The 51401-nt window shown below is 31.7% G+C and carries 41 protein-coding genes and 2 pseudogenes; 39 read left to right on the top strand and 4 right to left on the bottom strand.

Translation table 11 applies throughout. From position 1 onward, the window contains the following. The first annotated feature begins 596 nt into the window (after positions 1–596). From BUB96_RS06645 to BUB96_RS06615, 7 genes are all read left to right on the top strand, one after another. Complete coding sequence (locus tag BUB96_RS06645; RefSeq protein ID WP_073298072.1) at positions 597–1976, top strand: sugar transferase; 1380 nt, start codon at positions 597–599, stop codon at positions 1974–1976. A gap of 81 nt (positions 1977–2057) precedes the next feature. Beyond that, the gene (locus tag BUB96_RS06640; RefSeq protein WP_073298069.1) at positions 2058–3128 is read left to right on the top strand and encodes a hypothetical protein; all 1071 of its coding nucleotides are present in this window, start codon (positions 2058–2060) and stop codon (positions 3126–3128) included. 130 nt (positions 3129–3258) lie between these two features. Continuing rightward, complete coding sequence (locus BUB96_RS06635; RefSeq protein ID WP_159431730.1) at positions 3259–4350, top strand: O-antigen ligase family protein; 1092 nt, start codon at positions 3259–3261, stop codon at positions 4348–4350. Positions 4351–4362: 12 nt separating this feature from the next. Further along, positions 4363–5511 (top strand): glycosyltransferase family 4 protein, encoded by a 1149-nt coding sequence (locus tag BUB96_RS06630; RefSeq protein WP_073298065.1) that lies wholly within the window; start codon positions 4363–4365, stop codon positions 5509–5511. A gap of 11 nt (positions 5512–5522) precedes the next feature. Next, on the top strand, positions 5523–6635 hold the full coding sequence (locus BUB96_RS06625) for a glycosyltransferase family 4 protein (protein WP_073298063.1): 1113 nt from the start codon (positions 5523–5525) through the stop codon (positions 6633–6635). Between the two features lie 51 nt (positions 6636–6686). Next, on the top strand, positions 6687–7826 hold the full coding sequence (locus BUB96_RS06620) for a glycosyltransferase (protein WP_073298061.1): 1140 nt from the start codon (positions 6687–6689) through the stop codon (positions 7824–7826). 199 nt (positions 7827–8025) lie between these two features. Then, positions 8026–9348: a nucleotide sugar dehydrogenase gene (locus BUB96_RS06615; protein WP_073298059.1), complete on the top strand. Its 1323-nt coding sequence runs from the start codon at positions 8026–8028 to the stop codon at positions 9346–9348. An 87-nt stretch (positions 9349–9435) separates the two neighbouring features. Here BUB96_RS06615 and murJ read toward each other — a convergent pair whose 3' ends face one another. Together murJ and gdhA are read right to left on the bottom strand one after the other, a co-directional pair. After that, the gene (gene murJ / locus BUB96_RS06610) at positions 9436–11001 is read right to left on the bottom strand and encodes a murein biosynthesis integral membrane protein MurJ (RefSeq protein WP_073298057.1); all 1566 of its coding nucleotides are present in this window, start codon (positions 10999–11001) and stop codon (positions 9436–9438) included. Between the two features lie 227 nt (positions 11002–11228). Then, entirely contained in the window at positions 11229–12581 is a 1353-nt protein-coding gene (gene gdhA, locus BUB96_RS06605) for an NADP-specific glutamate dehydrogenase (protein WP_073298055.1), read from the bottom strand. A 328-nt stretch (positions 12582–12909) separates the two neighbouring features. On the opposite strand from gdhA, the gene BUB96_RS06600 reads away from it, so the two are divergent. The 27 genes and pseudogenes from BUB96_RS06600 (at position 12910) to mngB (ending at position 41866) form a co-directional block, all read left to right on the top strand. Beyond that, complete coding sequence (locus BUB96_RS06600) at positions 12910–13674, top strand: YveK family protein (protein WP_073298053.1); 765 nt, start codon at positions 12910–12912, stop codon at positions 13672–13674. A gap of 12 nt (positions 13675–13686) precedes the next feature. Further along, positions 13687–14382: a CpsD/CapB family tyrosine-protein kinase gene (locus BUB96_RS06595; protein WP_073298051.1), complete on the top strand. Its 696-nt coding sequence runs from the start codon at positions 13687–13689 to the stop codon at positions 14380–14382. 12 nt (positions 14383–14394) lie between these two features. Further along, entirely contained in the window at positions 14395–15165 is a 771-nt protein-coding gene (locus BUB96_RS06590; protein WP_073298049.1) for a tyrosine-protein phosphatase, read from the top strand. A gap of 16 nt (positions 15166–15181) precedes the next feature. Further along, a complete protein-coding gene (locus BUB96_RS06585; RefSeq protein WP_073298046.1) occupies positions 15182–17029 on the top strand; it encodes a polysaccharide biosynthesis protein in 1848 nt (615 codons plus the stop codon). Between the two features lie 31 nt (positions 17030–17060). Next, a complete protein-coding gene (locus tag BUB96_RS06580) occupies positions 17061–18170 on the top strand; it encodes a DegT/DnrJ/EryC1/StrS family aminotransferase (RefSeq protein WP_073298043.1) in 1110 nt (369 codons plus the stop codon). A gap of 4 nt (positions 18171–18174) precedes the next feature. Then, a complete protein-coding gene (locus BUB96_RS06575) occupies positions 18175–18807 on the top strand; it encodes a sugar transferase (protein ID WP_073298041.1) in 633 nt (210 codons plus the stop codon). A gap of 87 nt (positions 18808–18894) precedes the next feature. Beyond that, the gene (locus tag BUB96_RS06570) at positions 18895–19887 is read left to right on the top strand and encodes a peptidoglycan bridge formation glycyltransferase FemA/FemB family protein (protein ID WP_073298038.1); all 993 of its coding nucleotides are present in this window, start codon (positions 18895–18897) and stop codon (positions 19885–19887) included. A 652-nt stretch (positions 19888–20539) separates the two neighbouring features. After that, a complete protein-coding gene (locus tag BUB96_RS06565; protein WP_084136956.1) occupies positions 20540–21532 on the top strand; it encodes an NAD-dependent epimerase/dehydratase family protein in 993 nt (330 codons plus the stop codon). A gap of 43 nt (positions 21533–21575) precedes the next feature. Then, on the top strand, positions 21576–22781 hold the full coding sequence (locus BUB96_RS06560; RefSeq protein WP_073298034.1) for a glycosyltransferase family 4 protein: 1206 nt from the start codon (positions 21576–21578) through the stop codon (positions 22779–22781). A 743-nt stretch (positions 22782–23524) separates the two neighbouring features. Further along, positions 23525–24799 carry an O-antigen ligase family protein gene (locus BUB96_RS06555; protein ID WP_073298032.1) on the top strand — a complete coding sequence of 425 codons (1275 nt, stop codon included), beginning with the start codon at positions 23525–23527 and terminating at the stop codon, positions 24797–24799. 72 nt (positions 24800–24871) lie between these two features. Further along, the gene (locus tag BUB96_RS06550) at positions 24872–25123 is read left to right on the top strand and encodes a hypothetical protein (protein ID WP_073298029.1); all 252 of its coding nucleotides are present in this window, start codon (positions 24872–24874) and stop codon (positions 25121–25123) included. A 233-nt stretch (positions 25124–25356) separates the two neighbouring features. Further along, positions 25357–25776: pseudogene (locus BUB96_RS10640) on the top strand (ATP-binding protein). A gap of 2 nt (positions 25777–25778) precedes the next feature. Beyond that, positions 25779–26066 (top strand): ATP-binding protein, encoded by a 288-nt coding sequence (locus BUB96_RS10635; protein WP_268761854.1) that lies wholly within the window; start codon positions 25779–25781, stop codon positions 26064–26066. 138 nt (positions 26067–26204) lie between these two features. Continuing rightward, positions 26205–26405 (top strand): annotated as a pseudogene (locus BUB96_RS06540) (transposase); the annotation flags it as partial. Between the two features lie 647 nt (positions 26406–27052). Then, positions 27053–27451, top strand: a complete 399-nt coding sequence (locus tag BUB96_RS06535) for a hypothetical protein (protein WP_073298027.1) — start codon at positions 27053–27055, stop codon at positions 27449–27451. A 305-nt stretch (positions 27452–27756) separates the two neighbouring features. Then, the gene (locus BUB96_RS10415) at positions 27757–27927 is read left to right on the top strand and encodes a hypothetical protein (protein WP_159431729.1); all 171 of its coding nucleotides are present in this window, start codon (positions 27757–27759) and stop codon (positions 27925–27927) included. Further along, complete coding sequence (locus BUB96_RS06525; RefSeq protein WP_234945816.1) at positions 27914–28888, top strand: ISLre2 family transposase; 975 nt, start codon at positions 27914–27916, stop codon at positions 28886–28888. The genes BUB96_RS10415 and BUB96_RS06525 overlap by 14 nt, the downstream gene beginning before the upstream one ends. Positions 28889–29222: 334 nt before the next feature. Continuing rightward, positions 29223–30071: an aldo/keto reductase gene (locus tag BUB96_RS06520; protein ID WP_073298020.1), complete on the top strand. Its 849-nt coding sequence runs from the start codon at positions 29223–29225 to the stop codon at positions 30069–30071. Positions 30072–30527: 456 nt separating this feature from the next. Then, positions 30528–31178, top strand: coding sequence for a zinc ribbon domain-containing protein (locus BUB96_RS06515; protein ID WP_073298017.1), 651 nt, complete (start codon positions 30528–30530; stop codon positions 31176–31178). A 58-nt stretch (positions 31179–31236) separates the two neighbouring features. Beyond that, positions 31237–32997 carry a zinc ribbon domain-containing protein gene (locus tag BUB96_RS06510; protein ID WP_073298014.1) on the top strand — a complete coding sequence of 587 codons (1761 nt, stop codon included), beginning with the start codon at positions 31237–31239 and terminating at the stop codon, positions 32995–32997. A 66-nt stretch (positions 32998–33063) separates the two neighbouring features. After that, a complete protein-coding gene (locus BUB96_RS06505) occupies positions 33064–33930 on the top strand; it encodes a zinc ribbon domain-containing protein (RefSeq protein WP_073298012.1) in 867 nt (288 codons plus the stop codon). Next, positions 33924–34670, top strand: a complete 747-nt coding sequence (locus tag BUB96_RS06500) for a zinc ribbon domain-containing protein (RefSeq protein ID WP_073298010.1) — start codon at positions 33924–33926, stop codon at positions 34668–34670. Before BUB96_RS06505 ends, BUB96_RS06500 begins: the two co-directional genes overlap by 7 nt. Positions 34671–35450: 780 nt before the next feature. Further along, positions 35451–37376: a BglG family transcription antiterminator gene (locus tag BUB96_RS06495; RefSeq protein ID WP_073298008.1), complete on the top strand. Its 1926-nt coding sequence runs from the start codon at positions 35451–35453 to the stop codon at positions 37374–37376. After that, positions 37373–37828: a PTS sugar transporter subunit IIA gene (locus BUB96_RS06490; protein ID WP_073298005.1), complete on the top strand. Its 456-nt coding sequence runs from the start codon at positions 37373–37375 to the stop codon at positions 37826–37828. The genes BUB96_RS06495 and BUB96_RS06490 overlap by 4 nt, the downstream gene beginning before the upstream one ends. An 11-nt stretch (positions 37829–37839) precedes the next feature. Next, the gene (locus BUB96_RS06485) at positions 37840–38169 is read left to right on the top strand and encodes a PTS fructose transporter subunit IIB (protein WP_073298003.1); all 330 of its coding nucleotides are present in this window, start codon (positions 37840–37842) and stop codon (positions 38167–38169) included. Continuing rightward, positions 38162–39199, top strand: a complete 1038-nt coding sequence (locus BUB96_RS06480) for a PTS fructose transporter subunit IIC (protein WP_073298001.1) — start codon at positions 38162–38164, stop codon at positions 39197–39199. Before BUB96_RS06485 ends, BUB96_RS06480 begins: the two co-directional genes overlap by 8 nt. Positions 39200–39217: 18 nt before the next feature. Next, entirely contained in the window at positions 39218–41866 is a 2649-nt protein-coding gene (gene mngB, locus BUB96_RS06475) for a mannosylglycerate hydrolase (protein ID WP_073298000.1), read from the top strand. Positions 41867–41936: 70 nt separating this feature from the next. Here mngB and BUB96_RS06470 read toward each other — a convergent pair whose 3' ends face one another. Beyond that, positions 41937–42653, bottom strand: a complete 717-nt coding sequence (locus tag BUB96_RS06470) for a GntR family transcriptional regulator (RefSeq protein WP_073297998.1) — start codon at positions 42651–42653, stop codon at positions 41937–41939. 155 nt (positions 42654–42808) lie between these two features. Between BUB96_RS06470 and BUB96_RS06465 the strand changes: the two genes are divergently transcribed. The 5 genes from BUB96_RS06465 (at position 42809) to BUB96_RS06445 (ending at position 51092) form a co-directional block, all read left to right on the top strand. Then, positions 42809–44131: a PTS sugar transporter subunit IIC gene (locus tag BUB96_RS06465; protein ID WP_073297996.1), complete on the top strand. Its 1323-nt coding sequence runs from the start codon at positions 42809–42811 to the stop codon at positions 44129–44131. A gap of 44 nt (positions 44132–44175) precedes the next feature. Continuing rightward, positions 44176–46797, top strand: a complete 2622-nt coding sequence (locus BUB96_RS06460) for a glycoside hydrolase family 38 N-terminal domain-containing protein (RefSeq protein WP_073297993.1) — start codon at positions 44176–44178, stop codon at positions 46795–46797. Between the two features lie 11 nt (positions 46798–46808). Further along, positions 46809–48089 (top strand): glycoside hydrolase family 125 protein, encoded by a 1281-nt coding sequence (locus BUB96_RS06455; protein WP_073297991.1) that lies wholly within the window; start codon positions 46809–46811, stop codon positions 48087–48089. A gap of 43 nt (positions 48090–48132) precedes the next feature. Continuing rightward, complete coding sequence (locus BUB96_RS06450; RefSeq protein WP_073297989.1) at positions 48133–49509, top strand: glycoside hydrolase family 1 protein; 1377 nt, start codon at positions 48133–48135, stop codon at positions 49507–49509. Positions 49510–50123: 614 nt separating this feature from the next. Then, the gene (locus tag BUB96_RS06445; RefSeq protein WP_073297986.1) at positions 50124–51092 is read left to right on the top strand and encodes a reverse transcriptase family protein; all 969 of its coding nucleotides are present in this window, start codon (positions 50124–50126) and stop codon (positions 51090–51092) included. Between the two features lie 171 nt (positions 51093–51263). Here the strand turns inward: BUB96_RS06445 and BUB96_RS06440 are convergent. Further along, on the bottom strand, positions 51264–51401 hold a 138-nt coding region (locus BUB96_RS06440; protein ID WP_200789062.1), incomplete at its 5' end, for a transposase.

The raw sequence follows: 51401 nt of genomic DNA, 5'->3' as shown, positions 1-51401 counted from the left end.
AAATCTTTTATGACGGAGATTAAATCATGGCTGAATCATCGATTAAGACAACTGATTTGGAAAAGATGGAAGAAAGTTTCCACTCGATACCAACGGTTGAAAAGACTGGGAATTGACCATGACGAATCACTCAAAATGGCTGGGAGCCGCAAGGCTTACTGGCGACTTTCAAAAACAATGACTTTACACCGTGCTATAACAAATAAAAGACTCGTACAGTGGGGATTAAAAGATTTAATCTACCTGTACGAGCGTTAAAGATATTTAAATTATTGAACCGCCGTATACGGAACCGTACGTACGGTGGTTTGAGGGGTCGGTAAATAAATTAATTATTTACCTCCTACTCGATTGAGTACATAGAAAATATTTATATAAGATTTTTGAAATTTAAAATAGGTTTTTATGATCAAAAATCTGCTTTTATTGTAATAATCTTTAACATAAGAATTGGAGGATTTATGTTAAAATAATTAAGTGTGTAATATTACAAACATTGATTATTAAAGGTTTTAAAATAAACGGACAAATAATGAATGTTATGCTATACTACTCGCAGAATAATTAGATAATTAGGACTTTAGGAGGATATTTAAATGTCTAAAACAGGAGGATTTAATCGGACGTTAAAAGTTACAGTAGGAGTGGTAGATATACTTATTTATCATTTATCTTTTGTAATTTCCTTTTTAATTAGATATAAAGGAACAATTCCGACATTTAATTACTCAGCTTACCAGAGTGTACTACCTTATATAATGATTGCATTTTTGATAATAAATATTTTTTCGGGGATATATATTCTCTATAATAAAAAATTTGTTGATATGTTTTCAATTTCATTAATCTCTCAAGTAATGATGTCATTCTTCATTATGGCCATGACTTTCTTTGGTCGCTGGTTTGCCTTTCCAAGAACGATTGTATTTATTAACTTAATAGTAAGTACTCTCTTGTTGACACTTTGGCGTTTTATCATTCTTGAATTTTACTTAAAAAAATCAGGAACAAGTCGAGTAATGATTGTAGGTTCAATGGATAGTTGTAGAGAAGCTGTTCGAAATTTTAAATCATCAAAAACAAGACAATATAAAGTGACTTCTGTAGCATTTAACAATTATTATGAAAACATAGTGAATAATATTGATAATATTGATGTTTTTTATTTGTTAGATTTCCATTCGATTGAAGAAGAAAATAAAATGTTATCTTACTTAACAGTTAACAATAAACGGGTATTTCTAGGAACGAATTTTGGAAATATATTACGAATCAATAATCGAATTATGAATATAGATGATGAAAGTCTTATTGCCATATCAAAATTTGAAATTGCACCAGAAAATGATGCAATAAAAAGAATGATTGATATCGTTATATCATTAATTATGCTTATTGTGACTTCCCCAATAATGCTTATAGCTGCGATATTAATTAAGATAACGTCAAGAGGACCTATTTTTTATAAACAAATACGAATTACAAAAGGACAGAAAGAGTTTGAAATTTTAAAATTTCGTTCGATGAGAATCGATGCTGAAGAGCTTTCAGGACCTGTATTAGCGCAAGCTGAAGATCCAAGAGTAACTAAAGTTGGTAAATATTTAAGAAGTTTACGAATTGACGAATTACCGCAACTTTTCAATGTTCTAAAAGGAGATATGTCTTTAATTGGACCGAGACCAGAAAGACCATATTTTGTAGATCAATTCAAAGAACAAAATCCTTACTACTACTTGCGTCACACTGTTCGGGCAGGCATTACGGGATATGCTCAAGTGTATGGTAAATATTCTACTGATTTTAATAGTAAATTGAAATTTGATTTGCTTTATATTAAAGACTATTCATTGATGATGGATATTCAGATTTTATTTCAAACAGTAAAAATTCTATTCGACAAAGTATCTTCTAAAGGTTTAGAAGAAGAATTAACAAATGAAGAAATTTTTGAAGATATTAATATATATGAATAATTCAGAAAAATACTCAAGTGGAAGTAATATTTACGATAAAATTTTAATGAAATTATAAAATTATATTAGAGGTGAAAAAATATGGACCAATTTTTTGAAGAAATTAAACGATTTTTTAAAAAGTATATAAAACAAATTTTAATTGCATCAGTTCTCTTAACTACTGTATTTTCAACTTTATATTTATTTAAATCAGAAGCAACGCCAGAAGATGATGAATATTCTGGAGCTCTAACTGATCCAGATTTATATGATGGGAATGCATATTTTAAGTTCTATGTTGAAGATGAAAATCAAGAAGCCTTTACAAATACAGTTCTTTTAAATCAATATCTTAGATTAGAAGAAAATTTAACAGAAGTTAGTGAAAATACAAATACTAATCTACTTGAGGCTTATGAAGAACAAAAAATAAATTTAGAACTAAATCCTACAGATACTATTCCTGTTATTGAAGTTAGAAGAGATAATAAATCACAGTTAATGACACTATATGTTCGATTAGAAAATATTAAGGATAATAAAAAAATTGCAAATTATTTATTTGATGAATTGTTAAATAATAAAATTTCTGTTTTAGAAAATAAGGATGTCTATCTTTTTCTTGAGCCTAACGTATTTGAAAAAACAATAGAGAAGGCAACTACAAAAGATTTATTTTCATCTTTAAATATACGTAAAACAATAATGATAGTTTCTATTCTATTGGTTTTATCAATTGTCTTAATGATTTCTATATTCTTAGGGAAAGAGTTTTTTAGTAAAAAATTGAACTTTAGTTTTTCATATTTTACTGATGAATCTACAGAATTTAATTTGTATAGTGATAGAATTGAAAATAATTATGAGATTAGTAAGTTTTTAAGCGCACCAGGTTTCACAGAAAAATTATTGGTTACTCAAAACATTCTTCCTAAATTAGAAGAAATTAGTAAGAATACAACTATAAATAAATCAAAAAATAAATTAGTAATAGATACAACGAAGTTTTATATATATAAAGAACTTGAGAACACTGAAGAATTAAGCCAAGTGTCTGAAATTATAATAGTGGTAGAGGCTGGTAAAACAGATAGGAATTGGTTTAACACACAAAAGAGAGTTGCTTCTTTATACAATAAGCCAATAAAAGTTCTACAAATTAATAGATAGAGGGGAAAACATGAAAGTCTTAGAATATTTATTATACTTTACTATATTTACCGGCTTCTTTCCGACTCCCGGTTATCTTTATGTCCAACTTTTCCTATCTGTTGTTCAATTTTTATTGGTGATATATCTAATGGCTAAAAAGAAAGTATCAATTAAAGAAGTAACCAATAAATATTCATTATTTTTATTCGCTCTACTCATATTTTCCGTCATTTCTCTTCTATGGATAAAAGATTTTTCAGGTTGGTTGATTTATAGCGCTGTGTTGTTCACCGGAATGGTTAATTCTTTTGTTTTGTGGCTTTTAATCTCCAATAAAAAAATTAAGAACCATCTAATGAAAATAATTCTTCTAGCTATATTATTACAAAATATTGCTGGATGGTTTGAAGTAACAACAGGTATTTATCCTTTTGCATTCAATATAGAAACTAATCATATTGCATATAATCAGCTATTAAGAAGACCGATAACTTTCTTCAAAAATGTTAATGACTATGCAACATATTTATTATTTGGCTATATTTTTCTACTATCTTATAAACCGAAAAAAAACATTTTTTCTAAAATTCCATACCAGCTTAAGCAAATATTAAAATCTTTATTGGCCTTATCTACTCTTGGGTTAATATTCATGGTAGGCTCTAGGGGAATTTTGTTAGTTTCAATTTTATCTACAGTGCTGTTACTTTTATTAAAGATTAATAATAGAATGCTTAGCAAACTCGCAGTAGTGCTTGGAATTGGTTTAATGGTTACTATTATAATTGGCTTGTTAATTAATTATGGATTTATTAACATTGATGCATTAGATGCAGGTGATTCTGCAAGAGTATATTTAATTATGAATGGCTTGAAATATTTAACAAATACGGTATTTATAGGAGTTGGACCAGGGAATGTTTCCTATTATTTGGAAAACTATAGGTATTTTCCAGTAGGACATCTACGTACTATTCATAGCTGGTGGATAGAATTCTTGGTAATGTATGGTCTAGTATTTTTTGTTTTTTATATTTCGATGTATGCAAGAAATATACTAAAGTCTTATAAACAATTTAAATTAACAAAAAATAATTTATTTATTTTTACTACTACATGGTCTATTGCGTTTACTATTGCTAGCGTAGTTTCTAGTTCATTACATACAACTTTATGGGTTATCTTTATGCATAATGCAATGTTTATTACTGTCGATAAAAATTTTCATTTGAAATCTTAAGGAGTATTTATTATGGCAAATGTTGAAGTTATGCTTTGCTCTGATCATTCACTTGACACAATTGGTGGAGCTCAATTATCATCAAATATTATATTAAATGGATTAAAAAATGATAATTATAATATAGGTGTTATTCAACCAGGAAAAAATAGTTCCAAAATGGAAAATATAGAGTATTTTGAAATCGGAGAATTTAAATCAATAAAAACGGTAGCGAGATACCCTTTCAAGTTCATAAATTATATTAAACAAGTAAGAAAAATTTTAAATAAAGAAAAACCTTCTATTGTACACACTCAAGCACAAGCTAATTTTTTTATTGTAGCTTTTTTAAAGAAATTGCATTTAATTTCAAAAGAAACTTATATTATCCACACCGAGCGAGGACTTTATTTAAAATATAATGCATTCATTAAGCAAGTATTTAGATTTTTGATGAATGAATTAGATATTCTAATTACAACAACTCAATTTAATATGAATTATTGGCAAGCGGCACTTGAAAAATGGAATATAAGTTTAGATGATTATAAAATTATTGAAAATACAGCGGGAGAATATTTTGAAAATTACGATGAAAATTATGTTTCTCCTTATAGAGATAAACTGGTACTTGGGTTCGTTGGAAGATGGAATTATGTAAAAAATTGGCCACTTGCTAAAGAGATTGCACTAACAACTAATGAAAAATTAGGAGATAGTTTAATTGTTAAAATGGCTATAAGTTGTGACGATGAAGAAGCAGAAAAAGAAGCAAAACATTTGTTTAGTCAGTTAGAAGAACAAATGGGAGGTCGTTTCCAAGGAGCAATTAATACTACATTCAACAAAATGGACCAATTTTATTATGATATGGATGTTTATATTTTAACTACCTTAAAAGACGGTGAATCATTTGGTAGAACGATTGTAGAAGCTATGAGCAGGAATACAGTTGTAATGACGACTAATGCCGGTGGGCCGGTAGAAGTTGTAGATAACGACCAATTAGTATTAGATACGGCCGATGACTTTGCTGAAGAAATTTTATATTATTTTGAAAATCCTAAAAAAATGGAAGAAACGAAAAAAAATAATAGACAAAGAGTAAAAGAGGTTTATTCTCTAGACAATAATTTAGTAAAACATAAAGAACTATACACAAATATATTAAATAGATAAAGGTGAAAGTAATGAAGGTATTACAAGTTGCAACAGGTTTTGATTTTAGCTCTGTCTATCAAAATTTATTTCAAGAAATGACAAACCAAAATATCAAAATAGAAGTACATGTACCACGTAAAAAAAGTGATAACCTTCCTACAATTGATTCTTCCACACTTGATTATAAAATAAAAATTAGTAAAGAAATTAATAAATTAGACCAACTTTTATACTTTCCAAGAATTAACAAAGCTGTAAATGAGATTGAAGAATCACATGATATAAATAGTTTTAATGTCACTCATGCTCATTCCTTGTTAAGCGATGGAGGAATTAGTTATGAATTATATAAACGTTATAATATTCCTTATATTGTGGCAGTTAGAGCGACAGATATTAACAAGTACTTTAAATATGCTAAACATTTAAAACCACAAGCATTAAAAATATTAAAAAATGCTCAAAATATTATTTTTTTGTCAAAAGCCTATAAAGAATTAATGTATGAAAAATATTTTACTAAGGATAATACTGATTTAATTGAAAAGTCTTTAGTAATTCCTAATGGGATTGATGATTTTTGGCATGAAAATCGAAAAAATGTTCATAAAGAATTTGAAGATTCAGTTATAAATATAATATCAGTAGGAAAATTAATTGAAAGAAAAAATCCATTTATGGTTATTAAGACCCAAAGGTTATTAACAGAACAAGGAGTTGATACTCATTTACAATTTGTAGGTTCAGGTGACTTAGAAGAAAAAATACAAGAAGAAATTAAGGATGATACAAATATTGAACTTCTAGGGCAAATAAATGATAAACAAAAAATATGGGAACTTTATAGGAATAAAGATGTCTTATTAGTCCCGTCTTTTACTGAAACATTTGGTTTAGTTTATGCTGAGGCAATGAGTACTGGAACTCCTGTTATTTATACAAAAGGTCAGGGTTTTGATGGAGTATTTGAAGAAGGAGAAATAGGGTATTCAGTTGATCCTAATCATGAAGAAGAGATTGTAGAAGCAGTTAAAAAAATAAAAGAACACAATAAAATAATTTCTAATAATGCTCTAGAAGAGTCTAAGCAATTTAACTGGTATGATATTGTAAAACATTATTTAGAGCTGTATGAGAATTAAAATTTCATGAAGTATTTATAAGTATAAAAATGAATCAAAGGACAGATAATAATGAATAATAGCGTAGAAGTATTACATTTAATGACAGGCTTTGGTGGTGGAATTTCTTCGTTTATTAAGAACAAAGCTGATTTTTTTAAAATGGATGAAGATGTTTTATTTAATGTACTAACATTTGATGAAGTCTCTGAAGATTTTCACAATAGTATTATAAATACTGGTGGGAAAATTTATAAAGTAACGGATCCTAAAGATAGCTTTTCTTCATTTGTTAAAGAAACTTCTAATATATTTAATGAAATCCCTAAAGATACAGTTATACATTGTCACTTCGGTATGAATTTAGCATTATACTTTAAATTATTAGTAAAAAAAAATAACATTAAAAGGTTTATAATTCATGCCCATACTGATGCACCGAAAGAAGTTAGAGAATCTTTAAAAAATAAATTTAGGAGATATTTTAATTCTAAAATGACTAGAGAAAAGTTATCTTGTGGGACAGGAGCTTCTATAAATATTTTTGGTAAAAAAGATGTCGATAATAATAATATAGTTCATATACCAAATAGTATAGACCCGTTTGATTTTATTTATAATAAGTTTTCTATTGAAGAGAAGACAAAATTACTTGGAAAAGAAAATAAAGATAAATTTATTATTGGAAACATTGGACGTTTCCACCCTCAAAAGAATCATCTATTTATGCTTGATTTAATCGAAAAATTAAGTGTTACAAATTTGGATTTTTTGTGGATCTTTATAGGGGACGGAGAATTAAAAGATAAAATCGAAAATGAAGCTGAAAAAAGAAATTTATCCAAATATATTCTCTTTTTAGGTAGGCGAAGTGATGTACCAGCATTATTGAATATAATGGATTTGTTTGTTTTGCCTTCTTTATATGAAGGTCTACCTACTGTTGCTGTAGAAGCTCAAGCAGCGGGGATTCCATGTTTATTATCCACGGAAATTACTGAAGAAGTAGATTTAGGAATGGGAATAGTTAGATTTCTAGACTTAGAGGATATGGATAGTTGGATGGAATCAATAGTAGAAAGTACAGAATTGAAGAGAGTTTCTGAGAAGAGACGCTTAGATAATCTTGTTGAAAAAAAATTTACTAACGAAGAATCAGGGAAATTATATAAACAATTTTTATTAGAAAAAATTAGTTATTATAATTTATAAAATAAATTAAACAATTTAAAATGATAAGGTTATGGTGCAAAACATTAAGATTTCATAATAATTTTTTGTAATGAAGAGAGAATAAGTTTAGTGTTACAAAAATAACATAGCAGGTTATTTATATTTTATGCTTATCAAGTATGGAGTTTCACAATTTCTAGGAAGTATTTTTTAAATGATAAGATAGGGGAATACAGGAATGAATATTTACGAAAATTTATTGGATAGAAAAATGAAAATGTCTATTATTGGATTAGGCTATGTCGGGATGCCTATAGGAATTGCATTTGCTAAACAGATAGATGTCATTGGTTTTGATGTTAATGATAAAAAAATCGAGCAATATAAAAAGGGAATAGATCCAACGTTAGAAGTTGGAGATGAAGCTATTCAAGAAACTACGCTTGAGTTTACGAGTGATGAAAAGGAGTTACAAAAAGCATCTTTTCATATTGTGGCTGTTCCAACCCCGATTAATCAAGATAAAACTCCTAATTTAAATCCGGTAGAAAGTGCAACTCATACATTAGGAAAAAATCTAACAAAAGGTTCTATCGTAGTTTATGAGTCAACTGTTTATCCAGGTGTAACTGAAAATGTTTGTATCCCAATTTTAGAAGAAGAATCTGGACTTAAACATGGTGTAGATTTTGCTGTAGGTTATTCACCTGAGCGTATCAATCCAGGTGATAAAGTGAATACATTAGAAAAAATCGTAAAAATTGTCTCAGCGACTACAGATGAGGCTTTAGAAGAAATAGCAAAAGTTTATGAAATAGTTGTGAAAGCGGGCGTTCATAAAGCACCGAGCATGAAAGTAGCCGAAGCAGCAAAAGTAGTTGAAAATAGTCAACGAGATATTAATATAGCATTCATGAATGAATTAGCATTAGTATTTGATCGTATGGGAATAGACTCTAAAGATGTAATTGATGCTATGAATACAAAATGGAATGCACTTGGCTTTACTCCAGGCTTGGTAGGAGGACATTGTATTGGTATTGATCCATATTACTTTGTTTATGAAGCTGGGAATTTAGGGTATCATAGTCAAATTATTAAAGCAGGTCGAGAAGTCAATGATAGTATGGGCGAGTATATAGCTGGTAAGATTATTAAAAAACTAGTCCAAACAGGGAAAGCTCCTGTGCAATCGAAAGTTGTGATTTTCGGATTAACTTTTAAAGAAAGTACACCAGATGTTCGTAATTCAAAAGTTGAAGATATTATTAATCGCTTAAAAGACTACAATATTGAACCAATTGTCGTTGATCCATGGGCAGATGTAAATGAAGCAAAATCGGAGTATGGCATAGAAATAGTGGACTTTAGTGAAGTAAGAGATGCAGATGCACTTGTATTTACAGTAGCTCATCCTGAATTTAATCAATTATCTTTTGAAGAGATAGATGAATTATTTAAAGAAGAAAATACGAATGAACAAAAAATAATTATTGATGTTAAAAGTATTTTAGATAAAGAATCATTTATATCAGAAGGCTATTCTTTCTGGAGATTGTAAAATTAAATAGCTAATGTACAGAAAATCAAAACAGCCATTCTATTTTAGAATTATCTAAATAGAATGGCCGTTTTATTCTTAATAAAATTATTTATTTTGTTTTCTCTCCGCAATTTGTCGTTTCGCATAGTCAATCGCAAAGTGTAATTCTTCAACTTTGAAGAGGTATAGAGCTATGATATAGACAGCTATACCGATTAGCACTGAAAGGAACACAATGACTAATTCAACTAAGCGAGAAGGATTAAAAGCAGTAACAGAATAATTATAGATAAAGTATACCGCAACTCCCATTACCACAGAAGAGATGAATATTTTAATACTAGATTGTGTCATTGCTCTTAAGCCTAAATTCCCAATTTTTTTGCGTAAATGGTATAGCAAAGTAATGGCTGTGAATATTGCACTTAAAGAAGTAGCAAGCGCTAAACCACGATGACCCATAAACTGAACCAAGATTAAGTTAAAGATAAAGTTTAAACCTAATGCATAAGCACTATTTATCATAGGTGTTTTTGTATCTTTTAATGAATAGAAAACACGAGTTAGTAGAGATTTTACACCGTTTGCTACTAGCCCTATTGAATAGTAGACCAAAGCACCTGAAGTCATTATTGTAGCAGCTTGACCAAATTCACCACGCTGATAGGCAAATTTAACAGCTGGAGTAGCGAGAACAATCATACCGATAGTTGCTGGGATCGTAATTAATAAAACGACATTCAAACTTGTATGCATTAATTTTTTAAGCCCATCAAAGTTTTTCGCATTTGCTTCCTTAGAAAGCATTGGAAAGATTACCGTAATAATAGCAGTAACAAAAACGCTCATTACAATATTATTAAGAACATTTGCATAATTTAGTGAGGAAACACTTCCTTGTGCTAGCGAAGAAGCCATTGATTTATCAATCATATTGTTTAAATCACTGATTGCTACACTGACTAAAACAGGTGGGATTAAGACCGCAAGCTTTTGCATATATTCATCTTTTAAATCAATGTTCATTTTATATTTATAGCCTAATTTTCTCAAACTAGGAATTTGAATTAACAACTGTGCACCTTCAGCAACTACAGCAGTGACCATTAATGCTTTAATACTAAAACGTTGGGATAAGAAAATTAAAAATATAATATAAACAATATTTTTTGGGAAGGCAGCGGCTGCAGATGCATTAAAGAGTCCTTCACTTTCTAGATATCCCTTAAAAATACCTACCAAACTAGAAAAAATTAAAATTGGCAAACCAATACGAGTTAATGTAATCGCAAGATCAAATTGTTCACCCTCAAAACCTTTTCCTAACACTTTCATTAATAGAGGGGCTGTAAAAAATCCAATAACGATTAATAGAAAAGCAACAAAGGTAATCGTATTTAAAAAATTATTTAAATGATTAAGTTTCCCTTTTTCTCCTTCTTGTGTTTCTACGTCCGATAAGATTGGAATTAAGGTCGTATTAATCGTTTGTAGAATTAATGTTGAGAAGAGGGTAATTGCTGATAGAGCGATAAAAAAAGTATCTGTTCCTGCTCCTGAACCATAATTTGAGGCAATCAGAGCCTCACGAAAAAATCCAAGTACTTTACTTCCTAGTGTGAATATAATAATTGTAACTACGGATTTAGCCGATTTTTTTAGATTTGACATCAAAGATTCTCCTTGTTCAATTTCAAAAGCTCAAAATATTTTTTCAGTACTCGAATAAATATTATAGCATAGATTAAATGAATAAAGTGTGTAGATCAAGAGAAAATATTATGGAAAGGTTCTCAAAATAAAAAAATTTCTTTTACAAAAAAGGTCATTCAATCGAATCAAGGATACTTGATCGAATTGAATGACTATATTTTTTTATTTAAATGAAAAGTTAAAGCTTAGACCAGTCCTTGCTGAATCATCGCTTCGGCAACTCGTGCGAAACCTGCAATGTTTGCTCCAGCTTGTAAGTTATCTTGATCTCCTACATATTTCTTAGCGGTTTCGCTACATAAGGTATAAATGTCTTTCATAATTACTTGGAGTCTCTCATCGACTTCTTCGATTGACCATTGCTCTCTTTGAGAGTTTTGAGCCATTTCAAGTGCTGAAACGGCAACTCCACCTGCATTTGCTGCTTTTCCTAGACCATATAAAATGTTCTTCTCTTTATAGACTTCAATGGCTGCGTCTGTACTAGGCATATTTGCTCCTTCAAAGAGAGCTTTAATTTTACAGTTCTCTGCTAGATTCAAAGCCATCTCGCGATCAATCTCATTTTGAGTCGCACAAGGGAAGGCGATGTCGTATTTCATTTGAACTTCCCAAACAGATTTATCTTTAAAGTATTCGGCCTCTGGATAAAGCTCTGTATAGTATTTCAAAGCACCTCTTCCACGTTTGGATAACTTTTTAAGTGTCTCAGCTTGTACACCTTCTTCATGGTATACATACCCTTGACTGTCGGAAACGGCAATAACTTTTGCCCCCAACTGTGTCGCTTTTTCTACCGTATAGGTACTGACATTTCCTGTTCCAGAGACGACGACTCTTTTTTTACTGAGACGCTCGTTATGATTCCATAAAGCATTTTCTGCAAAATAGACGAGACCATATCCAGTCGCTTCTGTCCGGCCAAAACTACCCCATTGATTGGTTGGTTTTCCGGTGAGCACGCCAGGTTCTGGTCGATTCAAGCGTTTATACTGTCCGTACATATAACCAATTTCGCGATGACCCACGCCCATATCACCAGCGGGCACATCTCGATCAGGTCCGATATATTTTTGAAGCTCAGACATAAAGCTTTGGGTAAAGCGCATCACTTCTCGCTCTGATTTACCATTTGGATTAAAGTCACTTCCACCTTTTCCACCACCAAGTGGTAAGCTGGTTAAAGCATTTTTAAAGGTTTGTTCAAAGCCTAAAAATCTTAAAATATTTTCATTTACATTTGGGTTGAATCGAATTCCACCTTTGTATGGTCCTAGGGCAGAATTGAACTGAATGCGCCAACCTAAATTGACGTGCCACTTACCTTCATCATCTTCCCAAGGGACTCTAAATTGAATGAGACGTTCAGGTTCAGCAATCAGTTCTAAAATATTATAATCTTCTATTTCGGGATGTTCTTCTATATAAGGTTCAAGCGTTGGGAAAAATTCAGTGAGTGCTTGAAGGAATTCTGGCTTATCTGAATGTTTACTTTCTAAGTTTTCTAAAATTTGCTGGATATATTTTTTAGCTCGCATACTGAGGCTCCTTTTTTTGTTAGTTACTGGATATTATAACATAGATCAAGTTTTGAAGTGAAAAATTAAATTAAAGTGAAGGAAGTATTAATATGTTTCTCCTTTGAGATTTCAAACGGAATAAAATAGAAAAGCGTATGGTTTTTCCAATATAAGTATGTTATATTACTAAAAAGTTCACAATAATATTTTTAAATGTTAGAAATTAGAAAAAGTATCTTGTGTTCAACTGAAAATATGGTAAACTCATACATGCATATTTTAAAATATAATTATATATTAAGTGTTATTAATAATGTAAATACCAGAAGGGTCGTGCAAGTGTTTAATGGAAGAAGAAATTAGTTTAGTTGAATTGTTTGATATTTTAAAGAAACATATTCGAGTCATTATTTTAACCACCGTTTTAACAGCAGTTATTGCCACTATTTATACTTTCTTTTTAGTGACACCAAAATATCAATCTTCAACAGAAATGTTAGTGAGCCATTCATCAGATAGTACCACGCAAAACGTAACACAACAGGATATTAATACGAGTATCCAATTGATTAATACCTATTCAGATATTATTCGTAATGATGTCACTTTAGATCCAGTTATTGAAGAACTTGATTTAGATATGACAACGAAGGAACTTCGAGAAGATATCAGTGTTCAAACAGAAAATGATTCTCAAGTATTCTCCATCCAAGTTCAAAGTAAGAACCCCTATCAAGCTACTGAAATTGCCAACACCATAGCCAATTATTTTCAAAATGAAATTTATGAAATTATGAATGTAGATAATGTAACGATTATTTCAAGTGCTATACCAAATGTAGATCCTATTTCACCAAATAATATGTTAAATGTAATTATTGGAGTATTACTAGGAGGAATGATTGGAATTGGTATTGTGTTTGTTCGAGAATTAATGGATAACACGGTAAAGACCGAAAAACAGGTTGAACAATTAACTGAATGGAATAATCTAGGCGAGGTAAATATTTTTACGAAAGAAGATTTAGTTGTAAGAACCCCATTGCCAAAGAGTTATTCAACGAAAGAAAATGAGAAAACTAATATTAGAAGAACTCGTAGAAGAGTGTAGAGGAGTATTCATATGGTCTTTAAAAATAAAAAGAGTGAAAATGAATATAGTGGAATTGTTGTAGCTGATAATCCAACCTCCATTGTTTCAGAACAAATCAGAACTATTCGGACAAATATCCAGTTTTCTATGATTGATAAGAAGCTTCAGACGTTACTTGTAACTTCAGCTACTGCTGAAACTGGAAAAACAACGATAGCTACCAACTTAGCTGCAGCTTTTGCAGCAGAAGGCTTACAAGTTCTTTTGGTAGCAACAGATATGAGAAAGCCAAGGCTTCAAAAAATCTTTGATCTTCCAAAAGAAAAAGGTATAACCCATCTTATTACTAATCCTGCTTTAAAAATAGAAGATGTAGCTAGAAAAACGTATATTGAGAACTTATCGGTTATTACTTGTGGACCTGTCCCGCCAAATCCTTCTGAATTATTAAATTCGAATCGGATGGTAGAGCTTATAGAAGATATGAAAGAACAATATGATTTATTAATTTTTGATAGCCCTCCATTATTAGCGGTAACGGATGCTCAAATTTTATCCACTAAGGTAGATGGAACGATATTTGTTATTCCTCAAGGAGAGGTCACTAATGAAGAAATCCGTAATGCATCAGAACGTTTAAAGAAAGTAAACGCAAATGTTTTAGGGACAGTATTGAATAAAGTGGAGCCAAATGCAGATGCTTATTATTACTACGAATCAGAATAAAGAAGTGATAAAATGATTGACTTACATTGCCATATATTACCGGGTATAGATGATGGCTCAAAAAGTTGGGAAATGTCCTTAGAGATGGCGCGCTTAGCTGTCGCTGAGGGCATTACACATATATTGGCCACACCTCATCATATGAATCGACACTGGATAAACCCTAAACAGGAAGTGATCACTTTAGTCGATGAACTTCAAGAAAGACTGGATGAAGAAAACATCCCTTTGACTATCTTTCCTGGGCAAGAAGTTCGCTTGCACGGAGAGATATTAACCAATATTCAAAATGACGAAATTTGTTTTATTGATGAGATGAATCAATATATATTAATTGAGTTTCCAACTTCTTCCGTTCCTGATTATTCTGAGCGTTTATTTTTTGAATTACAAAGCGCTGGAATAACCCCAATTATCGTTCATCCCGAAAGAAATCACGCGATATTAAAAGATCCTTCTATACTGTATGACTTTGTTTCCCGAGATATCTTAGCCCAAGTAACAGCTGCAAGTTATATTGGCAAGTTTGGTCGAGAAATTGAAAAGCTAAGTGAACAATTGATTGAAGCTAATTTAGTTCATTTTCTAGCTTCAGACGCACACAATGTTACAAGTAGGAAATTTCATATGAAAGAAGCCTTCGAAAAATTAGAAAAACAATATGGAGTAGAGAAGGTAAAAGCTTTTGATCAAGTCACCAGAGATCTTATTAATGGGGATGGAATAACATTACCAGAGCCAAAGATGATTAAAACGAACAAAAAGTTTTTTGGGTTATTTTAGGAGAGGAGATTAGGAAATGAGTCGCAATCTAAAAAGAACGATTTTAATATTATTAGATGCTTTTATTATACAGGTTGCACATGTTAGTTCTTACTTCTTTTTATATCCATTAGTTGATATCGAACCTAGACCATTTTTTATGCAATTATTCTTACTTATTTTTACATATATAGTGTTCGGTTATTTTGGGAAAGTTTTTGATAAAATTAATCGCTTTACAGGTATAAAAGATACACTTGTTCATGTCGCGATTATTACCTTATCCTTTGTATTTAGTTCTTTAGTTTATACGGTATTTGATCCTTCAATGAGCTTTCGTTATATAACCTTTGCTTATTTGATTTCTGTTACCGTTATTCCAGCTAGTCGAGTTATTTGGCGTTTATGGGTAGACTATCAAAGAAGATTAGAAAATTCATCTCATGATAATGGCGAACCCATTCGAACATTGCTTATAGGTGCGGGAGATGCAGGAGCAATTTTTGTGCGATCTTTAAGAAATCGTCCAGATATTAATGTTGTAGGTTTTTTAGACGATGATAAAAACAAACAAGGGACCGTTTTATATGGTTATCCCGTCATTGGCCAAATTTCTGATTTAGAAGAAGTTGTCCATCAGTATAATGTAGAACAAATTACAATCGCTATCCCTTCTTTATCTGGAGAAGAAATGCGAGAAATCGTTACAGAGGCTAGAAAAACAAACGTAAAAACCAATCAAATGCCTTATATTGAAGACATTCTTTCAGGAGCCTCCAAAGTCGATGAATTCAAAGAAATTGAAATCACGGATTTGCTAGGAAGAGAAGAAGTCGAGTTGGATATGGCATCCATTCGCGAGCAAGTCACTGGAAAAACGGTTCTTGTTTCAGGTGCGGGAGGTTCCATTGGGTCAGAAATTTCTCGTCAAGTAGCTAGTTTTTCTCCTGAAAAAATTATCTTACTGGGGCATGGAGAATTTTCAATCTATAAAATTGAACGAGAACTCAGACAGTTACCGAATCACACGTTTGATTTAGAACCTGTCATTGCAGATATTCAAGACAGAGAACGTATTTTTGAAGTTTTAGAAACACACAAACCAGATATTGTCTATCATGCAGCTGCCCATAAACACGTTCCTATGATGGAAAAAAATCCACGAGAAGCGGTAAAAAACAATGTGTTCGGTACAAAGAACTTAGCTGAAGCTTCCAAAGCAGCAGGTGTTGAATCTTTTGTTATGATTTCAACCGATAAAGCTGTAAATCCTCCGAATATTATGGGGGCTACGAAACGCGTTGCAGAAATGATTGTAACAGGTTTAAACGAAGAAGGTAAGACCAATTTTGTCGCTGTTCGTTTTGGAAATGTACTAAATTCAAGTGGTTCTGTCATCCCAGTATTCAAGGAACAAATTGAAAAAGGTGGCCCTGTTACTGTTACAGATTTTCGGATGACTCGTTACTTTATGACCATCCCTGAAGCAAGTCGCCTAGTTATGCAAGCGGGTGCGTTGGCTGATGGTGGTGAGATCTTTGTTTTAGACATGGAAGAGCCTGTAAAAATACTTGATCTTGCCAAACAAATGATTTGGTTGAGTGGCTATACAGAACAAGAAATTGGGATTGTTGAGTCCGGTATTCGCCCTGGTGAAAAGTTATATGAAGTCTTATTAGCATCAGATGAAAATACAAACGAACAAATTTATGAAAAAATCTTTGTCGGAAAAGTACATAATTTACCATTAGAACAGGTCTATGCCTTTATCGATACATTAAAAGATTTACCAACAGAGGAAATGAAAAAAGCCTTATTGAAATTTGCGAATAATACGTATGAAAAGAATAGTGAAATAGTTGGAAACTTAGCTACTGTAAATTAGATAAGTATGTCTTGTAGAAGGGTGAAAATATATGGGCAGAATATTTTTGTCTTCACCACATATGAGTGATGAAGGCTATGAACAACAATTTATACAAGAAGCATTTGACACGAATTGGATTGCACCACTTGGAGAAAATGTAAATAAATTTGAAGAAGAATTAGCAGAAATGGTTAAAGCTGGACATGCAACGGCTTTATCTTCAGGAACTGCAGCGATTCATTTAGCTCTTAAAGCAGTTGGTGTAGGCGAAGGAGATATTGTGTTCTGCCAAAGTCTTACTTTCTCTGCAACAGCAAATCCAATTATTTATGAGAGAGCAAAACCTGTTTTTATAGACTCTGAACCAGGAACTTGGAACATGGATCCAAAATTATTAGAAGAAGCCTTTGAAAAATATACTCCAAAAGCTGTATTAGTTGTTCATTTGTATGGTTTATCAGCTAAAATTGATGAAATAAAAGCCATTTGTGAAAAACATAATGTCCCTTTAATTGAGGATGCTGCTGAAAGTCTCGGTACAATTTATAAAAATCAATGGACAGGAACGTTTGGTGATTATGGAATCTTCTCATTTAATGGAAATAAGATTATTACAACCTCTGGTGGGGGAATGCTTGTTTCCGATAATGAAGAAGGAATAGCCAAAGCTAAATTCTGGGCAACACAAGCGCGTGAACCAGAAAGACACTATCAGCATGAAGATATAGGTTATAACTACCGTATGAGTAATGTAGTAGCAGGAATTGGTAGGGGACAGTTAAAAGTATTAGAAAATCGAGTACAACAGAAACGTCATATATTTGATACATATAAAAAAGGCCTAGCTGATATAGAAGAAATTTCATTTATTGATGAGATGGATGAAGAGCGCGCAAACTTTTGGTTAAGTACTATTATCATTGATTCAAATAAAATAACCCCTAATATGATTATTGATGCTTTAGAAGAAGAAAATATCGAATCGCGACCTATATGGAAACCAATGCATTTGCAACCTGTATTTTCAAAATATGATTCTATAGGTGGAGAAGTATCTGAAGCTTTATTTGAAAAAGGAATATGTCTACCAAGTGATTCGAAAATGACAGACGAAGATTTGGAACGAGTTATTAAAATAATTAAATCCTTTTGGAGCTGATAAAGTGAATTTATATGAAAAGTATTTTAAAAGGTTGTTAGATATTGTTTTTTCTTTGACAGCATTACTTATATTATCACCAATCTTACTTATTACTTCAATATTAATTCGGGTTAAATTGGGTACTCCAATAATTTTTAAACAAAAACGACCAGGAAAAGATGAATATTTATTTGAAATAAATAAATTTAGGACTATGACTGAAAAGCGAGATGATAACGGTGAATTATTGCCACCATCTAAACGAGTAACGTCATTTGGAAAAAAATTACGGTCAACTAGTTTAGATGAGTTGCCAGAACTATGGAATATATTAAAAGGTGAAATGAGTTTTGTTGGGCCAAGACCATTAAAGACAGAGTATTTACCATATTATACAGAAGAAGAAAAAATAAGACATTCAGTAAGACCGGGTTTGACAGGTCTAGCTCAAATTAAGGGTAGAAATAATATATCATGGGAAATGAGATTGGGTTATGATATTCAATATGTAAATGAACTATCTTTGTTATTGGACCTGCAAATTCTAATTCATACTATATTTAAAGTTTTAAAAAAAGAAAACGTTACAGTTTATGGTGAAGGGAAAATACTTAGTTTGGATATTGAACGCGGAGAGAATAAAGTTAAAGATTAAATGTAAATTGTTAATTATAAATGTAGATATAGTCAGTTTTATTAATAGGATTAGACTGTATGTACTAAGGAGAGAAATAATTTAATAATGAAAGATATATATTTTAACTCAAATTATGGAAAGTTGTATGAAGATATAGAAGGGGGAGAAAGTATATTTTATGAGTATAATAGTGAATACGGTTCAATCAATAATTTATTTATAAAAAAATTAATACCCATTAAGCTTGACGACCATACAAATTATTATGACATTACTACACCTTACGGTTATGGTGGTCCTATTATCAATAATTACGTAGAAGGAAAAAAGGAAGAATTAGTTAAGGAATATTACGTGGAATTTAAAAAATTTTGTAAAAAAAATAATATTATTAGTGAATTTGTTCGATTCCACCCCCTGTTTAAAAATGAAGTTGACTTTATGAAAATTTATGAAGTGAAAAACTTAAGGAAAACTGTTGGTACTAATTTAGCAGATTATGATGATCCATTTCAAACTGAATTTTCTAAATCTACTAGAAAAATAACAAGAAAAGCTCTTAGAAATGGTGTATCTTTTGAAGTACTCAGAGCACCTGAAACTGTCCATGAATTTTTAGAAATCTATTATTCAACTATGGATAGAAACGATGCAAGTGAATATTATTATTTCAATGAAGATTATTTTAATAAGTGTGTAAAATACTTTAAAGAGAATATTATACTTGTTAAAGCTATTTACGAAGGAAAAACCATAGCAATGGGTTTTTATTTTGTGGTTAACAACATTATTCATAGTCATTTGTCTGGCACATTAAGTGAATATTTATATTTATCACCTGCATATATTATTAAGTATGCTACTACGCTCTGGGGTAAAGAAAATGGCTATCATTTGATACATCATGGTGGCGGAACTACTAATGATGAAAATGACGGATTATTAAAATTTAAAAGTAAGTTTGGGCAACACACTTTCTTCGACTTTTCTATAGGAACTAAAGTTTGGAATAGAGAAGTATATGATATTCTTTGTGAAGAAGTCAATGCTGATGTTAATGGAGATTTTTTTCCGGCATATAGAAATTTATTCACGTAAAAATAATTATTGATAAACAATTAATATAAGTCATGAAGATTAAAAAAATATTATTATTTTAAAACTTGAAAAGGAAATAAATTCAGGATATCCATATTCGAGTCGCTGATGGTTGTACATCGAGTGTGAACATTAGGAGAAGGGAAAAAATCTGGGTAGATCAACCCTCACATTTTATAGATGATTTAAAGACTGTGCTTTATTTGATATAACTACACTACTTAAGAAAGGAAAAACGGAAAATCGATAACCACAAAGAAAATTGAGGGAAACCAGGAAAGAAAAGGTTCTTTATTAATCGGAAGAGAGTTTATTTTTCTTACAAAAATAAATTTAGGCGTTTAGAGAATAATACAATTATAGATAGAAATCATAAAAGTATGGTTATTATCTTTATTTATGTAAGCTATTCATTTCAGCGATGTTAAAAAAACATTCAAAATGGGTTTTTGCATTAAGATAACTTACCCAAAAAATGGATTACAACAAGACTATTTAAGAATTTATTCTTTTTGTCGCAGTCAAAGGGAATAAATTTCTAAAAAATCTATAATCTGTAAGGCTTTGTTAATGGCTTTTCTTGAGAATGTACCAAGATTAGTTTATTTTTAGTTTGATGAACGAGAACTTTTGAAATTGGAGGCATAATATATTGAAAAAAGTAATAGTATTTGGAGCTACTGGGCACTTAGGTGCTTACACGGTTGATTATTTGAAAGAAAATTTAGATAAAAATAGATACGAAATAATAGCCGTGGGGCGTAAAACAACAAATTTTTTCTCAGAACAAGGTATTGAGTATTACCAAGTTGATGTTACAAAAAAGGAAGATTTTCTTAGTTTACCAACGAATGATGTTTATGCAGTGATTAATTTAGTGGGAGTTATGCCAGCTGCAATGAGAGGATATACTCCCAAACCTTATATAGAAGTGAATATTAATGGGACATTAAATATTTTAGAATATTGTAGGATAAATCATGTAAATCGGATTATATACACTCAAACTGAAGCGGACCTTTCTGGCCATTGGGAATCTAATAAAATTATAACACCGGATTTGCCACGAAAATTCAGTTATAAGGGTAATTATTCACTATATATAATATCTAAGTGTACTGCTGTTGATTTAATAGAAAGTTATTATCATAATCACGGGTTAAAAAGGTTTATCTATCGATTACCTACTGTGTATCATTATAGACCAGATCCATATTTTTATAAAGACGGAGAAAAAAAAATACTCGGTTATAGAAGTCTTATTGACCAAGCTATTAAAGGAAAAACAATTGAAATTTGGGGAAATCCTAATTTAGTTAAAGATATAGTTTACGTTAAGGATTTTGCTCAAATGGTTTTAAAAGGAATAAGTGTAAAACATGATGGCGGTATCTATAATGTTGGCACTGGTATTGGAGTGTCTTTAGAAGATCAAATTAAAGGAATTGTTGAAGTATTTTCATTAAAAAATCAAAAATCAAAAATTACTTATAGACCTGATATGCCAGATACTAGATCTTTTATTATGGATATATCTAATGCTAAGTCAGAGTTGGGATATAAACCGCAGTACAATTATATGGACTATTTAACAGATTTCAAAATTGAAATGGAGTTAAATAGATTCGAAAAATTATGGACTTGATTAGATTAAGATAAATAGCTATATTAGAGAAAGGCTTATTTTTATGAAAAAGATACTTATTATTGCACACTATTCAGGTGATTTAGAAAATAAGGATAATAACAGATATATATACATTGCCAATTTATTAGCTAAAAAAAATTATAATGTTGAATTAATCACTAGTGATTTTTCCCATAGGGAAAAAAAACCGAAAAATCTACAATATATTGAAAAGTTTCCTTTTAAAACAACATTAATAAATGAAAAAGGTTATAAAAATAATGTGTCTATAGCTCGATTAATTAGTCATAAAATAATGGCTAGAAATCTCGAAAAAAAATTGAGTGAAATTAGTAAACCAGATTTAATTTATTGTGGTATACCAACGTTAAATGTTGGTAAAGTTGCAGCAAAGTATGCAAAGGAAAATAATATTCCATTCATTATAGATATTCTTGATTTATGGCCTGAAGCATTTCAAATGATATTAGGAAAGAATATTCTATCGTCATTATTATTATTACCAATGACGATAAATGCAAATGAAATTTATAGAAGTGCTGATGGAATAATATCAGTTTCAGAAACATATAATAATCGAGCTTTAGAAGTAAATAATAAAGCAATTTCTAAAACAATATATTTAGGCACTGATTTAGATGATTTTGATAGTTACACTCAAAGTAATATTTTTGCAGATAAAAAAACTAACGAAATATGGGTAGCTTACGCGGGGACATTGGGCAAAAGCTATGATTTAATTACAGTTATTGATGCACTAGAAATTATTAATAAAAAAGTAATAAAAGATAAGGAAGTTAAATTATTAGTGATGGGTAATGGGCCACTCGAGAATAAATTTAAAAAACATGCTAAAAATAAAAGTATAAATGCAGTTTTTACAGGAAGGTTACCATATAATAAAATGGCTAAATTATTATCTATGAGCGATATTGCAGTAAATCCTATAATTAAAAATTCAGCAGGTAGCATAATAAATAAACATGCAGATTATGCTGCGGCAGGATTACCAGTATTAAATACTCAAGAATCTTTAGAATATCGAAAATTGGTTGAGGAATATAATTTTGGATATAATTGTAATAATGGTGATGTAATTGATCTTGCAAATAAATTACAGAAATTAATAATAGATGATAAAATTCGATTAAAAATGGGAGAAAACAGTAAGAGATTTGCTTTAGAAAGATTCAATCGTAGATATACTTATACTGATATTATTGATGTTATTGAATCTCTTATTTAAAAAACTAAAAGGATTTGCTTTTATAATATAACTGAGTAAAATATGCTATTAATTCAAGGGGAGTTTTACAATATTATTTTTGTATTCTGTCTTAAAATTATTTTAAATTTTATGATTTCTTTAATAATTTTTAATTGTATATTATAATTTTTTGTCATAACATTTCTTTGTATGGTTATCCTAAAAAATTTGTTGAAAAAACTTTATTTTATTGATGTCCTGAAGGTATTATAAAAATCAGGCTGATAAACAAAGATCTGAAAAATCGAAAAATAATGTTATCGTGCAGTATAACTAATATTCTTATTAACCAGAATAATTGAAATTTAAGGATATTTAATAACTAATTTTCAATTGTAGTTAAAAACAAGTTTTTAAAAATAGAGACATTTATATGCGATAACACTAACCAGCCTACATGAAAACTCCCACCAAAAACAGGGACTAATTGTTTTATCATATAAGAACTTTTTTTGTTTTTGGTTGTAACTTTTTAATAAAGGAAAATTTGCTTTTTAAAACTTGGGAGAATAAAAATACAAGTAAAGAATAATATGTCTGTTTTAGGAATTGAACAAACATATTAGGTGATAAAATGTCTTAATCACTCTTTAGATTGATTAAAAAGTATGTGCAAAATTTTGTATTATTAAATAATTACTTCAAGTATACTCTTGTATTGTAGCAATATATCCATGAAAATATAGTTACTAATATAATAGAGAGGGAGATATATTATCGTTTTGAATGAAATTAGAAGCCATGATAAGTTTAGTACTATTTTGTTTTTTTGTATATTAATGAGTTTATTTCCTATTATATTATCGTCATCTCTAACCCAAATTGTTACTACAAGTTTAATATATCAGTTAATTGTGGGCATAATGTTTTTGTTACAAATATTACTTATTTTTTCTTATTTTTTCATTAAGACCAGACGAATTGGAGATTTGCGATTATTTATTTTTGCAATTGCTTTTTCCTCTAGCCAAATTATAACTCTACTAATTTCATCTAGAATATTTAGTATAGATATTCTAGATGTTATTAATATACTAGTGAGATTTCTGAGTGTATTTATTTACATATTTATTCCTTCTAAATTAAATATATCAAAAGAATCATTCAATAAGTTCATGAAGTATTTTGTTATCCTATCATTAGTTGCATCCATGTATAATATAATCATTAATTTTTCTGCATTACCAAGTTTGTTTGCCGTTAATAATCCATACTCACTTGTCTTCAGTTCCTTTTATTTTAATAGAAATGCTTATGCTCAATTCTTACTTTTTTCTATCATTGCTAATACCTTTTTATGGATAGAGAAACAGACAAAATTTTCATTCTTTATATACATAATGCTTTTAATAAATATATTCTTAACACTTTCTAGAACTGTAATAGGATTGACAATACTATATTTTATTATTATTTATTTTTTTTATTTCAGGAAGAAAAAATCAAATCGTATTACATTCCTATTATTAATCATAATATTTGTTGTAATTGTTGTCTCTAATCAAGAAATTAGAAATTTTATTAGCATAATGCTGATAAGAAAAGATGTAGGAACTAGTGGGAGAACTTTTTTATGGAGTACTGGATTATCTATTTTAGGTAATACTAATTGGATATTTGGAACAGGATATTTTGCTAGCAGTAATTATATACAAAGCTTAGGGTATAATTTAACTGAATTTCATAGTTTTTACATCGAAACATTAGTTGGAGGAGGAGCAATAGATTTGTTTATGCATCTTCTTATTTTTTATTATGCGTTTAAAAATGTTATTTTTATTTTTAAATATGATAAAAATAATGGGATGATATATTTTGCTAGTTATATTGTATTTGCAATCTATGGAGTTGTTGAAAGTGCTTCTTTTTTTACCATGGGCTATGTAGGGACATTATTTACTATTTTCTTATTAACTATCCCGTTACTTTATTCAAATAATTTGAGAATGAAAGCTATAGTTAATAAAAATAGTGATGATAATTCGTCAAATCTATAGACTTGTGTAAAATTTTATACGATATTTTTAGTGCTTATTCTGGTATCTATATTTAAGGTTGGTTCCAATCAAGTGTATCTCAATGAAAAGGAGAAAGAATTAATTATTTTACATAAGCTCACTGATGATAAAGTTGCAAGACATACTATTTTTTTAGAAGAAGGTAAGCTGGTAAAAAGTTATAATCATGGTTGTAATCGTGAAAAAACTTTACAAAAATATCGCACAACAATGATTGACTTATTCGAATCAGAAGAAAAAGTGATTCTCTTTATTGATAAAATCGTCGAAAAGTATAAGTGTACGTTCGAGATCAGTTTATAGTGTTCCAAAAAAGCTTTGACTATATCCAGCAGAACGTGACGCAACACTTGAATATTGCATTAAAAATGAACTCTGGAGCGCCAGTGATTTTAGAGATGTCGTCGCTTATTTCACTCAGTATAAGCTAGTAGAAATTCTTAAGGGAATTGTTAGCCCCTTTACAGCTCTTACTGGGATTGAAGTTTCTACTCGTTCATTTAGTGAATATGCGAATATTTTGGGTGTTGAAGTGAATGAGTAATGGCCTTGAAGAATTACAACATGCCTTTAAGCAACTACGGTTATCGGAAGTTTCTACTGAACTTCCCGTCCTAATGCCTGAAGCTGAACAGAGATCTTGGACTTATTATGAACTATTAAATCATTTACTAAAATATGAATTGACCAAACGAGAGGAGAAAAATAAAGCTCGTTGTTTAAAATGGGCGAAATTTCCTTATCAAAAGACACTTGAAGACTATAATCTCAATGAGCAAACGAGTATCACTGAGAGGAAAATGCGCCAGTTAAAAGAAATGAATTGATTAGAGCAGTAATATAACCTGATTCTACTCGATCCGTTCGGTGTTGGCAAAACGCATTTAGCAGTAGGCGTAGGGTTAGAAGCAAATGAACAAGGCTATCAAGTCATGTTCTCCCGATGGGAGAACTGACAATGATACTGAAAACGAGCGACTATACACGAAAACCACAGATTGTATTAAACTGGATTAAAAAATCTGATTTAGTTATTATTGATAATTTGATGTACATTGCAATGGATCCGATGGAAGCCAATCTATTCTTCCAGTTAGTCGATCATTTATATGAACGCAGCTCTATCATACTAACTTCGAATAAGAGCCCGGATGAATGGGGGGAGCTGTTAGGGGATGAAGGTGTCGCAACTTGCAATATTGGATTGACTTCTCCACCGTGTAAAACTGATAAAAATGGACGATGAGAGTTACCCAATGAAACATTGGTAAAGAGTTTTTGAGGTAAAGAGTTTTTGACTAGATAAAAAGTGTCGAATCTTATCTGGCAGAATTTGCAGGAAACTAATTGGCAAAAACTGTCGATTTCTACTTGATGTTAATACCAAGTACATTTTACACTGAATAACGAAGAGGTCCAAAACATTATTGAACATTTGATAAAAGATGAGGTTTCTAAAAACATTTTGACGACTGTATTCAACCAATTAATGGAAAACCAACGAACTGAATATATCCAAGCCGATGACTACGAGCGATTGGAATACCGGAAAAGCCAACGAAAAATTTGCTTTAACTCTCGTTTCTTGCAAACATCTTTTTATAAATTAGATTGATAGTGGATTATGCGCATGAAAAACATTCATTTAATCGAAAAGGAGTATGTAACCCTCATGGAACTAAAGGAAAGAAACGAAGTACTGAAAAAATGCGACTACATTGAAAATCTTCCAGAGTCTATTTAATTATAATGAGAGGAGCCATAATGAAATTGATACGATGGAGGAAAATAGGGAGCGAATCAGCCTGTTCTATTAATACTCATAGAGTGTAAAACAAATTTGTAATTTTTAATATTGTGAATCAAAGAGCGAATGAAGTTGATAAAATTTTTAAACATTCTATCCAATAGCTGCCAGATATTAAAAAGGAATATTTAAAAATATCGCTTCAGTTAATGAGCGTGAATTTGCTAATTAAACCGAATTATCGAAAGAAATTAGTATTATTTATTTTTACTACTCTTCTGCTTCTTATAAAAACGAATTATAACTCAACTGGTGAAATCTCGATAGTCGAAGATGAACTAAAGGTATTCTTTGTATTTACCCATCATAAATAGGTCCCAAAAAGTTTGTTCCTATGCCTAGTAGATCATTCCAAATTGTAAATAACCTTTGCTGTTAAGTTTTTTTACTATTTTGAAATAATATAACTATTGGAGGTGTATTATATGTATATACATATAATGCATAAAAATAATTTAAATTCAATTAAAAAAAAAGGCTTAGTTTCAAGAGATAAACTCGGAACTTCAGGTGGAAATTATGATAGAGATAAAGTTTCAGCGTTTTATTTCATGGAGGATGTTAACAATCAAATATTAGAGGAAGCACTTAATGTAGTTTTTAAAGGGAAAAATTCCAATCCATATAATAATAAACATATTAAGAATGACTATATTATTTTCAAAATTAAAGATCCTGAAATTAATTGGGAGTATCAAGAAAAACCTAGAGAAATGTACTCACCATATACTACTCTCTCAGATTCATTTTATGAAAAATTTAGAGGATTTGCAAAAACTACTGAGGATATAAAGTGGGAGACGTTAGAAAGAATAAAGATATAAAGCTAGGATAAAAGCGATTAATATTTCTTAGGGACCTTATTTTTATTGAGTACAAAAATTAATATCTATGTGTATAATGTTTCTCGGAAAGACAAATAAAGAATAGTAGACAAATAGAAAGAAGACCTTTATTCTAAAATCACCACAAAATTAGAAAGAGGTCTTCTTATGGATAATATTATATCAGAAATTGTAGAAATTATAAATAACAATCCCCGTTCCTTATGGATATTGAAATGGCTGTAGAAACATATTTTACGTAAGTTTTAAGCCAATTGTTTTCTAAAGCACTCGAGCGTATCGACTTGGAATTAATCCTGGAATATAAAGAAAAAGGCTTTGAAATTGATCGAATTGAAAAGCGAACCGTTCAATTTAGCTTCGGACCAGTGGTCTTAAAAAGACGACGAATGCGCAAAAAAGGCGAGAAAAAGTATTGTCCCTTTGGATATAGTCATCGGTTTGGAAAAACATAAACGATATTCACCGTTGATGGAAATGGAAGCCGTAAGTTTGGCATCGGACTCTGTTTATCGAAAGGCTTCGGATGCGATTGAATTATTAACTCCACTGTCTATCAGTCATGGAGCGATCCATTCGATGACTCAAAGGCTGGGAGAAACTATTCAAAACTACACAGACGAAGCACCGCTTCACGATGAAACACCGATCAAGGACAAGAAAAAAATTCCGGTATTATTTATTGAAGGTGATGGTTTATTACTTAAAGGTTCGAAAGAAAAACGCCCTGAGTTGCATCGTGTACAGATCCATGAAGGGGTCGTTGTGAATCGAAAGCGACCGGAATTAAAGAACTCCTTACTTTTTGAAAGTACCGAATCCAGCCGAAAGGCTTTTGAACGTGCGGGAAAATGGCTAGAGAAAGAATATGATTTGAGAAACACAATCGTTATTTCAAATAGTGATGACGGGAGTGGTTACGAAAGGGATAAGTTTGATGCAATTATCGGTCAAACACAACGACATGAACACTTTCGAGACGTTTACCACGTGAACAGAAAGATTAAAGAGCGACTCAGTTTTGATAAGAAGATGGCGAATTTAATGATTCGGGCGGTTCGTTTGTACGATCAAGATCAAGTTAACGTCATTTTACATACGACTTTATCAAGAATAGACGACAATGAAAAAGAAGCAGATTATATTGAAAATGTTTATAAACTTGAGAAGTATATTCAACGCAATTGGAGTAGTCTAAAACCGCTAATGATGAAGGATTTACCTGTTCAAAAAGGCTTAGGGGTTTGCGAAAGTAATCATCGTCCCTTTAGTTATCGTATGAAGCACCAAGGGCGTGGGTTCACTAAAAAAGGTGTCGGAAATTTGGCAGCTGTCATCTCTGCCCGTCGAAATGGGTCTTTTTTGAGTATCCTGACAACTGAACTACCGGCGTTTCAAGAGGAAGTAACTGATTAATTCAAATCTGCTGTACGTAACGCCTTGAAAAAAGGTAAAGTTCAGCCGTCGCAAGGGGCAGTGTCAGGAAGAATCGCCAACTATGGCTCCACTTCAAGTCCTATGGGACGATTAGCAAGTATGTTTAGATGATGAGTCTTCCCCCTGTATTCATTCGCTCTCTGAGCGAATGAATACAGGGGGAAGAAAAAAGCATTCGAATTGAATAAGGTTTTATTTTTTTAAAATAAGTTTCCGAGGAAATATTGACACATACAAAAAACAATCAATGTTAGACATTAAATTATTCTTATGCTAAAGTTAATTTACTTACAAGAAGGAAAGGTCTGATTTTATGGGTTTAGATGATTTTTATAAACTAAATGATGGCAATGAAATTCCAGTGATTGGTTTTGGAACTTGGCAGATGCCAAATGATGACCATACAGCAGAAATTGTAGAGTATGCGATTAAAAATGGCTACCGTCATATTGATACGGCTGCTGCCTATAAAAATGAAGAGAGTGTAGGTAAAGGGATTAAGACTAGTGGAATTGCTCGTGAAGATCTTTTTGTCACGACGAAACTCGGAAATGATGCGCATAGTTATGATTTAGCTAAGAAGGCCATCGATGATTCGCTTGAACGTTTGGGATTGGATTATATTGATTTATATCTTGTTCATTGGCCGAATCCTCTTAAATTCCGAGACCATTGGCAAGAAGCTAATGCAGAAACTTGGCGTGCAATGGAAGAAGCTCAAGCGGAAGGAAAAATAAAGAGTCTGGGTGTATCGAACTTTATGGCTAGACATTTGGATGCTTTGCTTGAGACGGCAAAAGTTATTCCTACTGTTAACCAAATTTTACTGAATCCAAGTGAGATGCAACCTGAAACTGTTGCAGCGAATATGGAACATGGTATTTTATCAGAAGCTTATAGTCCACTTGGTACAGGGAAGATATTTGAGATTGAAGAATTAAATGAAATTGCTGAAAAATATGGTAAAACTCCTGCACAAATTGTTTTGCGTTGGAGTCTGCAACATGATTTCTTACCGCTACCTAAGACATCTACTTTTGAACGAGTAAAAGAAAATGTGGATATTTTCGATTTTGAGTTATCGGATGAAGATATGAAGAAGATTAACCAATTTGAAGGAAAAGCTGGACGAATGGATAATCCAGATGAGAAGGATTTTTAGAAAAAATAAAAATGAATAAATTAAAAAACGAAGTAGTACTATGAAGTGGTCTGTTTACTAAACAGAGGGCGTTTCATAAAGCTATTTCGTTTTTTTGCTTGTGAAGATTACACTCACAAGCTGAAAAATTCTAATATTTTCTCAACGATTTTCTCCCTATAGTATTAAAATTATCATAGTATATTCATAAAAGCCCCTACAATCGAAATACTTGTTGAGTTTACCAACTTATACAAGTATAATAACAAAAAGAACATTAATATACACAAATACATACATAATTAAAATGTATGAAAGAGTGTTTTGCAAATTGTTGTTCATAAATTCACATACAGATGAAAGGTTGAGTTTAAGAACTTGATCTTTTTTCGTGTAGTTTTAGTGAAGGGATTTTTTATTCGTCTAGTATTTTTGGAGGGAAATGAAAATCATTATAAAAATTTAAGGAGGGTATGAATGAACAAAGATTATAAGTTTTGTCCCAACTGTGGAGAACAATTGATGACAGAAGATAACTTTTGTCAAAAGTGTGGGTTTAATTTCGAGGCGAGAGAAGTTTCTGGGAATGCTGAATATGCAGCAGAAACAAAAGATCAGAATAGAAAACATAAACAACTAGGGTTTATTGGTGGAGTTATTCTTCTTTTACTAGTGGTTGTTTATTTTTTTATGAATAAAATGTCAGTCTCTGTAGCTGGTACATATGTACCAAGTAATCTTTCTTCAGAAGAGAAGGGGCTGCTTGAAATTTCTAGAAATGGGAAGACAAAACTAACTGCTGGCGATTTTGAAGAATCGATCGAACTTATTTTTTATATTGAACCTTTTGGCAGTGATACGTATAGATTAGATACGGAAAAAGATTTAGAGATTAGATATGCAGCCCCCATTGATGCGACGGAATTCGATTATGTCGTAGAATCTACAGGAGAAGACTTTGAACAATATGGATTAACGGTAGATTACGAAAATGGTATGGGAATTTTGTCGGGGAGTCTGACTAGTGAAGAAATATATGCACTAGATCTATTTTCACCAGATGAATTTGAACTTAACGAATTTAATGGAAACCTTTATCTGGATGATGAGTTATTAATTAAGCAGTAATTTATTTGTTTAGAGTGTTGTATTATAAAAATTGAGTGATATATATGGAGGAGCGTAAATGAATTATTGTGAAAGTTGTGGAGCAAAATTACCGAAAGATAGTAAGTTTTGTGAAGAATGTGGCGCGAAAGTAGAACAGGGAGAAAAGAAAGAAAATAAAAGCCCAACGAACGAACAGCCTACAGAACGCAAACCTTTAACAAAAAAACAACGTCTCATTGGAATTAGTATTCTGGCTATTATTATATTTTTATTTGCTGGCTACCAAGTGGGATCTAGAGTATATAGTATGGAAAACCAAACGGGTCGTATTACCGAAGCATTAGCTTCTAAAGATCCTGAAAAAATTGCTAAAGTTGTGACGACCAATGATTCGAATTTTGAGGTGAATGCGAAAAATTTAGAAGGTTTTGCGGAATATTTGGATCAAAATCCGACTTACTTGAGTGATTTGATTAATGAATTGGAAGACAGAGGAACACATGGTGCGTTCTATATTCAAAAAAATGGAAACCGTTTATTCTTTTTTGATGGTTATGATTTAGTGATGGTGCCGGTCTACGGCGAAGTGTACACGGAGAGCAAGGATGTTTCGATTCGTTTAGGTGATGAAGAGTTATTTACTTCGGATAGTGAGAATTATACTCGTGAAGTCGGACCCTATGCACCTGGGGTTCTTACGTTTACGGCTGAAGGAACGGTGAATGGATTGCCGCTAACTGTGACTGAAGAAGTGACTTGGTTGAGTGATTCTTATAATGAAGTAGATTTAACTTTGACAGGAAGTTATTTTTCGGTTCAAAGTAACTTAGAATCAGGGAATGTTTATATTGATGGAGAAAAGATTGGGCAGTTAGAGGATGGATATGGCGAGTTTGGTCCGATACAAATTCAAGACGATATGAAGCTACATGTGGGTCAAACTTTTGACGATGAGGATATTATTTATGATCCGGTAGAATTGACGGAAGAGACGTCTTATTATGAATTTTATGATTTAGATTTAGTGACGGAATATGAGGCTGGAGAATTAATCAATGGGTTGTATAATGCTGCTTATTCGTTGACCAGTTACGATTCGCAAGAGAATGAAAAAGCATTCAATAATTATTTTGATCCAGAAGGTCCAGCGTATGACGATCAGAGATCTACTTATTTGTCTGCGATAGAGGCTGATCGTAACAACGAGGATCTTAGTTATGTCAGTTATGAAACAACGATTGATGAAATAAAGCGAACTGGAGCAGAAAAATTTGATGTGACGTATGAGTTAACTCAAAGAAAAAGTTTCACGTACGGTTCGGATAAAGAAGATGAGCTGAATCATTATTCCATAGAAGCTGCTGTGAGGTTCAAACCAACAGATCATCCAGATCGAGAGTATGATAGCTACATTTATGAAATTTACAATGAAGAGTTGCTGTATGAAGAAGGTGGAGAGAGTTCAGCTTCTGAAGACGATAGCGAAGATGGAGAAGTACAAGCTTCCCGTGCGGTGAAAAGTTTTGTTGAGAATTTACCGGATGCTGTTAATAATAATAATTTTTCATCCATCTCTAAGTATATTGATTCCTCTAGTGCTTTTTACGATGAGCAGTCAGCATTTGTAACAAACACGTATGAACGCGGGATAACAGAAACTTTAGATCATGTAGAAATTTTAGAAACGACTCTAGAGGATGGATCTGCTCAAGTTAAAACCTCTGAAGCCTTTACGATTGTCAATGAAGGTTCTGAAAAGGAAATGGAATATACAGCTGTTTACCAATTGAAAAAAGTCGATGGAGATTATTTAATCACCAGTTTATCCATCGATTAGATGAACAAGGTCCGATGCTTTATTCAAAACACGAAATAGATTAAATTGAATAGTAGGAGAGATGAAATGAATTATTGTACGTCTTGTGGAAGTGAATTGCTAGAAAATGCCGCTTTTTGTCCCAAGTGTGGGACAAAAGTTGGAAGTGTGAATGTCTCAGATACTCAATCAGTGGATCCTGTAGATGAAAATATAAAGAATGAACCGGTAACGGGTGAAGAAGTTGCAGAAAAATTAACCCATACCTTTTCGAATGCCAAAGAAACGGTACAAAGAAGCCCTTATTTTAATTACTTTGTAGAAACTCTTAAACGTCCAATGAGCTCCATTGGCTCGAACTCAACTTCGCATGGGTGGATTCAATTAGTGGTGTTTGCTGCTATGACAGCTTTGAGTGTTTATGCAGCGGTAAAAAGCACGATCCGTCTCGGATTTAATGAAATGGGAATTACTTCTTACTTTGGTGTGGAACTTAATATCCCAAATGCCATAAGAAATGAATTGGTTTCTAGGATGTTTTTAGCAAGTTTAGTGGTTTATCTTACGTTTATCGTTTCTGTATTTGTTCTTTTAAAAATAACTGCTAAATCAAAACGACCTTTTAATCAATTGGTTACAGAAATTGGAGGCTTGTTTACACCAAATATTCTTCTTTTATTTGTAGCTATTATATTAGCTTTTCTATTTGCATCTCCCGTAAGTATAGGAATAGCTTTCTTTCTGATTGCTTTATCTTTTCTACTTTGTTTTATGTCTTATAATTTTTATTTGTATAGTCGCGCAAGTGTAGAGGGTTTAGATAAGTTGTATGTTTTATTGATTAGTAATCTTTTTGTTCTTTTACTGCTTTTCCTTTTAGTTTACATACAGATCGAACCGGTGATTACATTAATTGATCAAATCAGTAATTATGGAGGTGGCTACGGATGGTAGAAGAAAAGCAAATGATGATATGTAATGAATGTGGTAACAAGCTTCGCAGTACCGCAAAGTTTTGTAAAAATTGTGGAACAAAGGTTGACCCAGAAAATGTGGTGATGGTTGAAGAAACAGAGATTGATCGTGTAAAGGAGATCGACCAAGGTGAAGAAGTCGTAGAAAACATTTCAACGGATGAAACGACGGCTGCATCCAGTATTGATTTAGATCGTATTGAGCATTATTTCTTTAGCTACTTAGATTTTTTGAAAGAAACCTTAATGAAACCTTCATCCGTTTTTGAGTTTGAAACTCATTCATGGGTGTTTGGAACAATCAGTCTAATTTTATTTTCATTATTTTACCCGTTCCCAGTGGATCAAGATTTTTGGCTAGCCTTTTTTGTTAATGTGATTCTTCAATTAGCTATTGTAAGTTTGTTATTTATGTTAAACAAATATTTTCTATCAGGCAAAGATACCTACTTAGAAGTCTTAAGCAAATATGGTGGACTAATGAATACTCAAGTTATTTTAAGCTTGGCACTAAGAATTATAGGGCTTGATTCCTTTCTAGGTGTTTTAATTTTTACTGTTACTTTAATTAATCAGTTGAATATATTTAATTTGTATATCTTCAATACTCAACCACAAAGCAACAAAAAATTGGACCGTTATTACCAAGTGTTAATTTCTTATGTAGCTCTCATTGTTGTAGTAAGTATCGTTTTCAGTATCTTTGGGAATAGCATTTAAGAGAAAATTGAGTTTGAACAAATTATAATATAACAATGTGTCATCATAAATGAAGGAGCACTAGCCTTGTTAAAACAGGGGTAGTGCTTTTTTGTTTTTAAGTAATTTTTGTCAGTAATTTATTCAGTACCAATTTCGTATATGTAATTATTTAATACGCACTAATTTAATATCCTATTGAAATAAACTTACGAATCAATGTGTCTATATGCTCTTTACTACATCTTTCAAAAGAAGCATAAGGATAACAAAACAGAAATTTGTACGAGTTTCTTCGGTTTCTTCAATGAATTATGTTAAGAGTTCTAAATCGAGAAATTCATCCCTATTGTCTACAATAATTATTTTGAACGATTAAGAAAAATCTTCAACACTAATTTTTTTAGGAAATTCAGTATTCTATGAACTTCTTTCTTTCTTGATTCAATAGTATCTATTTCTTATTGGCAATATAAATTTTTTTCTAAACATTAGCTTTTGATTCACTTTTCATGTTCTATATGTTTCTCTTTTACTTTGTGATTAATATTGGTAAAATAATTTACCCCTTAAGAAATCCTTCTGTATTTTTTGATTTTATTATTTTAATTATACAGAAAATTTTCAGGGGATTTTTTTTATTGGATTATCACTTAACTGTAAAGTTTACTGCATAAACAGTAATATAAAGTAATGTTGAAAAGTCCATCGACTTAATTTATTTCACATGAATAAAAATAATTAAGGTTTTTGTCAGTAGCAATATCAATTATGATGTAAGTGTATTCAGGAGGTATGAGAATGAAACCCAATCATATAAAGTTAATAAAAATTATAACTGAAAAAAATATAATGTCATACAATGAAATTATAGATTTAATTGGTTGGTCAAGATACAGAATAAATAAATATATTAATGAAATAAATGATTTTTTCGAAAAGATGGACTATAACCTCGAAATAGTTATTCATCCAAGAATGGGAATCTCATTAGAAGGAGAAATCACTGAAAAAGATAAAATTATAAGCTCAATGGAATATATTGAAAATACAAATAATGATAGAAGAATCATCCAAACCTTATCTGCATTGTTAGATGCTAAAGGATGGCTAACTATTCAAAAGCTAGCAGATGATTTATTTGTTAGTAAATCGACATTTGAAAATATATTAAAAGAAGTTAGAAATCTACTAGAAAATTATGGATTAGAAATAGAGGGTTCAAAAAAAGGTATTAAGCTAGATGCGACTGAAGAAAATAAAAGAAAGTTAATAGCAAAAATTATTAGTACCTACAAGAATAAGCTTGTTGCATACAGTAATCCTAAAGAGGAATTAGAGATTTCTATAAAAATGTCCGATGATATCAAGCAATTTATTAACTACGATATTATTAACCAAGTAGCAGATGTATTGATAAAATTCTCAAAAATGACTAATTTATATTTAACTGAATATGAATTTAATACCTTAGCAATTCATATAGCTATTTCATTAGAGCGAATTGATAAAGAATTCGTAGTAGAAGGTGCAAAGGATAATTCAGAACTTGAATTAAATACTTTGACACTTATAAAAGAACTGGAAGATAAGTTTGATGTTAATTTACCTAAATATGAGAAAGAATATATGAATGTTCATATTAATTCAATTCAATCAAACACCTATAACAGAAGTGATTATGCAGATGAATTAAAAATTACTGATAATGATTTAAAATTTAAAAATTTAGATGAAATCCTAGAAGAAGCTCTTAGTGGTCTTAATCCTGATCAAGAATTAATGAATGGATTATCTTTACATTTAAAAAGTGCTGTTAATAGATTAAGTAATAATATCAGTATAGCGAATCCATATCTAGATGAAATCAAAACAAATTTTATTCAAGCTTTTGAGTATAGTAAAAGAATTATTTTTCATATAGAAAAAAAATATAATATAAAATTTGATGAAGATGAGATTGCTTATGTATCTATGCATATACAATCATTTCTAGAAAGAGAAAAAACCATAACAAAAACAGATTTATTATTAGTTTGTGGAAGTGGTTATGGAACAGCTAAACTTTTAGAGCAAAGGATATTGAGTGTATTTAAAAATAGAGTTAATATAATCGATCGTATTGGCATAAATAAATTAAGCGAAATTTCAAAAAATAATGAGTTGATTATTACTACTGTTCCAATAGAAGCTAATATTCAAAACAGTGTGTATGTTAGCCCACTATTAAATGAGAAGGATATTTTGAGAATTGAAAAAAAATTATCTTCTAAAACTACAAAAAATAATAGTTTCATTAATTTGTTATCTAAGAATTTTTTCAAGATAGATAGTAACAACTTAACTCAGACAGAGATTATTAAATATATGGCAGGTGAATTGACGAGTAAAGATATTGTTACTTCAGAAGTTTATGAACGGATCATGGAAAGAGAAAAACTTTCAACTACTGCAATAAGGAATTTTGCCATGCCCCACGCGGAAATACCGAATAGCGACGAACCTATAATATACGTTTATATTAATAAAAATGGTATTCAATGGGGAAAAGATAAAGTTTCAATCGTATTTTTATTTTTGTTGAATGAAAGTGTAAAAGATGAATTAAATAATATATATAGTTTTTTTTACGATTTAATTTCTTCAGAAGTTATTTTACATAGCTTAATAAATGTTGATAGCTATGAAGAGTTTATTCATATATTAAAGAAAGAGGTCAAAAAATGACAGACAATGGACTGACAATAAAAAAAGAAAATATAATTTTTGATTTAGATTTAAGAAATATAGAGGATGTTATCAGTGAATTATCAAACAAATTGTATACCAGTGGTTACATCGATAACAAAAAGGAATTTATAAAAGCAGTTAAAGAGAGAGAGAATGAAATTCCAACAAGTATTGGAAATGAAATTGCAATCCCGCATGGTAAAAGCAATAGCGTTACTCAATCTACAGTGGCTTTATGTGTTTTAAAAGAAAAGATTAAGTGGGGAGAGAAAACTGAGGATGAGGTGAAATATATATTTTTATTAGCAATAAAGGATGTAGACAAAGGCGAAAAACACTTAAGAATGTTGGCTAACTTATCAAGTAAATTAATGGACAAAGAATTTGTAAGGAAATTCAAAAATGCTAAAACAAAAAATGAATTATTTAAAATTATAAATAATATTTAGGAGGAAAGATTATGAAAATTGTAGGAGTTAGTGCTTGTATAGCTGGATTAGCACATACTTATATGGCTAAATCTAGTTTAGATGAATATGCAGAAGCAGCAGGACATGATATCAAGATTGAACTACAGGGTGCAATGGGTATTGAAAATCGATTGACTCAGGAAGAAATTGATGAGGCTGATATAGTTATTTTTGCTGTAGATACTAATGTAACAAATCGTGATAGATTTGAGGGGAAAGTTATTCTAGAAGTCCCCACACAAAAAGCAATGCGAGAGGGGCAAGAAGTTATTAAAGAAGCAGAAAACATGGTGAAAGAAGAGGGGTCTATAAATGAATAAGAATAATAAAAATATAGGAAAAGAAATAATGAAACATTTTCAAGGAGGAGTGTCGTATATTATTCCTCTAGTAACGGCATCAGGACTTCTTACGTCAATTGCAGTTATTTTTGGAGGTCAAGATGTTTGGGATCAAACTGAAACAATTTGGGGTGTAATTCGCTTTATTGGACAGTCGGGTCTTAATTTCATTGTACCAATGATTTCAGCGTATATAGCATATTCTATAGCCGATCGACCAGGATTAGCTCCAGGTTTTATTACTGGGTTGGTTGCAAATGAGATGGGTACAGGGTTCTTAGGTGGGATGATTACCGGGTTAGCTGTAGGTTATTTAGTTGAGTGGTTAAAGAAAATGCCTATGTCACCAAAGGTTCAATCTTTGAAATCAATTATTCTCATCCCATTCATTGCAACTACAGTAATTGGGTTAGGAATGTGGTACATCATAGGACCTCCGATAACCGCTTTAACTATAGGAATTTCAGGATGGTTAGAAAGCTTATCAGGCACAAATGCAGTTCTATTATCTGCACTTCTCGGAGGTATGATGGCATTAGATATGGGTGGACCTATCAATAAAATTGCTTATGCATTTGGAACAGCTGCTTTTGCTGAAGGCAGTTATATTGCAAGTACAGCTATGTTGATAGGTATTGGATTGCCAAATTTCGGAATGTGGTTAGCAACTATATTAAACAAAAAATTATATTCTGAAGCAGAACAAGAAAATGGCAAGTCAGCATTGATTATGGGACTAGTAGGAATAACTGAAGGAACAATTCCATTTGCAGTTGCAGATCCAGGTAGAGTTATTCCAAGTATTGTTGTAGGTACAGCGGTAGGTGCTGGTGTAAACGGGTTCTTTGGATCAACACATGCTACAATGTTGTCTACATTTATGGCTATTCCATTTACTACAAATATTATAGGATATATTATTTCGGTCTTAATCGGTGGTTTAGTAACTGCATTAATGGTTAATTTCTTGAAATCAAAAAACAAAAAGACTGTTAAAGAAACACAATAAATTGGAGGAATTTAATTAATGGCAAAGAAGACAGTTCATTTAGTTCCACACACTCATTGGGATAGAGAATGGTACTTTAATACATCTCGTTCTACTATCTATTTGATTAAACAAGTTAAAGAAGTTCTAGAAATTTTGGAAGAAAACTCAGATTTTAGTTCATTTGTTTTAGATGCACAAACCTCATTAGTGGAAGATTACCTTGAGTATCATCCCGAAGATAAATCAAGAATTGAAAATCTTGTTAGAAACAAAAGGTTATTTATCGGACCTTGGTATACTCAAACAGACCAGCTAGTTATCTCTCAAGAATCAATAGTCAGAAATCTTCTCTATGGAATCAATAAAGCTGAAGAACTTGGCCATTCATTTAATGTGGGTTATGTACCAGATGCATTTGGCCAAGGTGGAAATATGCCACAAATTTATAAAAGTTTTGGAATTGATACTGCTATATTTTGGCGTGGAGTCGCTGATACGACCTTTGAAGATACTCAATTTATTTGGGAAGGTACAGATGGCAGTAAAGTATATTCAACTATCATGAGGAATGGCTATCATTTTGGTGGGGAATACGGAATTCCTGAGAATAATTCAAAAAAGAAAGATTATATTGATGATTTTATAGGGAAATTAGATAAAGAATCTAACACAAATCATGTTTACTTCCCTTATGGTCATGATCAAGCTCCTGTTAGGGAAAATCTCCCAGAATTAATTAGTGATTTTAATCGAATTGACTCCGAGAGAGAGTACAAATTAAACAATCCAGAAGATTATTTCTTGGAGATGCTTGAGAGCAGCAAAAATGAACTGAACATTTTTAAAGGAGAATTAACTCAAGCAAAGCATAGTAGAGTTCATAAAACTATATTTTCGACAAGAGCTGACATGAAACAGTTGAATAATGAGATTGAAAACTTCATAGTGAATGTACTTGAACCAATTTTAGTTGTGGCAGATAGTCTTGGATTAGAATATCCTCATACTATACTAGAAAAAATTTGGAAATTAATGTTTGAAAATGCCGCACATGATAGTATTGGTGGTTGTAACAGCGATTCTACAAATAGAGATATCTTATATCGCTATAAAGTTGCAGGAGATTTAGCAACTAATTTATTAGAAATAACCATGAGAACAATTTCTAACAAAATTAAATATGATAATAATTTAAATATTATTTCTTTTAATCCACTGCCATATAATTATGAAGGAGTAATAGAAGTTGAGGCCTATGTGCCTAATCTAGAATATGCATTGTATGATATAAACTCTGGGGAAGAGTATGAATATGTGATTGAAGAATCGCAAGAACTCACAGAGTACGTACTGAAACAAACAATAAAAATAGATTCAAGTAAAGACATATATATACCAGAGAAAGTTTATTTAATTAAAATGAAAGTCTATATGAAAGACCTAAAGGGATTAGGTTATAAATCATTATATATTGATTCCAATAAAAAGAATAGTCAATTAAATAAATACAAAATTGATGATAATCAGTTTATTGAAAACTCAAAATATTTAATTGAGTTAAATGACGATAATACAATTGATATTACAGATAAATCCTCTGATAGAATTTATAAAAATCAAATGGTGTTTATTAACTCAGGTGATGATGGAGATTCTTATAATTTTTCACCGCCACAAAAAGATATGCATGTAAAATCTATTAACGCAGAAAGAACAGAAATAAATGTTTATAAGAATCCTGTAAACGAAAAATTAATTTATTCGTTCGACATGCGAGTTCCTTATGATTTAGATGAGAGAGCAAACAATAGTGCATCAAAAAATCTCCCCGTTACTGTAACTATTGATTTAGAAAAAGAATCAGAAACTATTAATTTTAATGTTGAAATTGATAATAATATTCTAAGTCATAAATTATCAGTTCAATTTGATTCGGGAATCGCAAGTAAATTTTCTTTCGCTGATCATTTATTTGGTCCAATAAAAAGACCTACAAGATTAGATGAGATGGATATATGGGAAGAAGAAAATTGGGATGAAACACCTATTTCTATTGAGCCAATGCAAAGTTATGTAGCATTATCAGAAGAATCAGCTTTGTTTTCAGTATTAACTGAAGGTGTTCGTGAGTATGAAATTGTTGGCGAAGATTTTAGTACAATTCAACTTACATTGTTTAGAACATTTAGTCATATGGGAAGAGAAAATCTGCTTTATAGACCTGGAAGAGCTTCTGGAGAAACAATTGTTGAGACACCTGATGCACAGTTATTAGGAAAAATCGAATGTAGTTTTGCAGTTTACATTAATTCTTGTAAAGGTTTGAGAAATGTAAATCTCGCTAAAATTTCTAAAGAATATTTAACTATACTACCGAGTTACCAAAATTCTGATTTCCTAAATGGACGCATGATTTTTAGTCAAAAAAGAGAAGAAAAAGCATTGAAAGACAATTACAATTTATTGGAATTTGATTCAAAGAATATTGGGGTAAGTGCAATTAAAAAATCGGAAAATAATGAAAATTATTTAGTACGATTATATAATCCGTTTTTTGATAAAGAAGTGCGTATACCAAAAGAACTGAAAAATAACGAAACAGTAGAATTAGATGAACATACAAATTCTAAAATTAATAATAAGTTAAAACACAACCAGTTTTGTACAATTAAAATAGATAAATAATAATTTATTTGTTTTTAATAAAAAAGGTGCTATTGAGTAAAAATCAATAGCACCTTTTGAATTTCAAAAATTAATGTTCACTAATATGAACATCTAGAACAAATTTTGTTTGTTCGCTTTTGAAGGCTGATTTTGATAATTCAAAGGCTTTACCATTTTGGTCATAAGCGACTTGTTCAATGACAAAAATGGCTTCGTCTTCTTCAACTTCTAGTGCTTTGCTAATCTCTCTATCTGCTTTAGCGGCATAAATAATTCTTCGGGCATCTGTTAACTGAAGATTCATCTCTGTCCCCAAATAATCGTAAACGGATTTCATTAAAATGTCTTCGTTCAGTGGAGCGACCTCAACAGGCATAATAGAATGCTCAAAACTATGCACCTGGTTATTAATAATTCGTACTCTTTTATATTCATATACCGGAGAATGTTGATCAAGGAGTAATTCTTTTTGTTCCTTTTTATTTGGAAGTCGAGCATCGAAATGTAATATTTTACTTTTTATTTTTTGATCACGATGAGAATGTGTAACGCCTACTGGTAGATCTAAAGGTAACATTTCTTCAGAAGGAGTATCAATTCGATTGCGTACAAAAGTTCCAGATCCTTGTTTACTATAAATTAATCCTTCATTTTCTAATAAATTTAATGCTTTTTTTAACGTGATACGAGAAATATCATATTTTTCAGAAAAATATTCTTGAGTTGGTAACTGAGTGCCGGCACGATAGTGGTTAGTTAATATATTTCTTTTGATGTCTGAATAGACATCACGGTATTTTGACAAGTTGTATACCTCCTAATATTAAATAGTATATACTAATTATATATAAAATAGTAAAATTGTAAAGGGTAATTTAATTTTATGGTTTACAACTCTTCATTTTTCAGCTAATATAATCTTAGAAACGTTTCAAACAACTTAAAAAAGGAGCAAAAAAAATGAATTTTGATATGGAAAAGTTACAAGAGCCTTTGCTGAAGGTATCTGCATGGGTAGAGAGCAACGTCATTTTGCAAACGGTTAAAAATGCATTTATTCGTATTATTCCGTTTACAGTCGTAGGGTCTTTTTCAAACCTTATTCAAATGCAATTAAATGCGTTAATTGAAAATAGAGGAGTTACGAATGAACTTATTGTAAAACTAAGTCAATTATTTGGTTATTTAAATACGGCAACGCTAGGAATTGTTGGATTAATTGTTGTGTTTTCATCCGCTTATTCTCTAGCGATGGAGTTAAAGAAAGATAAAAAGAATGAAAACATGAATCCGATTATCGCAACTCTACTTGCCTTCTCATCTTATTTTATTATGGTACCTAATAATGTTAATTTTGATGACCCGGCTGCAGAAGTGATTGAAGGATTTTCAAACTCTTTCTTCAGTTTTGAAGGAATGTTTACTGGTTTAATTGTTGGGATGCTAGCGGTCTTTTTATTCTCACGCTTTACTCGTAGTAAATTGACGATTAAAATGCCTGGAAATGTGCCACCAAATGTTTTTGACTCATTCTTTTCATTAATTCCAATTACAGGGGTACTTTTATCATTTGGACTTGTTCGTATCCTTATTGAAACATTAGGTTATGCATCACTTCTACAATTGATTTCTGAAATCTTAATTGAACCATTGTTAACTGTAGGAACAGGGTTACCAGCTATTCTATTGGTTATTCTTATTCAACAAATTTTATGGTTTGTTGGTTTGCATGGATTTAATATTGTGTGGGGAGTTGTTTCTTCATTTTGGTTACCACTTTATTTAGAAATTGGTGCTCGCTTTGCGGAAACTCAAAGTTTTGAAGGAATTCCTATTGCACCAAACACTATGACAAACGTTTATGCAATGATTGGTGGATCAGGAGCAACATTTGGTTTAATTTTAGCGATGTTAATTTTTGCAAAAAAAGGACAAACGGAGTATGAATTAGCAAAACTTTCATTTGTGCCAGGATTATTTGGAATTAATGAGCCAGTAATCTTCGGTTTACCAATCGTACTAAATCCAGTCATGTTCATTCCATGGATTTTAGTTCCAATGTTAAACGCAATTGTCGCTTATGTTGTCACAAAAATCGGTTGGGTCGTTCCTCTTGTGGTATTGAATGCAGGAAATGAACCAATCTTTGTAAGTACTTGGATTACAGGTGCATTCCACTTAAGTCCAGTTGTATTAACACTTGTTTTAGTCATTATCGATACAATCATTTACGCACCATTTGTTATTATTAATCAGAGAAATGCTGAGAAAGATGTTGCATAATTAAGGAAAAATTAATTACTATCGAAGATATAAGGAGTGTAGTTGTGAAACAAATACATGTTGTTGCCCATACACATTGGGATTTTGAGTGGTATTTTACGCGTCAAGAAGCGAAAGTTCAATTTGCTTTTCATATGGATGAGGTCTTTGCCGCTTTGGAAAGTAATGATTTAAACTATTACGTATTAGACGGCCAGATGTCAATTTTAGAGGATTACCTTACTTTATTTCCCGAAAAAGAAGCACTGGTCCGGAAGTTTGTGACACAAAAAAGACTGTTTATTGGGCCATGGTATACGCAGGTGGATGAGATGGTGACAAGTGGAGAATCGATTATCCGAAATCTCCGTTTTGGGATGGATTCAGCTCATCAATTAGGTGGAGTGATGGATATTGGTTATCTACCTGATACCTTTGGTCAATCTCAAGATATGCCAAAGATTTATAAAGGACTTGGCATTGAAAAAGCGATATTCTGGCGCGGAATTCCAACAGAAATAGATGCCCGTTATTTTTATTGGACGTCTAATGATGGATCAAAAGTTTTAACCGCGAATATTCATGACGGTTATGTAGCGGGTTCTGAATTAATTGATGAAGATAACTTTATGGATCTAGTGAAGAAAACTGAAAAGAATTCGAACCTTGAACACACTGTTTTACCAACCGGTGGCGATCAAAGACCGGTTGACTTTAATCTAAAAGAAAGAATTGCGCTAGCGAATCAAGCACAAGATCGTGCGGAGTTTGTTGAAAGCAACTATGAAAACTTCTTTACGGAAATAAAAGATGAAGAGTTGCCTACCTTTTCTGGTGAGTTTGTTGAACCTTCTGTTTCAAAAATACACCGAGGAATTTACTCTTCACGTGCGGATTTAAAATTATTATACGACCAATTGGAACGTATGATGACTTATCAAGTGGAACCTTTACATGCTGTTGCTAATGAAAAGGGATTAGAAACGAAAGAAGGATTAATCGATGAAGTCTGGGAAATTATTGCATTAGGTCAAGCCCACGATAGTTCTGGAGCTTGTAACAGTGACAAAACAAATGCAGATATTCGTCAACGGGGAATTAATGCTTTGCAACAAGCTGAATCTTTACGCAATTACCTTTTAAGAAAAATGAGCATTTCAGTGGCTGAAGATAGAGCGGACGATTTATTTATGTGGAATCCACTACCGTTTGCTGTAGATGAAATTCGTGAATTTGAACTTACGACCAAAGAAGTAAGCTTTGAATTACGTGATGATGAGAATAAACCAGTAAACTTTGACATTTTGGAACAAAAAGAAAAAAATGCTGCGGTATTGCGCCGTAATGAAGAAGAGATGACAAAGGAACATTATTATGTAACGACGATTGCTTGTCCAGTGAATATTCCAGCGATGGATTGGGTTCAGTATCAGGTTGTTGAATGTGATGAAGCTGTGGAAATCGATCGTAGAGAAGATCGTCAGATTGAAAATGATTTATTTGCGATTTCTATGGAAGATAGTGGACTTGCTTTATACGACAAAAAGAAAGATAAAACTTATGAAAGCTTCTTAACTGTTGAAGATGGTGGAGATGAAGGAGATAACTATGACTTTTCACCGGCTTATCATGATTGGATTTTAGATTTAAACTTTACGGATGCGGCAGTTGAAGCTGTTCGAGGAGAATTAATTAGTTCATTTCATCTAAAAGGTCAGTGGGATTTACCTTACGATTTAGAAGCGAGAAAAGAAAAATTATTAAATACAGAAATTCCTTATGAATTAACTTTAGAGCTAGTCAAAGATAAACCAGGAATCAAAATTTCATTAAAAGTGGATAATCAAGCAAAAGACCACCGCTTGCGTTTAGTATTTAATACAGATGTAAAAGCCGATTATTCTTATGCAGATACTCCTTTTGGGGTAATCGATCGTCCTGTGGAAGAGGAAAAATTAGCGACTTGGAAAGAAATTGGCTATAAAGAAGAGCCGACCAGTTTACGTCCTATGATTCATTTTGCAAATACGCACTCGAATGAAACAAGCTGGACGTTCCTAGGTAAGGGAGCTAAAGTCTTCCAATTGATTGGTGAAGATTTCGACCGAATGGCTGTAACTATCTTACGTGGTGTTGGATATTTAGGCCGCCCAGATATGCTTCGTCGTCCTGGAGATGCCTCTGGTTTACAGACGCGCTATGTTGAAACACCAGATAGTCAATTAATGGGTGAGTATACATTTGAAGGAACCTTGTTAGTGGAAGATGAATTTGATCCAAATCGTATTCAACGCAAATATGTCTTAACCACTCAGGATCAATTGTTCTATCAAAACCAAGACTTAAATGAATTTACGACAGCGATCCAATATTTTAAAGTCAACAAGTTACCACAAAAAATTGAACATTCTGCTTTAATCGAAGTAGAAGATCTACAGGTTACATTTAGTAGTCTACAAACAAAAGTGGATGGATCAGGTTATGAATTACGTTTCTATAATGCAACAGATTCAGTCATTGAAAATCCTGGAAAATTAAAATTAGAGCGAGATAGTAATCTGATGTTGTTAAATCTTCGTGGTGAGCTAGGCGAAACTTTAGCGAATAACATTAAAGAATATGCCTTAGAACCCTTTAATCCTGGTGAAATCCGAACTTACGGAATATTTCCAAATAAAAAAGCTTAAGGAAGAGATAGATGATTAATCAAGAACAATTAATAAAAGATATAACAAATTATGCGGAGACGATAAGTTTACCTACAGAAAAAGCAACAAAACTATTTCGCAATTCGCTGGTCGATACGATTACAAATACGGTTTCTGTTCAAGAAGATGGTAAAATATTTGTGTCAACTGGAGATATTCCAGCTATGTGGTTACGTGATTCTAGCTTTCAAGTTCTCCCTTATTTAGAAATTGCAGAAGATGTACCGGCAGTGAAAGACTTGATCCATGGGGTAATTAAACAGCAATTAGCTTATATCCAGCATGATCCTTATTCCAACTCTTTCAATAAAACAGCTACGGGTGCACATTATAACAGTGGGGATGAGACGGATATTCCGGTTTCTGATTTAGTTTGGGAACGTAAATTTGAGATTGATTCGTTATGTACCCCTTTGCATCTTGCTTACAATTTATATGAGAAAACAGGTTATGATGCACACTTAGATGAGGAATTCTGGGAAACAGTTGATTTAATTATAAATACCTTCGTTACAGAACAACATCACATGGAATCCCCTTATTATTTCAATCGACCAGACTGTGTCTCGCAAGACACCTTGTCGGATGGAGGCCGAGGCGCTCCGGTTGGTTATACGGGAATGGTTTGGAGTGCCTTCCGTCCAAGTGATGATGCTTGTGTGTACGGTTATTTTGTTCCAGGAAACCTATTTATAGTCGCTTCATTAAGACAGTTATTGCCAATTGTTCCTGACACACATGTAGAATTAAAAGAGCGGATGGAAACTCTCATTTCAGAGATTGAAAAAGGCGTTAAAGAATACGGTACAATGACGGTTGAAGAGACGGGCGAAGAAATATATGCCTATGAAGTAGATGGTTTGGGCAACCAATTATTTATGGATGATGCGAATGTTCCAAGTTTGCTTTCATTGCCTTTCTTAAATTACTGTGAACCGAGTGATCCGTTATATCTAACGACAAGAAAATATGTTTTAAGTGAGTACAATAAGTACTATTATTCAGGTAAATATTTAGCAGGTGTGGGCAGTCCGCACACGCCACCTGAACATGTTTGGCCAATTGCTATTGCCATGGAAGGTCTAACAACAAATGATGTAGAAGTGACGAAAGAAAAAATGGATAAAATTGTGGCAACCGATGCAGATACTTTGCAATGTCATGAAGGTGTTCATGTAGACGATCCTTCTCAATACACAAGAGAGTGGTTCTCTTGGTCAAATATGACATTTTGTCAATTAGTTTTTCATTATTTTGATCAAAGTAAATAATCGTAAATTTAAGCAGTAATAGATTGAAGGAGAGATTAGAAAAATGTTGAAATTTCCACAAGGCTTTTTATGGGGAAGTTCGACCTCAGCTCCTCAAAGTGAAGGTCGCGTAGAAGGTGACGGCAAAGGCGAAAACATTTGGGATTATTGGTATGAGATTGAACCCGAAAAATTTCATAATGAAATAGGCCCTGAAAAGACATCCGGTTTTTATAAAAATTATAAAGAAGATATTGAGCTGTTGGAGCAGACAGGACATAATGTATTCCGTACCTCCATTCAATGGGCTCGCTTATTTCCAAAAGGCACAGGGGATATTAATCCAGACGGAGTCGCGTTTTACGAAGATGTTTTTAAACGTGTTAAAGAAAAAGGAATCGAATTGATCGTAAATCTGTATCATTTTGATATGCCGCTAGAACTCCAAAAAATGGGTGGCTGGGAGTCAAAAGAGACGGTTTACGCTTATGAGAATTATGCGCGTACTTGTTTTGAGTTGTTTGGTGAGTATGTGGATTCGTGGGTGACGTTTAATGAGCCGATTGTTCATGTGGAGTGTGGGTATCTTTACCAATTTCATTATCCGATGAAGGTAGATGCAAAGGCAGCTGCTCAGGTGGCTTATTATACACAGTTGGCGAGTTCGATGGCGGTGAAAGCTTGTCATGAAGTGGATGCGAATTATCGCATTAGTATTATTTTAAATCTGACACCGGCTTATCCACGTAGTGAGCATCCAGCTGATCAGAAGGCGGCTCGTGTGGCTGAGTTGTTTCAGGCGAAGAGCTTTTTAGATCCTTCTGTAAAAGGTGAATATCCTGAAGAGTTAGTTTCGATTCTGAAGGAACACGACTTATTGCCTGAATATACGGAAGAAGAGTTGGCGATTATTCGTGAAAATACGGTTGATTTTTTAGGTGTAAATTATTATCAGCCTTTACGTGTAAAAGCCCCACAGTATCAATGGAATCCGGAAAGTCCATTTTTACCTGAGTATTATTATGAACCACATGATATGCCAGGTAAGAAAATGAACCCTTATCGTGGATGGGAAATTTACGAAAAAGGTGTTTATGACTTGGCTATGACCATTAAAGAAGATTATGGAAATATTGAATGGATTTTAACTGAAAATGGAATGGGTGTTGAAGGGGAAGCGCAGTATCGGGAAGATGGAATGATTCAAGATGATTATCGAATTGAATATATTCAAGGTCATCTCCGAGAATTACATCGAGCGATTGAAGATGGCGCGAACTGTCATGGTTACCTCTTATGGACATTTATCGACTGCTGGTCTTGGTTGAATGCTTATAAAAATCGATACGGCTTAGTTGAATTAGATTTAGAAACTGAAAAACGAACCATCAAGAAATCCGGACATTGGTTTAAAGAGTTGAGTGAAAATAACGGTTTTTAATTAGAAAGATAGAGAACGCGAAGTAGGACGAGAGCTGCCTCGCGTTTTTCTGATTCTATTGGACGTTTATTCCGATTTTTGTCTAATGGCCAGTGCTATTAGATATTTATTCGAATCTCATCTACTTTTCTATAAAAGCTATGTTTTTTTCGATTGTGGATAAAGAAGTGAAGAGATATTTAACTCATGATTTGGTGAATGGAAATCCGAGTTTAGGAAGAACTGAGTAGATAAGTTGACTAAGTACAATAAAAACAAAAGATAATTAAATTTATATATTGTGTAGAATTGTAAGCGTTTTACTGATATAATTTGTTTATGAACAACGATACCAAGATTTCCTTGCAGTTCAATTTGTCAATAACTAATGTTGACGGTATGTTATGCGTCCTAATGAGTCCTATGATATCTCGCCTTGTATCGAGCCATTGATACGTGCATGAATATCTATAGTATAGGTACTTACTAAAGCAGGGGCAATTTACAAACTAACTTAATATAGTTTGCTAAGTAAAGTTGAAGCACTAAACAAGGCTGTTTAATTTCTAAAAATCTATAATTATTACGCAGGGGTGGGTCTTATGACCTAAATAATTATAGGGGGGTATACTGCTATGGAATTTAAAGAAAAATTCAAGCAAAAAATTGTTCAGATTAAACAGTGGTTAGATAGTCTAGAAGCTAAAGCTGATAATTACATTTGGTTACAATTTATATTAATAATTGTACGTTTATGTGATTTTATTAAAGTGATCAGCATAATAGCTCTTGTTATAAAGTGTTTTTTAAGACTGTCATATATTTTATTACCATATCTAATTGAATTCATCGAATTCATAGAAACCTTGGCTTCTACTTTTTCTTATAAAAGAAGGAGTTTTTTTATGGATTTTACTCAATCAGTGCTTTATGGGGTGTCAAATAAAAAATATCTGTCAGAATTGTTGCATCTTGAGTTGAAAACTTTAAAAAATGTAGATAAGTATTATACTGTTTATCCCTTCGAGAAAAAAACTAATGGTAAAACACGAGAACTATATAATCCTTCAAATGAGCATAAAAGAGCATTAAAAAGGATGACAGGAATGCTAAATAAAATAAAATTTCCTAGTTATCTTTGTGGAGGCATACAAAATGTAAGCTATGTTGATAATGCTAGTCGTCACTTAAATAAAGATTACATGTTATTACTTGATATTGCTAATTTTTTTCCTAGTACGAGAGATTCTTACATTTATGACTTCTTTTATAATTCTATGTCTCAACCATCAGATATTGCAAAAATACTAGTTAATTTAGTAACAGCAAAAGTTAATAATCATCGACATTTACCTCAAGGATATTCGACTAGTCCAGTATTAAGTTTTCTTTCATATCATAGAATGTATCAAGAGTTATATGAATATTCTTTACATAATTGTTTTACTTTTTCAGCTTATTACGATGATTTCACTTTTTCATCTAATAATTTTATTCATCCTAATCGACGTCGAGATATAATAAAAATTATTGAGAAATATGATTTTAAAGTTAATTCAAAGAAAACTAAATTAGTAATTGGAAACCATGTGTCAAGTCCATAATCTTGTGTAAAATAGTAGACAATGTGATTAACGCTGGTTGTTCAATAATCTAACAAAGTAATGAGCCTTGATAATGAGCTTCGGTCTGCTAGTCTTGTGACAGGCTGGCCTGATCGGCCGCACAGACAAAAAGGCAGACCGAAGGAGGCTCGTTGTCAAGGCCTCATGGGATTAATCTTCCAATGAAATATATTTTCTATTAGACCCTACCCATTCCTCATGTTTATCCATTAAAACAGCACCAATCAAACGATTGGCAGAGTCTTGGTTAGGAAAAATACGAATGATATTTTCACGGCGTCGCACTTC

The sequence above is a fragment of the Atopostipes suicloacalis DSM 15692 genome (assembly GCF_900129085.1).
Classification (GTDB): domain Bacteria; phylum Bacillota; class Bacilli; order Lactobacillales; family Carnobacteriaceae_A; genus Atopostipes; species Atopostipes suicloacalis.
Note: the sequence above shows the minus strand (reverse complement) of the source record. Positions and strands in the feature narration are given on the sequence as shown.

Bases quoted from the DNA above. Each gene is read 5' to 3' on its own strand.
- BUB96_RS06455 (WP_073297991.1), top strand. From the start codon at position 46,809: ATGATTAATCAAGAACAATTAATAAAAGATATAACAAATTATGCGGAG.
- BUB96_RS06505 (WP_073298012.1), top strand. From the start codon at position 33,064: ATGAATTATTGTACGTCTTGTGGAAGTGAATTGCTAGAAAATGCCGCT.
- BUB96_RS06480 (WP_073298001.1), top strand. From the start codon at position 38,162: ATGAATAAGAATAATAAAAATATAGGAAAAGAAATAATGAAACATTTT.
- BUB96_RS06615 (WP_073298059.1), top strand. From the start codon at position 8,026: ATGAATATTTACGAAAATTTATTGGATAGAAAAATGAAAATGTCTATT.
- gdhA (WP_073298055.1), bottom strand. From the start codon at position 12,581: ATGCGAGCTAAAAAATATATCCAGCAAATTTTAGAAAACTTAGAAAGT.
- BUB96_RS06595 (WP_073298051.1), top strand. From the start codon at position 13,687: ATGGTCTTTAAAAATAAAAAGAGTGAAAATGAATATAGTGGAATTGTT.
- BUB96_RS06450 (WP_073297989.1), top strand. From the start codon at position 48,133: ATGTTGAAATTTCCACAAGGCTTTTTATGGGGAAGTTCGACCTCAGCT.
- BUB96_RS06590 (WP_073298049.1), top strand. From the start codon at position 14,395: ATGATTGACTTACATTGCCATATATTACCGGGTATAGATGATGGCTCA.
- BUB96_RS06510 (WP_073298014.1), top strand. From the start codon at position 31,237: ATGAATTATTGTGAAAGTTGTGGAGCAAAATTACCGAAAGATAGTAAG.
- BUB96_RS06490 (WP_073298005.1), top strand. From the start codon at position 37,373: ATGACAGACAATGGACTGACAATAAAAAAAGAAAATATAATTTTTGAT.
- mngB (WP_073298000.1), top strand. From the start codon at position 39,218: ATGGCAAAGAAGACAGTTCATTTAGTTCCACACACTCATTGGGATAGA.
- BUB96_RS06625 (WP_073298063.1), top strand. From the start codon at position 5,523: ATGAAGGTATTACAAGTTGCAACAGGTTTTGATTTTAGCTCTGTCTAT.
- BUB96_RS06485 (WP_073298003.1), top strand. From the start codon at position 37,840: ATGAAAATTGTAGGAGTTAGTGCTTGTATAGCTGGATTAGCACATACT.
- BUB96_RS06520 (WP_073298020.1), top strand. From the start codon at position 29,223: ATGGGTTTAGATGATTTTTATAAACTAAATGATGGCAATGAAATTCCA.
- BUB96_RS06570 (WP_073298038.1), top strand. From the start codon at position 18,895: ATGAAAGATATATATTTTAACTCAAATTATGGAAAGTTGTATGAAGAT.
- BUB96_RS06445 (WP_073297986.1), top strand. From the start codon at position 50,124: ATGGAATTTAAAGAAAAATTCAAGCAAAAAATTGTTCAGATTAAACAG.
- BUB96_RS06465 (WP_073297996.1), top strand. From the start codon at position 42,809: ATGAATTTTGATATGGAAAAGTTACAAGAGCCTTTGCTGAAGGTATCT.
- BUB96_RS06500 (WP_073298010.1), top strand. From the start codon at position 33,924: ATGGTAGAAGAAAAGCAAATGATGATATGTAATGAATGTGGTAACAAG.
- BUB96_RS06495 (WP_073298008.1), top strand. From the start codon at position 35,451: ATGAAACCCAATCATATAAAGTTAATAAAAATTATAACTGAAAAAAAT.
- BUB96_RS06585 (WP_073298046.1), top strand. From the start codon at position 15,182: ATGAGTCGCAATCTAAAAAGAACGATTTTAATATTATTAGATGCTTTT.
- BUB96_RS10635 (WP_268761854.1), top strand. From the start codon at position 25,779: ATGATACTGAAAACGAGCGACTATACACGAAAACCACAGATTGTATTA.
- BUB96_RS06560 (WP_073298034.1), top strand. From the start codon at position 21,576: ATGAAAAAGATACTTATTATTGCACACTATTCAGGTGATTTAGAAAAT.
- BUB96_RS06600 (WP_073298053.1), top strand. From the start codon at position 12,910: ATGGAAGAAGAAATTAGTTTAGTTGAATTGTTTGATATTTTAAAGAAA.
- BUB96_RS06515 (WP_073298017.1), top strand. From the start codon at position 30,528: ATGAACAAAGATTATAAGTTTTGTCCCAACTGTGGAGAACAATTGATG.
- BUB96_RS06640 (WP_073298069.1), top strand. From the start codon at position 2,058: ATGGACCAATTTTTTGAAGAAATTAAACGATTTTTTAAAAAGTATATA.
- BUB96_RS06645 (WP_073298072.1), top strand. From the start codon at position 597: ATGTCTAAAACAGGAGGATTTAATCGGACGTTAAAAGTTACAGTAGGA.
- murJ (WP_073298057.1), bottom strand. From the start codon at position 11,001: ATGTCAAATCTAAAAAAATCGGCTAAATCCGTAGTTACAATTATTATA.
- BUB96_RS06580 (WP_073298043.1), top strand. From the start codon at position 17,061: ATGGGCAGAATATTTTTGTCTTCACCACATATGAGTGATGAAGGCTAT.
- BUB96_RS06630 (WP_073298065.1), top strand. From the start codon at position 4,363: ATGGCAAATGTTGAAGTTATGCTTTGCTCTGATCATTCACTTGACACA.
- BUB96_RS06635 (WP_159431730.1), top strand. From the start codon at position 3,259: ATGGCTAAAAAGAAAGTATCAATTAAAGAAGTAACCAATAAATATTCA.
- BUB96_RS06535 (WP_073298027.1), top strand. From the start codon at position 27,053: ATGTATATACATATAATGCATAAAAATAATTTAAATTCAATTAAAAAA.
- BUB96_RS06620 (WP_073298061.1), top strand. From the start codon at position 6,687: ATGAATAATAGCGTAGAAGTATTACATTTAATGACAGGCTTTGGTGGT.